Annotated in this window: 44 protein-coding genes; 25 read left to right on the top strand and 19 right to left on the bottom strand. The window is 59.3% G+C overall.

All coding sequences use genetic code 11. From position 1 onward, the window contains the following. Positions 1–178: 178 nt before the first annotated feature. The 6 genes from ACWKWM_RS21755 to ACWKWM_RS21730 all read right to left on the bottom strand — a co-directional run bounded on the left by ACWKWM_RS21755 (position 179) and on the right by ACWKWM_RS21730 (position 7,194). Positions 179–1,075: a TIGR03915 family putative DNA repair protein gene (locus ACWKWM_RS21755; protein ID WP_483848126.1), complete on the bottom strand. Its 897-nt coding sequence runs from the start codon at positions 1,073–1,075 to the stop codon at positions 179–181. A 7-nt stretch (positions 1,076–1,082) separates the two neighbouring features. Beyond that, on the bottom strand, positions 1,083–2,303 hold the full coding sequence (locus tag ACWKWM_RS21750; protein ID WP_483848125.1) for a putative DNA modification/repair radical SAM protein: 1,221 nt from the start codon (positions 2,301–2,303) through the stop codon (positions 1,083–1,085). 637 nt (positions 2,304–2,940) lie between these two features. After that, complete coding sequence (locus tag ACWKWM_RS21745) at positions 2,941–3,585, bottom strand: HAD family hydrolase (protein ID WP_483848124.1); 645 nt, start codon at positions 3,583–3,585, stop codon at positions 2,941–2,943. A gap of 169 nt (positions 3,586–3,754) precedes the next feature. Beyond that, entirely contained in the window at positions 3,755–4,708 is a 954-nt protein-coding gene (locus tag ACWKWM_RS21740; RefSeq protein ID WP_483848123.1) for a 2-hydroxyacid dehydrogenase, read from the bottom strand. Between the two features lie 62 nt (positions 4,709–4,770). Continuing rightward, positions 4,771–6,177: a sodium:solute symporter family protein gene (locus tag ACWKWM_RS21735; protein ID WP_483848122.1), complete on the bottom strand. Its 1,407-nt coding sequence runs from the start codon at positions 6,175–6,177 to the stop codon at positions 4,771–4,773. Positions 6,178–6,639: 462 nt separating this feature from the next. After that, positions 6,640–7,194, bottom strand: coding sequence for a cysteine hydrolase family protein (locus tag ACWKWM_RS21730; RefSeq protein WP_483848121.1), 555 nt, complete (start codon positions 7,192–7,194; stop codon positions 6,640–6,642). Between the two features lie 127 nt (positions 7,195–7,321). Here ACWKWM_RS21730 and ACWKWM_RS21725 point away from each other — a divergent pair, with 127 nt between their 5' ends. The 13 genes from ACWKWM_RS21725 to ACWKWM_RS21665 all read left to right on the top strand — a co-directional run bounded on the left by ACWKWM_RS21725 (position 7,322) and on the right by ACWKWM_RS21665 (position 21,912). After that, entirely contained in the window at positions 7,322–8,320 is a 999-nt protein-coding gene (locus ACWKWM_RS21725; RefSeq protein ID WP_483848120.1) for a GlxA family transcriptional regulator, read from the top strand. Between the two features lie 92 nt (positions 8,321–8,412). Further along, the gene (locus ACWKWM_RS21720; RefSeq protein ID WP_483848119.1) at positions 8,413–9,543 is read left to right on the top strand and encodes a DUF1615 domain-containing protein; all 1,131 of its coding nucleotides are present in this window, start codon (positions 8,413–8,415) and stop codon (positions 9,541–9,543) included. Positions 9,544–9,877: 334 nt separating this feature from the next. Continuing rightward, entirely contained in the window at positions 9,878–10,126 is a 249-nt protein-coding gene (locus ACWKWM_RS21715) for a hypothetical protein (protein ID WP_483848118.1), read from the top strand. Positions 10,127–10,352: 226 nt separating this feature from the next. Next, on the top strand, positions 10,353–10,832 hold the full coding sequence (locus ACWKWM_RS21710; protein WP_483848206.1) for a hypothetical protein: 480 nt from the start codon (positions 10,353–10,355) through the stop codon (positions 10,830–10,832). Positions 10,833–11,143: 311 nt separating this feature from the next. Then, positions 11,144–11,995 carry an STAS domain-containing protein gene (locus tag ACWKWM_RS21705; RefSeq protein ID WP_483848117.1) on the top strand — a complete coding sequence of 284 codons (852 nt, stop codon included), beginning with the start codon at positions 11,144–11,146 and terminating at the stop codon, positions 11,993–11,995. Positions 11,996–11,999: 4 nt separating this feature from the next. Then, positions 12,000–12,362 carry an STAS domain-containing protein gene (locus tag ACWKWM_RS21700; protein WP_349800555.1) on the top strand — a complete coding sequence of 121 codons (363 nt, stop codon included), beginning with the start codon at positions 12,000–12,002 and terminating at the stop codon, positions 12,360–12,362. Continuing rightward, positions 12,359–12,763 carry an anti-sigma regulatory factor gene (locus ACWKWM_RS21695; protein ID WP_483848116.1) on the top strand — a complete coding sequence of 135 codons (405 nt, stop codon included), beginning with the start codon at positions 12,359–12,361 and terminating at the stop codon, positions 12,761–12,763. The genes ACWKWM_RS21700 and ACWKWM_RS21695 overlap by 4 nt, the downstream gene beginning before the upstream one ends. Continuing rightward, positions 12,754–13,776: an anti-sigma regulatory factor gene (locus ACWKWM_RS21690; protein ID WP_483848115.1), complete on the top strand. Its 1,023-nt coding sequence runs from the start codon at positions 12,754–12,756 to the stop codon at positions 13,774–13,776. The genes ACWKWM_RS21695 and ACWKWM_RS21690 overlap by 10 nt, the downstream gene beginning before the upstream one ends. After that, a complete protein-coding gene (locus ACWKWM_RS21685) occupies positions 13,769–14,644 on the top strand; it encodes a sensor histidine kinase (protein WP_483848114.1) in 876 nt (291 codons plus the stop codon). Before ACWKWM_RS21690 ends, ACWKWM_RS21685 begins: the two co-directional genes overlap by 8 nt. Continuing rightward, positions 14,634–16,583, top strand: a complete 1,950-nt coding sequence (locus ACWKWM_RS21680) for a response regulator (protein WP_483848113.1) — start codon at positions 14,634–14,636, stop codon at positions 16,581–16,583. The genes ACWKWM_RS21685 and ACWKWM_RS21680 overlap by 11 nt, the downstream gene beginning before the upstream one ends. 114 nt (positions 16,584–16,697) lie before the next feature. After that, the gene (locus ACWKWM_RS21675) at positions 16,698–18,959 is read left to right on the top strand and encodes an ATP-binding protein (protein ID WP_483848112.1); all 2,262 of its coding nucleotides are present in this window, start codon (positions 16,698–16,700) and stop codon (positions 18,957–18,959) included. Positions 18,960–18,978: 19 nt separating this feature from the next. Next, positions 18,979–19,440, top strand: a complete 462-nt coding sequence (locus ACWKWM_RS21670) for a response regulator (RefSeq protein WP_483848111.1) — start codon at positions 18,979–18,981, stop codon at positions 19,438–19,440. 81 nt (positions 19,441–19,521) lie between these two features. Continuing rightward, positions 19,522–21,912 carry a response regulator gene (locus ACWKWM_RS21665; RefSeq protein ID WP_483848110.1) on the top strand — a complete coding sequence of 797 codons (2,391 nt, stop codon included), beginning with the start codon at positions 19,522–19,524 and terminating at the stop codon, positions 21,910–21,912. Positions 21,913–21,966: 54 nt separating this feature from the next. Here the strand turns inward: ACWKWM_RS21665 and ACWKWM_RS21660 are convergent, their stop codons facing one another. Further along, a complete protein-coding gene (locus ACWKWM_RS21660; protein ID WP_483848109.1) occupies positions 21,967–22,299 on the bottom strand; it encodes a hypothetical protein in 333 nt (110 codons plus the stop codon). A gap of 660 nt (positions 22,300–22,959) precedes the next feature. On the opposite strand from ACWKWM_RS21660, the gene ACWKWM_RS21655 reads away from it, so the two are divergent. Next, the gene (locus tag ACWKWM_RS21655) at positions 22,960–23,745 is read left to right on the top strand and encodes a sulfite exporter TauE/SafE family protein (RefSeq protein ID WP_483848108.1); all 786 of its coding nucleotides are present in this window, start codon (positions 22,960–22,962) and stop codon (positions 23,743–23,745) included. 209 nt (positions 23,746–23,954) lie between these two features. Further along, complete coding sequence (locus tag ACWKWM_RS21650; RefSeq protein WP_483848107.1) at positions 23,955–24,539, top strand: GNAT family N-acetyltransferase; 585 nt, start codon at positions 23,955–23,957, stop codon at positions 24,537–24,539. On the opposite strand, the gene ACWKWM_RS21645 is transcribed toward ACWKWM_RS21650, so the two are convergent. The 5 genes from ACWKWM_RS21645 to ACWKWM_RS21625 form a co-directional block, all read right to left on the bottom strand. Beyond that, positions 24,520–25,860: an LLM class flavin-dependent oxidoreductase gene (locus ACWKWM_RS21645; protein ID WP_483848106.1), complete on the bottom strand. Its 1,341-nt coding sequence runs from the start codon at positions 25,858–25,860 to the stop codon at positions 24,520–24,522. The two genes, ACWKWM_RS21650 and ACWKWM_RS21645, sit on opposite strands and share 20 nt — an antisense overlap. Further along, positions 25,857–26,828: an aliphatic sulfonate ABC transporter substrate-binding protein gene (locus ACWKWM_RS21640; protein WP_483848105.1), complete on the bottom strand. Its 972-nt coding sequence runs from the start codon at positions 26,826–26,828 to the stop codon at positions 25,857–25,859. Before ACWKWM_RS21640 ends, ACWKWM_RS21645 begins: the two co-directional genes overlap by 4 nt. A gap of 187 nt (positions 26,829–27,015) precedes the next feature. Beyond that, positions 27,016–27,960 carry an ABC transporter substrate-binding protein gene (locus tag ACWKWM_RS21635; protein ID WP_483848104.1) on the bottom strand — a complete coding sequence of 315 codons (945 nt, stop codon included), beginning with the start codon at positions 27,958–27,960 and terminating at the stop codon, positions 27,016–27,018. Positions 27,961–28,324: 364 nt separating this feature from the next. Then, positions 28,325–28,549 carry a DUF6555 family protein gene (locus tag ACWKWM_RS21630; protein WP_483838572.1) on the bottom strand — a complete coding sequence of 75 codons (225 nt, stop codon included), beginning with the start codon at positions 28,547–28,549 and terminating at the stop codon, positions 28,325–28,327. 265 nt (positions 28,550–28,814) lie between these two features. Then, on the bottom strand, positions 28,815–29,960 hold the full coding sequence (locus tag ACWKWM_RS21625; RefSeq protein WP_483848103.1) for an aldose epimerase family protein: 1,146 nt from the start codon (positions 29,958–29,960) through the stop codon (positions 28,815–28,817). 364 nt (positions 29,961–30,324) lie between these two features. Between ACWKWM_RS21625 and ACWKWM_RS21620 the strand changes: the two genes are divergently transcribed. From ACWKWM_RS21620 to araH, 5 genes are all read left to right on the top strand, one after another. Further along, a complete protein-coding gene (locus tag ACWKWM_RS21620; protein WP_483848102.1) occupies positions 30,325–31,026 on the top strand; it encodes a FadR/GntR family transcriptional regulator in 702 nt (233 codons plus the stop codon). Between the two features lie 91 nt (positions 31,027–31,117). Next, positions 31,118–31,996 (top strand): SMP-30/gluconolactonase/LRE family protein, encoded by an 879-nt coding sequence (locus ACWKWM_RS21615; protein ID WP_483848101.1) that lies wholly within the window; start codon positions 31,118–31,120, stop codon positions 31,994–31,996. Between the two features lie 177 nt (positions 31,997–32,173). Beyond that, entirely contained in the window at positions 32,174–33,178 is a 1,005-nt protein-coding gene (locus tag ACWKWM_RS21610) for a substrate-binding domain-containing protein (RefSeq protein WP_483848100.1), read from the top strand. Positions 33,179–33,284: 106 nt separating this feature from the next. Continuing rightward, on the top strand, positions 33,285–34,826 hold the full coding sequence (gene araG, locus ACWKWM_RS21605; RefSeq protein ID WP_483848099.1) for an L-arabinose ABC transporter ATP-binding protein AraG: 1,542 nt from the start codon (positions 33,285–33,287) through the stop codon (positions 34,824–34,826). Between the two features lie 39 nt (positions 34,827–34,865). Further along, positions 34,866–35,831, top strand: a complete 966-nt coding sequence (gene araH / locus ACWKWM_RS21600; RefSeq protein ID WP_483848098.1) for an L-arabinose ABC transporter permease AraH — start codon at positions 34,866–34,868, stop codon at positions 35,829–35,831. 347 nt (positions 35,832–36,178) lie between these two features. Here araH and ACWKWM_RS21595 read toward each other — a convergent pair whose 3' ends face one another. The 7 genes from ACWKWM_RS21595 to ACWKWM_RS21565 form a co-directional block, all read right to left on the bottom strand. Next, a complete protein-coding gene (locus ACWKWM_RS21595; protein ID WP_483848097.1) occupies positions 36,179–36,655 on the bottom strand; it encodes a helix-turn-helix domain-containing protein in 477 nt (158 codons plus the stop codon). A 323-nt stretch (positions 36,656–36,978) separates the two neighbouring features. After that, positions 36,979–37,599: a PqiC family protein gene (locus tag ACWKWM_RS21590; protein ID WP_483848096.1), complete on the bottom strand. Its 621-nt coding sequence runs from the start codon at positions 37,597–37,599 to the stop codon at positions 36,979–36,981. Beyond that, positions 37,596–39,281 (bottom strand): PqiB family protein, encoded by a 1,686-nt coding sequence (locus ACWKWM_RS21585; protein WP_483848095.1) that lies wholly within the window; start codon positions 39,279–39,281, stop codon positions 37,596–37,598. Before ACWKWM_RS21585 ends, ACWKWM_RS21590 begins: the two co-directional genes overlap by 4 nt. Then, positions 39,274–39,888 (bottom strand): paraquat-inducible protein A, encoded by a 615-nt coding sequence (locus tag ACWKWM_RS21580; protein ID WP_483848094.1) that lies wholly within the window; start codon positions 39,886–39,888, stop codon positions 39,274–39,276. Before ACWKWM_RS21580 ends, ACWKWM_RS21585 begins: the two co-directional genes overlap by 8 nt. Then, positions 39,885–40,517, bottom strand: coding sequence for a paraquat-inducible protein A (locus tag ACWKWM_RS21575; RefSeq protein ID WP_483848093.1), 633 nt, complete (start codon positions 40,515–40,517; stop codon positions 39,885–39,887). The genes ACWKWM_RS21580 and ACWKWM_RS21575 overlap by 4 nt, the downstream gene beginning before the upstream one ends. Positions 40,518–40,922: 405 nt before the next feature. Then, positions 40,923–42,506, bottom strand: coding sequence for an aldehyde dehydrogenase (NADP(+)) (locus ACWKWM_RS21570; protein WP_483848092.1), 1,584 nt, complete (start codon positions 42,504–42,506; stop codon positions 40,923–40,925). A 288-nt stretch (positions 42,507–42,794) separates the two neighbouring features. Beyond that, positions 42,795–43,901, bottom strand: coding sequence for a Gfo/Idh/MocA family protein (locus ACWKWM_RS21565; protein ID WP_483848091.1), 1,107 nt, complete (start codon positions 43,899–43,901; stop codon positions 42,795–42,797). A 224-nt stretch (positions 43,902–44,125) separates the two neighbouring features. Between ACWKWM_RS21565 and ACWKWM_RS21560 the strand changes: the two genes are divergently transcribed. From ACWKWM_RS21560 to ACWKWM_RS21540, 5 genes are all read left to right on the top strand, one after another. Continuing rightward, positions 44,126–45,142: a TRAP transporter substrate-binding protein gene (locus ACWKWM_RS21560; RefSeq protein ID WP_483848090.1), complete on the top strand. Its 1,017-nt coding sequence runs from the start codon at positions 44,126–44,128 to the stop codon at positions 45,140–45,142. A 206-nt stretch (positions 45,143–45,348) separates the two neighbouring features. Further along, positions 45,349–47,292: a TRAP transporter large permease gene (locus tag ACWKWM_RS21555; protein ID WP_483848089.1), complete on the top strand. Its 1,944-nt coding sequence runs from the start codon at positions 45,349–45,351 to the stop codon at positions 47,290–47,292. A 7-nt stretch (positions 47,293–47,299) separates the two neighbouring features. Continuing rightward, entirely contained in the window at positions 47,300–48,352 is a 1,053-nt protein-coding gene (locus tag ACWKWM_RS21550) for a LacI family DNA-binding transcriptional regulator (RefSeq protein ID WP_483848088.1), read from the top strand. Between the two features lie 3 nt (positions 48,353–48,355). Continuing rightward, positions 48,356–49,360 carry an NAD(P)-dependent oxidoreductase gene (locus tag ACWKWM_RS21545; protein ID WP_483848087.1) on the top strand — a complete coding sequence of 335 codons (1,005 nt, stop codon included), beginning with the start codon at positions 48,356–48,358 and terminating at the stop codon, positions 49,358–49,360. 18 nt (positions 49,361–49,378) lie between these two features. Further along, positions 49,379–50,188, top strand: a complete 810-nt coding sequence (locus ACWKWM_RS21540; RefSeq protein WP_483848086.1) for an amidohydrolase family protein — start codon at positions 49,379–49,381, stop codon at positions 50,186–50,188. The last annotated feature ends 410 nt before the right edge of the window (positions 50,189–50,598 follow it).

The raw sequence follows: 50,598 nt of genomic DNA, 5'->3' as shown, positions 1-50,598 counted from the left end.
GGTACATCCACTGAATACCTATCGCCTGACACACCGCCTTCGCGAACAGGTTCGCTCCCACACTGGATTTGAGTCGTGGCTGATTCTTCGATCCAACGCAAATGCTGTAAGAGCGAACTTGTTCGCGAGGCGTCCTGCCTGGCATGGCGAGTAGTCCTTCTCGCCAACAAGTTGGCTCCTACAGACCAACCTTTGGCGCTTGCTTGTCGCCACGGATTTTCTTGCCGGGGCGTGAGGCGATCTGACTGGCCTGACCATCCCGTTGTTTGCCAGTCCGGGCTTCGCTGATCAAGGCCGGGATCAACGGCCCTTCCGGCAAGTTTTTCCAGAACCGCGCGGGCAGGTGGCCTTGCATCACTTTGGGGTTCAAGCGTGCCGGATTGAAAATGTGGCTGTAGTAGGTCAGCCACAACTGACCATAAGGATCGTCCGCGTTTTTCGCCAATTGCCGCCAAGTGTCGGGGCACTCCCGGCGATGGATCAGATTTTTGCCATCATAAAAAACCCCGTCTTGAGGCGTCGCGATCATCCAGCGATGCCGCCCCATGCGCCCGATAAAATGCTCGCTGGCCGTGTGCAAAATGTCGTGGGCCGGCTCATGCCACGCCACGTACTGCGGCAGATTGGGCGTGTCGAGCAAAGCCGCTTTCGCCAGCTCATCCTCGCCTGGGGCGGCCGGGTCATGGGGCAACGCGACGAAACGTAAAAACGCATGCAGGTGATGGGCTTCGCGGCTGACCTGTTTGAGCCGCCGATGCAACTCGCTGCCCAGTTTGTCGCCCGCGAGCATGGCCGTTCGATCGCCGTGACTGACGCGCCATAGCACCTCGTACAGCAGGCTCCAGCGCTGATCGCCGCGATACTGTGCGGCGTTCTTTAACAGCTCGAGCAAAGCCAGCGGGATGCGCGCCTGAAACGGTCCTGGTTCCTCGGGATAATGCGTGTCGCTGGCGAACAGGTCAGCGTCATCCGCAACGCTCCAACTCACCTGCGCCGGGTCGATCTGGTGACTGAGCAACCAGCGCGCTTGCGATCTCCAAGTGTCGAACAGATCGTCGCAATCAAGACTGATCATCGGCGCCTTACCCCCACAATCCCAGTTGCTGCGGCTGTGGACGATCACGCATCTGCTCGCGCAGCAGCAGGCTGGTGGTGTCAGCCTGACGCGGGTGGTAATCGCTGGTGATGATGAACGGCCGCGCCTTGGCCAGCACACACCGCAGGCGGGTCAAGTCTTCGTAGCGAATACGCCGTTGGCGACGCAACTCCACCAGACGTTTGGTGGTGCGAATCCCGATGCCAGGGATGCGCGCGATCATTGCCGGTTCCGCGCGGTTCAGATCCAGCGGAAACACGTCGCGGTTGTCCAGCGCCCAGGCCAGCTTGGGATCGATGTCCAGCGCCAGATCGCCCGGGCCTTTGAGCAATTCATCGGCTTTGTAGCCGTAACTGCGCAACAGGAAGTCCGCCTGGTACAAGCGGTGCTCGCGCATCAAAGGTGGGGCGGCCAGCGGTACGCTTTTCGGGCTATTGGGAATCGGGCTGAACGCCGAGTAGTAAACGCGCTTGAGGCGAAAGTCGCCGTACAAGGCTTCGGCGCTGTGCAGGATGGTGCTGTCGTCGGTGTCATCGGCGCCGACGATCATTTGCGTACTTTGCCCGGCAGGGGTGAAGCGCGGCGCGTTGGGTTCGTTGAGCACGGTTTGCTGACCGGTGTAGATGGTCTGCATGGCCTGCTTGATCGAGCCCATTTCTTTTTCCGGTGCCAGGGTCTGCAGGCTCAGGCTGGTCGGCAGTTCGATATTGACGCTCAGACGATCGGCGTAGCGACCGGCTTCTTCGATCAGCAGAGGGTCGGCTTCAGGAATAGTTTTGAGGTGGATATAACCCCGGAACTCGTGTTCCTCGCGCAACAGTTTGGCGACGCGGATCAGCTGCTCCATGGTGTAGTCGGCCGAACGAATGATTCCGGAGCTGAGAAACAGTCCGCTGACGCAATTGCGCTTGTAAAAGTCCAGGGTCAAGGTGACCACTTCCTCTGGGCTGAAACGCGCGCGGGGTACGTCGCTTGAGCGGCGGTTGACGCAGTACTGGCAGTCGTACAGACAGAAGTTGGTGAGGAGGATTTTCAGCAGCGAGACGCAGCGCCCATCGGGGGTGTAGCTGTGGCAAATGCCCATGCCATTGCTCGAACCCAGCCCGGATTTACCCTCCGAACTGCGCTTGGGCGCAGCGCTACTGGCGCAGGAAGCGTCGTACTTGGCGGCATCGGCGAGAATGCTCAGCTTGTCGATCAACTGCATGGGACACATCCGGATACTGGTTTTATGTACAGTATCGGGTTGTGTCACAGCTCACAAGCGTCGGTTGAGTGGATTTGCGGGTGTGCGATGGACGGATGAAGGGTGTGAGTAGCCCCGTTAGGAGTCAGGAGTTTCAGCAACTCCCCAATTCTCATGTGGGAGCGGACCGGTCCGCGAAGAGGCTTGCTTGATCAACCATTATTTGGCGCCTGACAGCATCCCTTCGCGGACAGGTCCGCTCCCAACGGGATTGATGTCAGGTCGAGAAATCAGCAGCGCCTCAGACCTATTGTGGGAGCGAACCTGTTCGCGAAAGCGTTGGTTCAGACGATAAAAATGCGTTGGATTTACTGGCCCCTTCGCGGACAGGTCCGCTCCCACCGGTTTTGCGTTGGACTCCAGGCCGCCAGCGCTTCCGACTTGTTGGAGCGAGGCTTGATGTCAGGTCGAGAAATCAGCAGCGCCTCAGACCTATTGTGGGAGCGAACCTGTTCGCGAAAGCGTTGGTTCAGACGATAAAAATGCGTTGGATGTACTGGCCCCTTCGCGGACAGGTCCGCTCCCAAGGGTATTCACAAGCCCGGAGTTTCAGCAACGCCGCCGTTCCCACAGGAAAGCCCAAAGAACGATACGCCAGTCAACTCATCCGCTGAACCAGACTCTTCAGCTCGCCGAAATCCTTCACCCGATGGAAATTGGCATGATCGTGAAACTCGGAAAAATCAGTCTCGCCGTAACCCGCCACTTGAGCACCAGCGCCCAATCCGGCGAGCACGCCCGGCACACTGTCTTCCACCAACAGGCACTGCCGGGCCGACAATCCCAGCAACTGCGCTGCGCTTTCGATCAGGATCGGTGAAGGTTTCCAGGATTGGACTTCATAAGCGCTGACAATCAAACCTTGAAAATCATCGAGCAAACCCACGGTGCTCAGACAGGTTTCGATCTTGCTGCGAGGCCCGTTGGAGGCTACGCATTTCGGCAAATCCAGCCCACGAACAAAGTCCACGGCACCGGGCATTTCCTCAAGTTTTTCACGCAGCAGCGGCAGGGTACGACTTCTGAACGATGCCTCCACAGCATCCCCGGGTAATCCGGGATAGTCAGCGCACAAACCCTCCATGCACAGCGCAAACTGCACGCCGCGAAAACGCGTCAGCACTTCCTCGACGCTCAGTGACACCTGATGCTCATGAAGAACGTCGCGCAGCAGGCCTGCCGCAAGACGTTCGCTGTCTACAAGTGTTCCGTCGCAATCGAAGATGATGCCAGCAATATTCAAACAGGATTCTCCCGGTTCACGTTTTAAGCTCAGGGCCGTATGGACCGGCATTATCCAGAAAAGTTGGCACAAGCGCGTGAGAGATGATCGGCGGTTGGGCAACGCCGGAGCGTAAGAGGAGGCCTGAAAGCGTGCCTTCAGGCCGTGCAGCGGGGCAGGCGGGGGCGTGTTACAACGTGACCGGCGTAACCAGCGTCCCGTTATCGAAATAGCTGCTGATGTTGGAGAACACAAGATCCGCCATGGCCTGGCGCGTTTCGAACGTGCCGCTGCCGATGTGCGGCGTCAGCACGACGCTGTCGAGAGTCAACAATTCTGCGGGCACATTTGGCTCGTCTTCGAACACATCGAGCCCGGCACCGGCGATTTCCTTCTCCAGCAACGAAGCCACCAGCGCCTGCTCGTCCACCACCGAACCGCGGGCAACGTTGATCAGGTAGGACTTGGAACCCAGTGCCTTGAGCACGTCGCGGTTGATCAGATGCTGGGTGTCCGGACCGCCTGGGACGATGACGATGAGGTAGTCCGACGCCTTCGCCAGCGCCTGTAAATCGGCGTAATGGGTGTAGGGCACATCCGAATATGCTTGCCCGCGACGGAAGTAGGCAATGTTCATGTCAAACGCGGCGGCACGTTTGGCGATGGTCTTGCCGATTTTGCCCAGCCCGACGATACCGCAGGTTTTGCCCGACAGATCGTTGCCCAGCGGGAATTTGCCGGTGGCCCATTTGCCGGCGCGCACGAAGCGTTCGGCTTCGCTGATCTTGCGCGACACGCACAGCATCAATGCCAGTGCAGTTTCGGCGACGGCGTTGTTCAACACGTCAGGGGTGTTGCTGAGTTTGATCCCGCGTTTGGCGAGGTAGTCCGCATCTACTGCGTCGTAGCCCACGCCGAAGCTGCTGATGACTTCCAGATTGGGCAGGCGATCGAGGAGCGCATTATCGGCGCCATATACGCCACTGGTGATGATGCCGCGCACCTTGTCGCCGTGGCTGGTGGCCCAGGCGTCGAGGTCCTTTATTTCCCAGCGGTTGTGCACGGTGAAGTCGCGATTCAAGCCTTCGGTCAGCGATGCGTGCATCGGACCCCAGACCAGTACTTCGCCTTTTTTGTAGGACATGTTTTTCTCCTTTCAATCGCGCGGCATCACAGGCAGATGCCGCGCTTTCATGTGAGGGGGGCTCAGGCGTTTTTGTTCAGCGCGGTTTGCGGAATGTCGCCGCCACGAGATTTGAACAGCTCCGACACGGCCATGGTCAGCATGGGTGAGAACAACGCGAAGTATGAGCTGTCGATGCCGTAAGGGTTGCCCGCCAGGAACCAGCCGATGGTCGAGAAGACGGAGAGAATCACACCCGCCAGCGCCCCACGTCCGGTGCCGAATTTCGGCGCATAGAAGCACAGCAGCACGATGACCGCGAGGGTCGCGCGCAGGGCTTTGCCGAGGAAGGCGATGAGCAGAATCTTGTCCGCATACAGCGCCAGGATCAGCGGCAGGAAGCCGATCACCATGATCGCGATACGAATGAAGATCACCGACTTGCGATCGTTTTTCTCCTTGTTGAAGAACGGGTCGTAGAAGTCCTTCATCGCCAGCGTTGCGGAGGCCAGGGTGTTGGCCGAGATCCCGCCGAACAAAGCGCCCGCCAGACCGATTACCACCAGGCTTGCGGAGAAGGTCGGCATGTGGGCGATCAGTACCGGGAAGGCGTCGATGGATTTAATCCCGGGGTACAGGAACGCGCTGCACATGCCGATCAGGGCGGCCATCAAACCGAACGGAATCATCAACGAAGAGACATAGAAGCACGCCCGTTTGGCGGTCTTCTCATCCTTGGTGCTGACCAAAGCCTGAATCACGTACTGGGTGGCGAAGATAGAGCCGACGCCGCCGATCATCCAGGCGAAGATCTGGCCCCAACCCACACCGGTCAGGTCGAACATCTTCTCGGGCAGATTGGCCTGAAGGTTGCCGATGCCGCCGCTGGCTTTAAGTGCGAACGCCAGCGCCAGGGCGATGCCGATGTACTTGACGATGGCGTGGACGAAGTTGGTGTAGACCACCGAACGCATGCCGCCGAGGCTGACGTAGAACACCGTGATCACGCCGACCATCAGAATCGCCAGGGTCTTGTCGATGTTCAATACCGCTGCGAGTACCGCGCCACCGCTGGCATACAGCGCCACCGAGACGATGCTCAGCGCGCAGATGGTCAGGATCGATGCGGCGTAACGCACGCCTTGGCCGTAATTCTGCGCCAAGATGCCGGAGATGGTGTTGAGGCCTGTCTCGCGATACTTCTTGGCGAGCACCAAGGCCAGCAGCAGGAAGCCAAGTGACAATGCGACCAGGTTCCAGGCGGCAGAAATACCGGCCTCGAAACCTTTTTGTGCAGTGCCGATGCTCACCGAACTGCCGATGAACTCCGACAGCAACAGCGCGCCGATCAGGAACGGTGGAAAGCTGCGGCCGCCGCCAGTGAAGCCGTCACTGCTGTTGGCGTGTTTGCGCACGCTGTAGCCGATATACGACATCACGACGAAGTAGCCAACGGTCAGGCACAGGATGATTGTTATTCTTAAGTCCATGTTTCTCTCCATCACCCGTGTTCAGGGTCCGGTTCATAGGGAAACGACGCGCACGAACGGCACGGCTTCAAGCGGGATGTTGATCGTGAGCTGCAGGGCCAGATGTCGTATGACAACGAAGCCTCAAATCACAGCCGACAGATATCCACCCACGGTATTGCCTGGCGACTAGTGCCTGGCCGGTGGCGGTAAATGTCGAAAAACAAGAGGAGGCTCGGGCAATAAAGCCAGGGCGTAGACGTGCGGGGAGGGGGTGCGTGTGTGTGAGTTCATTCTTATTAGAGGCTCGTTATTTACGTTGAAAGGGCAACACAATACGAAGCTGTCGTTATACGTCGTCGTACAACTAACGATATCCTACACGCACGGCGGTATTGTTCAAGGGCCATTTGTCTAGGGTTCGAAACGTTTTTAGACAATTTATGGCCCTTGTGAAGCCTTCCTTTCTCTTTCGGGAAACGCTTATCGGGCGCTCGCCAGATACTCCTCGGTCGACACCGTCCCCGCATAGCCAAAACCTAATGCCGCCATAAAGGCCGCGTGCACCTGCGCTGCTGGCACTGTTATGCCGTTGAACTCCAGATCTCGCGACGCGCAGGCGTCATGCACGACGGTGGCCTTGTAGCCAAGGTCCGCGGCCGCACGGGTGATGCCGTCGATGCACATGTGGCTCATGGCGCCGATGATCAGCAATTCGTCGATAGCGTGTTTATCAAGAATCGATTTGAGGTCAGTGTCGCGAAACGAGTTGATGAAATGCTTGAGGACCACGGGCTCCTCTGGTCGGTTGATGACCTTGGGGTGCAATTTTGCGCCCTCTGAGCCCGGTGCGAAGAAGGGCGCATCGTCGGTGGTGAACTCATGGCGAACGTGCACCACCAATTGCCCGGCTTCACGTGCTGCGTTAATGATCCGCGCGGCGTTATCGGCGGCGGCTTCGATGCCGACCAGAGGCCACTTGCCGGCCGGGAAGTAGTCGTTCTGGATATCGACTACGATGAGCGCTTGTGTGGACATGTTATTTGCCTCGATGAAGGGGTGGGTGAACGCGCGGTTGGGATACCCGTGCTGTGAAACGAAGTATTGGCCAGATCGGCAGGTTCAGGGATCGGCTGCACCGACATTAGGCGAGGGAAAAATGACAATGACGGTTGAGCGGACGGTGGTCGACATCGGCGTGTTGCTCTATCCCGGCGCGCAAACGGCGGCCGTGCATGGGCTGACCGATCTGTTTGCGGTAGCCAACCGGATTGCCGCTGAGCATCAGGCCGACCAATTGCCCATCCTGCGCGTCAGCCACTGGCGTGCCGAGAGGGGCGGCGATCCGCAACAGGTGTTCAACAGCCATGAGGGAGACGCGGGATCATTGGCGGCGTTGCTGATCCCGCCGTCGCTGGGTGGATTGCCGACGACCCCCGAATTGCAGGGCATTGGCCGCTGGCTTCTGGAACATCACGCCAAAGGGGCGACACTGGGGGCTGTTTGCGTGGGCGCTTTCGTGCTGGCGCACACCGGTCTTCTCAACGGTCGCGCTGCCACTACTCACTGGACGCAGGCACAAGCGCTCGCCGAGCAGTTCCCGCAGATCAAGGTGCACGCGCAGAAGCCGATCATCGATGACGGCGACCTCATTACTACCGCAGGTCTGATGGCGTGGTCCGAGCTGGGGTTGCGTCTGGTTGATCGTTTGCTGGGTCCGAGCATCGCCACCGGCACTGCGCGTTTTCTGGTCGTCGAGCACACCAACAGCGCGCAACAGTGCGGCAGTAATTTCGCGCCGATACTTGGGCACGGCGACGGCGCGGTGTTGAAGGTGCAGCACTGGCTGCAGGCGAGTGGGGCGGTGGATGTGTCATTACCGGAAATGGCAAAAACTGCGGGGCTTGAAGCCCGAACGTTCTTGCGCAGGTTTCGTGCAGCCACCGGGCTCAAACCTACCGAATATTGCCAGCACCTGCGTGTCGGCAAGGCCCGTGAAATGCTCGAATTCACTAACAGTACTGTCGATCACATCGCCTGGACAGTGGGCTACCAGGACCCTGCGACCTTCCGCGCCCTGTTCAAAAAGATCACCGGGTTGACGCCGAGTGACTACCGCAGCAAATTCGGTATGACTGCGCCTGCGACGGCACTGCGTGGATGATCAGCTGCAAGCGAAACCATTCGGGCGCTGAATCATCTGGTCTGCCCGCAGGTCCACATGGCTCATTCGGCCCGACTCACTATCGAGAACACATGCACCCAGCGCGTCCGACCTCCATTTTGCGGCATCTTCCTGCTATTTCCGTGGTGCTGCTGACGGCGCTGCTGGCCGCCTGTAGCTCGCAACCCAAACGCTCGCCGCCGCCGGCACCTGAGGTAGTTCGTGCCGAGATCGTGCGCTTGATGCCGGCAAGCGTCCCCGATCGGCAAGGCTGGGCGACCGATATCTATACGGCCTTCAATGCGCAGGACATTGAGCCCAGTGTCGAAAATCTGTGTTCGGTACTCGCCGTCGCCGAGCAGGAATCCAACTATCAGGTCGACCCGCCAGTGCCAGGGATGGGCAAGATCGCCCGGGATGAAATCGACCGCCGCGCTGGCAAGGTTCATGTCCCCAATTTACTGGTGCGTTCAGCGCTGGATATTCGGTCCCCCACTGGCAAGACCTATAGCGAGCGCTTGGACGCGGCGCGCACGGAAAAGGATCTGAGCGCTATTTTTGATGACTTCATTGGCATGGTGCCGATGGGCAAGACGCTATTCGGCAATTTCAACCCGGTACACACCGCAGGGCCGATGCAAGTGAGCATTGAATTCGCAGAGCGTCAGTCTCGGGATTACCCCTATACGGTCGAGGGCTCGATTCGCCATGAGGTGTTTACGCGCCGGGGCGGGATGTACTTCGGTATCGCGCATCTGTTGGGATATCCGGTCAGCTACAGCCAGCCGATCTATCGTTTTGCCGACTTCAATGCGGGGTGGTACGCCAGCCGTAACGCTGCTTTTCAAAGTGCAGTGAGCCGCTTGTCGGGGACCCGTCTGGCGCTGGATGGCGATTTGATCAGTTATGGATTCAGCCCGTCCATCGGCGCCACCGAGCAGGCAGTGCGTTCTTTGCACCGCCAACTGGACATGCGCAACACCACGATTCGCAGTCAGCTGGATAAGGGCGATACGCTGGAGTTTGAACAGACTGACCTTTATCAGGACGTGTTCGCGCTGGCGGACAAAGCCGCCGGCAAACCATTGCCCCGGGCAATCCTGCCGGGCATCGTCTTGGAAAGCCCGAAGATCACCCGCAAACTCACCACCGCCTGGTTCGCCCAGCGGGTGGAAGAGCGACGCATGAAATGCATGGCCCGGGCTTCGGGGGCGTTGAAGTAAGGTATTTCGGTTACGCCTGACACACCGCATTCACAGGTTCTACTGCCGCTGCGCAGCAGATCGCGGGCAAGCGCGCTCCTGCAGGGCTTTGAGTCAGATGCAGCGTTGTTGATGCCCCAGATCTGCTGTAGGAGCGCGCTTGCCCGCGAAGGTTGATTGTCAGACGCCGAAGAAGTGTCCGATGTGCGGGCCCTTTCGCGGACAGGTCCGCTCCCACTTTGGATCTCCGGCTTTGGCGTTGACCGTCTGTCCTGTCAACCGCACGCACGCGGCATATCGCTCTCCAACCGATTAGATGCCCGGATTGTCCGGGCTTGAGCCATTCGAGGTGTGTATGTCAGTTGATCCTGCAAACCCGACCGTGATTCCCACCAGCGTGCCGCCGACCACCCCGATTGAAAGTGATCTGGACCCGGATGCGATGGACGACGAAGACATCGCCGAGAACCAGGAACTCGAAGAAAAGGTGATTCAGGATCAGCAAGCGGACGCTCGCCCGGAAGACTGGAATGAGCCGCCGACCGATGTGCGGCCTGAAGACTGGAACCAGCCCCCGGCTCCGTCTTCCAGGCACACGTCCTGAGCCGATCAGGCAAATCAGTTGTCCGATGAGCTGAGATAGCCGTCAGTTTTGCTGATTGGCTAGCCAGGCCTGGGCCGGTTTGGATCTTATCTATGCTGGCTCGCTGTCTTTGGAAACGCTGTTCTGAAATCGTGAGTCTGCTGTGTCAGAAATCATCACTACCCCCGTCCCTCCCGGCACGCCCGTCTCTGCTCAAAGCGAGGCGCAGGCTCAGGCAGCCGAGGTCATGCTGTTTGGCTCCCCCAAGGACCGCCTGGATTTCTATCGCCGTGAAATCCAGTACGAGACCACCATTCTTTCCAACCGCACCAACGCTTATTTATCAGCGCAATCATTTCTGGTGATCGCGTTTGCCTCGTCCATGGCCAACCTCAACCCAGAGTGGGGCAAGCTGTTCACTTTGGTCGTGCCGCCTTTTCTGACGCTGTTGGGGCTGATCAGCTCGATGCATGCCTGGCCTGGCATCCGTTCGGCGTACGAAATCATCGACCATTGGCACTTCAAACAGAGCCAATTGCTGCACAGCTCCCCTGCCATGGGGCTGGCCTACGACGACTCGCCCTTGTTCAGCGAGCACGAGTCGAGCGAGAAGGGCTATCGCAAGTCGTTGATGTTCTCGATGCGAACGCCCTGGTTGTTCAGCGGCTTCTGGTTTCTGCTTGGCGCGTTTTCGATTTACGCGCAGGTCAGCGGGTCGGCGTTTTGATCCGTTTCTTTGAGAAAGCGGTTTTCAGTTGCCGCTTTCCAGTCCGCCAGCGAGATAGATGCAAACGCCAGGCGTGCTTGCTATCGTATTCAACGAAATTAAACCCAAACATGAACGACGCACGCCGTGTGATGTTGCCTTGACACCATCGGCGCGTGTCGGTATTTCTGCGCGTCCATTGAGCGTGTGCTGCCAGGCGCAGCATGACCTAGACTCACTTACGCCTTAGCCAAGCCCCAATTTTTCAGCGTTCTTCAGCCGATGCAGTCACCAAGACACATTAGTTGAAGAAGCCACAGGAGTTCAGTCACATGGCAGTACTGCAACAGCGCACCGTCGACGCATTGAAAACATCTGATGCACAACTGACCAGCCAGTGGCTGTCGGACCTGGAAAAGAGCGGTGGCTCCCGGAACCTCAAGGCAGAAGATCTCAAACAACAGACCTCCGAGTTTCTCCGCCTGCTCACCAGCGTGACAGAGCGCGGTTCGTCCCTGAGCATTACGTCCGCCGAATGGGACGAGACCCGCCAGTTTCTTGAAAAGCTTTCACACAATCGGGCCATCAACGGTCAGGACTCGCAACAAACCGCGAATTTCATCTTCTCGCTTAAAGGCCCGCTGTTCTCCATGTTGCAGGCCGAATACGCCAATCAACCGGAGCAATTAGCTGAGCAACTTTGGGAAATTTCCCAGCTGCTCGACGCGCTGGGCATGCACACCATTCGCACTTTCCAGAAGTCCCGTGAAGCGGTAATCAAGCGTCAGCAGGAAGAACTGCTGGAGCTGTCGACCCCTGTTGTCAAACTGTGGGACGGCGTGCTGGCGCTGCCGATGATCGGCACCCTCGACTCCCAGCGCACCCAAGTGGTCATGGAGTCGCTGCTGCAACGCATCGTCGACACCGGTTCGGAAATCGCCATCATCGACATCACCGGCGTACCAACGGTCGACACCCTGGTGGCCCAGCATTTGCTGAAAACCGTTACCGCCATTCGCCTGATGGGTGCCGATTGCATCATCAGCGGCGTGCGTCCACAAATTGCTCAGACCATCGTTCACCTTGGGCTGGATCTGCAGGGCGTCGTCACCAAAGCCAATCTGGCCGATGCCTTGGCCCTGGCGTTGCGTCGTCTGGGTGTCACTGTCAGCAAGGCGGTGTAAGCGGATGGAGCGCATACCGATTTTGCAGATGGGCGACTTCTTGCTGGTCACTATCCAGGTCGACATGCACGATCAGCTTGCCCTGACGTTGCAGGACGACCTGTCCGAACGCATCAGCAATACCTCGGCCCGTGGCGTGTTGATCGACATCTCCGCGCTGGACATGGTCGACTCCTTCATCGGTCGCATGATCGGCATGATTTCCGGCCTGTCGCGCATCATGGACGCCGAAACCGTCCTGGTCGGCATGCAGCCTGCGGTGGCGATCACGCTGGTCGAACTGGGCATGACGCTGCCCGGTGTCAGCACCGCGTTGAACGTCGAGCGCGGCATGAAGCTGCTGCGCGAGCGGGCGTATTCGCAATGAACGTGCGCAGCAGCGGCAGTCAGGCCATTCGTATCGAACAGGATGTGGTGCTGGCGCGTCAGACGGCGCGCAAACTGGCGCAGGAATGCGGCCTGCGCTTGATCGACCTGACCAAGTTGGTCACTGCCGTGAGCGAGCTGGCGCGAAACACCATGGTGTACGGCGGCGGCGGTGACATGGATTGGGAAATTGTCGAGGACGGTCTTCGGGTCGGGCTGCGCCTTACTTTTCGCGATGAAGGCCCAGGCATTCCGGATCTTAAACTTGCCATGACCGATGGCTGGACCTCTGGCGGTGGCCTGGGTCTGGGGCTCACGGGCGCCAAACGCCTGGTGGACGACTTTGAACTGGACACCGCACCCGGCAAAGGTACCCGGGTGATGATCGCCAAATGGACCTGAACCTTCGTACCAGCCTGACGCTCGTGATCCCCGTCGAAGACATCAGCCAAGTGGGCTATGCGCGACGCACCGCGCAGAAACTCGCTGAAGACCTGGCCTTTAGCGCCGTTGACGCAGGTCGAGTTGCGCTGGTTGTGACGGAGCTTGCGAGCAACATTCTCAAGCATGCGCGCAGTGGCGAGTTGCACCTGCGCACCCTTGTCAGTGCTCAGTCGGCTGTGCAGGGTGTTGAAGTGATTGCCGTGGACCGAGGGCCGGGCTTCAATCTGAATGCAGGCCTTGAAGACGGGTTCTCTACGCGGGGTACCCAAGGCATTGGCCTGGGCTCGATCCAGCGTCAGGCCGACGTGTTCGATGTGCATACCGACAGCCGCGGAACCGTGTTGCTGACACGTTTCTATCCTAAAGCCTCATCGTTCAAAGACCTGCGGGTCGGCGTGACGCAACATTCCCTGCGCCAAGACCCTGCCTGTGGCGATGTCTGGGGGCTGGCCATCGACGGGCCGCGCATCAGCGTTTTGGTCATTGATGGCCTGGGGCACGGCGAAGATGCCGAGGCCGCTGCGATGGCCGGCGCCGATGCGTTTCATCGCCAGCCGTTTGCAACGCCCGGCTGGCTGCTTGACGACATGCATCACCAAATGCGCGGCAGTCGTGGCGGCGCAGTGGCAGTCGCGCAGTACGAAGGTGACGCTCAAGCATTGAAGTTCATTGGTATCGGCAACATCGGCGCCACACTGGTAGGCGGCGAGAAAACCCGGGGTCTGGTTTCGCATCCAGGCATCGTCGGGCTGCAATTTCGCAAGCACCAGGTCTTCGATTATCCCGAATGTGCGGGCCAGCTTCTGGTCATGTACAGCGATGGACTGCAATCGCGCTGGAATCTTCGTGATTATCCGGGTCTGATGTTCCGCCACCCGGCTATTATCGCGGCGGTGCTGCACCGCGACTTCTGTCGCGCAACGGATGACGTAACGGTTTTGGTAATCGCCATGGAGACGCTTGATGTCTGACCTTCCCGCTCATGACGCACCTGATGAGTCTCAGGAACTCAAGCAACTGCGTGACGAAGCTGTAGCGCTGCGCAGCGAACTGGACGAAACCAACCAGGGCGTGCTGGCGCTGTACGCCGAACTCGATACCCAGGCTGATCAGCTGCGCCAGGCCTCGGACCTCAAAAGTCGCTTTCTGTCGTACATGAGCCATGAGTTCCGCACGCCGCTGGGCTCGATTTTGAGCATCGCCAGCCTGTTGACCGATGAGCTCGATGGCCCTCTCAGTCCTGAGCAGCACAAGCAAGTGATTTTTGTGAGCACGGCCGCTCGCGAGCTGAGCGAAATGGTTGATGATTTGCTGGATCTGGCGAAGATCGAAGCCGGGCGCATCACCATTTCCCCTGCCTGGTTTGACATGTTCGACCTGTTCTCGGCATTGCGGGGGATGTTCCGCCCCATCGTCGATGCCTCGACCGTGGACCTGATTTTTGAAAAACCGGTGGGCCTGCCACGACTGTTCACCGATGACAAAAAACTCGCGCAGATCCTGCGCAACTTTATTTCCAACTCGTTGAAATTCACTCAACGCGGCGAAGTGCGCGTGTCTGCGCGGCTCGAAGGTGAGGACGCCATTCGTTTCGCGGTCAGCGATACGGGCATTGGCATTCCGGTCGAAATGCACGGCGCCCTGTTCGAAGATTTCTCACAGGTCGATTCGCCGCTGCAGAAGCGTCTGCGTGGCACCGGCCTGGGATTGTCGTTGTGCAAGCGCTTCGCCGAGTTGTTGGGCGGGCGCGTCGGGGTTGAAAGTGAACCCGGAGTCGGCTCGACGTTCTTTGTGATCATCCCGTTGACGCTTGCCCAGGAGCACAGCGATGAAGCGTGACAGTCGCTTGCTGATCGTTGATGACAACGCCGCCACGCGCTATGCGCTGCGTCGGCGCATGGAGCGTCAGGGATTCATCGTGCTCGAGGCCGGGACCGGCACCGAGGGGCTTGAGATGATCGCCGCCGAGCTGCCAGACGCATTGATCCTCGACGTCAATCTGCCCGACATGAGCGGTTTCGACATTGTGCGCATGCTGCGCGCAGATCCGCGTACTGCGTTGTTACCGGTGGTGCATGTGTCGGCAGCGTCGATTCAGACCGGCGATATCGTCACTGGACTGGAAGCCGGCGCCGACGCGTATCTGGTTCACCCGGTTGACCCGGACGTGCTGCTCGCCACGTTGCGCACCTTGTTGCGCGTGCGTGATACCGAATACGCCCTGCGCGACAGCGAAGACCGCTTTCGCGAGATTTTCGTGAATGTCTCGGCGCCCATTGCGGTCATCGACAAGACGCTCAAGGTCCAGGAGTGCAACCACGCGTTTGCGCAGCTGATTGCCCATGACGCCGCAGAAACCAGCCTGGCGCAGAGCTTTGCCGACGATCAGGGCACGGTGCTTCAGGGGTTGCGCGACGCCTTGCAGCAGGATGAACGCTGGAAAGGCACCCTGAGCATGCGCGTCAAGGGCGACGTCCGCGAAACCGAATGGCAGGTGTCGCCTTACCGTACGCCGGGCCTGAGCCTGGTGTTTGTCGAGGACGTCACCGAGCAGCGCCGCCGCGAGCAGTCGCAACGCCAACTGCTCCATTCGGTCAGTACGCAGTTGGCACATGAAGTCGCCGAGCGGGCGCGTAGCGAAGCGCTGTTGCTCCAGGCGCAAAAAATGGACGCCATCGGCAAGCTCACCGGCGGCATCGCCCATGACTTCAACAACCTGCTGACCGGCATTACTACTGGTCTTGAACTGATCAAGAAGCGCACCCAGGACAATCGGCTCGACAAAGTGCTGACCTACGCCGATGCAGCGCTGGCCTCAGCCCGCAGCGCGGCCGCCCTGACGCATCGTTTACTGGCGTTCGCCCGGCAGCAGCCCCTTGACGCGCGGGCCATCGACATCAACAAACACGTGCGTTCGGTTGAGGATCTGCTCAGTCGAACCATCGGCAAGCGCGTCACCCTGACCCTGGAACTGACTTCCAAAACCGCGATAGCGCTGGTGGATTCAAGCCAGCTGGAAAGCGCCGTGCTCAATCTGGTGATCAACTCCCGGGACGCCTTGCCCAACGGCGGCAATATCTGGATCACCACGTTTGAGGCCTATTCTCAGGGCAACCCGCGCTTGAAGGACGGGCCTTATGTTGCGCTGACCGTGCGCGATGACGGCATGGGCATCGAGCACCATGTGATCGACAAAGTGTTCGATCCGTTTTTCACCACCAAGCCAATCGGCGAAGGCACCGGGCTTGGCTTGTCCACGCTGTACGGCTTCGCTCGCCAGTCCGGTGGCGATGTGCACATCCGCAGTGCCGTCGGACATGGCACCGAGGTCACGCTGATGCTTCCGGCGGGTACTGACGAGATGGTCGCAGCCCCTGAAAAATCATCACCCGTGGAGCCCGGCGCCGGGGAACACATTCTGATCGTCGAAGACACAGCGTCGGTGCGGATGTTTGTCAACGAAGTGCTGGTAGATGCCGGGTACCGGTGCACTCAGGCGGCGGATGTGCACACGGCCTTGGCGCTGCTGGAAAACGATAGCTCCATCGATCTGTTGCTGACAGACGTCGGGATGCCGCACATGAATGGCCGCGAATTGGCACAATTGTCGCGCCGCTGGAGAGCGAGTCTGCCGGTTCTGTTCATGACCGGGTACGCCGAAAATGCCCTCAACCGTCACGATTTTCTCGGTGACCGCATGGACATGATCGTCAAACCTTTCCAGCTCAATGAGTTCCTTGAGAAGGTCAGTCACATGCTCGACAGCATTGAGCGTTAAGCGACAATTGCGCATGCTGTCGATCAATCCCCCCAAACACTCATCGCGCTTAACGTTTGGGCTTATGCGAGCCCATCGTTTACCGTTTGATCGGGACCTGAAGGAGAACCGGTTTTGCTCCACAACGTGAACGACCAAGACTTGCAGAGCGCAATCGATAATTGCGCTCGCGAACCGATCCAGATCCCCGGCAGTATCCAGCCCCATGGCTTCATGCTGGTGATCGATGAACCCTCCCTGCAGATCGTGCAGGTCAGTGCCAACGTCGATACCTGGTTGGGCATCCAAGCGGACGCGTTGATAGGCGCAACGCTTGGCAGTGTCATCCATCAGGTTGATCGCCTGGCCGCCGTCCTGAAATCCCTGCCTGAGGACGACCAGAATCCCTTCCATGTCGGCGAGGTCAGCTTTCGCAACGGCAGCCGTGCCGGTACCCCGATCGACATGATGATTCACCGGCACGATCAGGTGCTGATCGCCGAGTTCGAGCCCGCCGGCGACATGACCGGCGCCTACAGCAACGTCTACCCGCTGATGCGTACTTTCATCGGTCACATGGATGAAGCGGAATCGATTGATGAGCTGTGCAAGCGTTCGGTGGAGCAGATCAAGCGCATCACCGGATTCGGGCGGGTCAAGTCCTATCGCTTCGACGAAGACGGCAACGGCTGCGTCAATGCCGAATCCGTTGATGCCGATTATCCGAGCTATCTGGGCTTGACGTTCCCTGCGTCGGACATTCCGCCCCAGGCACGGGCGCTCTACATCGCTAATCGTATTCGCGTCATCGAAGATGCGGATTACCTGCCTTCAGCCTTGGTGCCCAATGACAACCCCCTCACCGGTAAGCCGCTGGATTTGAGCTTTGCTGCGCTGCGCAGTGTGTCGCCAGTGCACCTGCAATACATGCGCAACATGAAAACCATCGCGTCGATGTCGATATCGATCGTGGTACGCGGCCGGTTGTGGGGGCTGATTTCCTGTCATCACGCCACCCCTCGGTCGGTGCGGTTTCAAACCCGTACGGCCTGTGAGCTGTTGGGCAGTGCGCTGTCGTTGCAGATCGAAACCAAGGAAGCTCAGGCCAATAACCAGAGACTGCTGAGTCTGCGTCGGCAGATCGTGCAGATGCTGGCCGCCATGGCTGATCTGGACAGTGTCAACCGCGGGCTGCGCTCGGTGCCTGACATTTTGCTGAGTTTCGTGCGTGCCTCCGGTGCCGCCGTGGTGTCAGGTTCCGCCGTGGATGTTTACGGGCAGACGCCGCCCCGCGAGCAGGTCGTCGCGTTGACTGAATGGCTGACGTCGCGCGGTGGTTCGGAGGTCTTCCACTCCGATAACGTGGGACGTGATATTCCTCAGTTGCCCGAACTTGCCGAGTCGGTGGCGGGCGTGTTGTCGGTGGCGATATCGCAGTTGCATTCCAACTTCATCCTGTGGTTCAAGCCCGAACGCACGCTTCTGGTGAAGTGGGCGGGCAGGCCGGAAAAATCGGTCAGCGCCAGCGGAGCACTCAGCCCGCGTCACAGCTTCGATATCTGGCAGGAAACGGTGAGCGGCTTCTCGGCGCCCTGGGATGCCCTGGACACCGAAGGCGTGGTTGAATTACGCGCCGCCGTGCTGGGGATCGTGTTGCGCAAGGCCGAAGAAATGGCTGAGCTTGCCCAGGAACTGGAGAAATCCAACAAAGAACTCGAAGCGTTTTCTTACAGCGTTTCCCACGATCTGCGCGCGCCGTTGCGGCATATCGCAGGGTATGCCGAGCTGCTGGGTGATATCGAGGCCAGCAAATTGTCGGAGCGTGGCCAGCGTTTTCTCGACAATATCGGTGAATCCGCCCGGTTTGCTGGCACGCTGGTCGACAATCTGCTGAGCTTCTCGCAGATGGGTCGTTCGGCCATGCGCTTTTCAGAAGTCGATTTGCATGCATTGGTTGAGGCTATTCGCCGGGAAATGTACCCGGACTATCACGGCCGAACCGTTGAGTGGGTAATACCGCAATCGTTGCCGGTGATGGTCGCCGACGCTGCCTTGCTGCATCTGGCGCTGCGTAATCTGGTGTCCAACGCTATCAAGTACACGCGAGACAGTGACCCGGCCATCATCGAAATCGGCGCTTATGAAGCTGATGAGCAAACCGTGGTGTACATCCGGGACAACGGCGTGGGCTTTGATATGCAGTACGCGGACAAGCTGTTTGGCGTCTTCCAGCGTCTGCATCGTATGGAAGAGTTCGAAGGCACCGGCATCGGCCTTGCCAGCGTACGCCGAATCATCGAGCGTCACGATGGTAAAGTGTGGGGCGAAGGCCAACTGGGGCAGGGCGCAACGTTCTTCTTTTCCCTGCCCAAGCGCAGTTTAAATGTAACCCTTTGAGTGTCCAGGGAGACGCCCAATGTTGAAACCTATTGTCTTGGTTGAAGATAACCCTAACGACCTCGAACTGACCCTGGTGGCGCTTGAGCGCAGCCAGTTGGCCAACGAGGTGATTGTTCTGCGCGACGGCGCCGAAGCGCTGGATTACCTGTTTCGCCGCAATGCCTTCAGCGACCGAAACATCGGGAATCCGGCAGTCTTGCTGCTGGACCTGAAACTGCCGAAAGTCGATGGCCTGGAAGTGCTCAAGGCTATCCGCGAATCCGAGGAGCTGCGCAGCGTTCCTGTGGTGATGCTCACCTCATCGCGCGAAGAGCCTGATCTGCAACGCGCTTACGCATTGGGGGTGAACGCTTACGTCGTCAAGCCGGTCGAATTCAAGGAGTTTGTGTCGGCCATTTCCGATTTAGGCATTTTTTGGGCCGTGCTCAATGAACCACCTCCCGGTTCGTTGCGCCTGACTCGCCGCCCCAATTCCTGACGACCGACTTATCCGGCGCCCTTGATCACTTGGATCCAGTGACAGCGGCGCCAGTCTTTTCGATACCACCGACGATCATTCATGCCGCTATCGCTTCTTAAGTTGCTCCTGGTTGAAGACAGCCCGCATGACGCAGAGCTGACGCTGCTCACCCTCGAACGGGCCGGTCTCAAAATCGAGTCGACGCTTGTCTACGACCATCATGGCGTCGAGCGGGCATTGGCGGCGCAGCACTTCGATCTGATCTTGTGCGATTTCCTGTTGCCCGGCTCCTCCGGCGCCGATGTACTGCACTGCGCTCTGCGCGTCGCGCCGCACATCCCTTTTATCTTTCTGTCCGGTATTTTCGGCGAGCAGCACGCCGTCGAGATGATGCGCTTGGGCGCGGTCGATTATGTGCTCAAGCAAAATCTCAAGATGCTGCCCAAAGCCGTCAATCGTGCGGTGGCAGAGGTCCGTGAACGGCAGAAACGTCGGTTGGCCGAGCAAACGCTGCAGGACGCCGAGGTGCGCGCGCATCTGGCTATCGAAGCGGCTGAAATGGGCGTCTGGACATACGATCCACTCAGCCAGACGCTGTTTTGGGATGAACGCTGCAAGGCGCTGTACGGCTTAGAGGTGGACGCCCACGTCGACATGGCGTTCATGTTCGACCATTGCCATCCGGATGACCGGGCCATGTTGCGCTGCAAGGTCGACGCTGCCTTGCTCGCTGACACCGGGTTTCAGGCCGAGCACCGCGTGCTGGTCGAAGGTGATGGCGAGCGATGGGTGTTTTCAAACGGTCGCTCGCTCTTCGAAAACGGCACATGCGTGCGCTTCACCGGCGTCATACAAGACATCAGCGAACGCAAACGCAGCACTCAGGCGCTGCATCAGCTAAACGAAACCCTGGGCGAGCGAGTGGTGCAACGCACCCGTGAACGCGACCGTACCTGGGAGCTGTCGCGCGAATTGTTGGGCGTGCTGCGTTTTGACATGACGCCGATTGCGCTCAATCCCGCTTGGGAATCGACGTTGGGCTGGAGCCGTTCGGAACTGACCGGGCAACGGCTGCGCGATCTGGTTCACCCTGACGATCTGGCGGCCACACTGCGCGAAACTGAAAATGTCGGCGGTGGCAACGTCACCAGCCGATTCGTCAACCGCATGCGCCACGCCCATGATGGCTATCGCTGGTTGTCCTGGACCATGGTGCCGGACGACGGCCTGATGTACGCCGCCGTGCGTGACATCACCAGCGAACGCGCCGTGCTCGATGAGCTGGCCGCCACCAACAAGCGCATGCGTGAGCAAATCAAGGAGCGCGAAAAGGTCGAAGCAGCGCTGCAGCAGATGCAGCGTCTGGAAGTGGTCGGGCAGTTGACCGCAGGTGTCGCCCACGACTTCAACAACCTGCTCACGGTCATCCTAACCAGCGCCAGTTTCCTGGCCCGGGATCTGGAAAAGGGCGTATTCACCAAGTCCGCCAGTCGCCTGCAGAACATCAAGGAAGCAGGGGAGCGCGGAGCCAAGCTCACCAGCCAATTGCTGTCGTTCTCCCGTCGCCAGCGTCTTGAGCCAGTGCCGCTGAGCCTCAATCACACGATCGATGGCATGCGCGAATTGCTCGGCAGGGCGTTGGGCGGCAGCGTGTGGGTCCAGACGTCGTTGGCGGATGATTTGTGGAGTGCGCTGGTTGACCCGACCCAGACCGAAATGATCATCCTCAACTTGGCGATCAATGCCCGCGACGCGATGGCTCAAGGCGGTGAGCTGAGCCTGCACACTTACAACGAGATGGTTTATCGCTTACCACAACGCCCCGAAGACCCGGAACCCGGCGCTTATGTGGTGCTGTCGGTGGGGGATTCGGGGTCGGGCATGAGTGAGGAGGTGCTGGCCAAAGCGTTCGAGCCCTTTTTCACCACCAAGGAAGTGGGCAAGGGCTCGGGGCTGGGGCTGGCGCAGGTGTTCGGCTTTGCCAAGCAGTCCGGTGGCGGCGTCAGTATCATCACCGAGCAAAACGTCGGTACGACGATCAAGGTTTATCTGCCGAGCATTCCGGATACGGTTCAACGCGCGACCCTTCAGCCGGGGCTGACCGGGCACGCCGCGCGTGGCGTTGCCGATCGCACCATCTTGCTGGTCGATGACGACGTCAACGTGCGTGCCGTGACGGTGATGATGCTCGATGCACTGGGCTACTCGGTGATCGAAGCCGAGGACGGCAATGACGCCCTGAGGAAGTTAAACAGCAGCGTCGACTTGATGCTCACCGACTTCGCCATGCCTAACATGACCGGTGCGGAGCTTGCCGATATCGTCACTCGCAGCTATCCGGATTTGCCAATCGTGTTTATCACCGGGTTCGCCGACACCGATATTCTGAATGTGGACCAGCAGTTGATCGTGCAAAAGCCCTATCGCGAAGAAGAGCTGGCCGCCAAGCTGGTGCAGGCGTTTGAGGCGAGGAAAACCGAGCCGATTTGACGCAGTGCCGTCAGTGTGCGCTTCGGGCTTTTTAGTTCGGGCACGGCTCACGCCTTACAGGCACTCGCGTACGGCTTTCTCAAGATTGTTCGGCACCAGGGAAGACAGGGGCGTGCGCTGATAGAGGAAAACCCGGGTGTTGGGGTTGCCCTTGTACACTTCGAGGATCTCATCGGCGGCAATTTTGCTGGCAATCAGTATTTTGAAGTGGTTCTTGCTTTCAGTCAGGGTCGCTTCTGGTTTGGCTTTCTGCCATTTCGGATACACGCATGCCACGTAATCGGCGGGCGTCTTTTTGGTATCCAGATTGACTGACGGGTTGTTCGGGGTAGAGCCGCAGCCTGCCAGTAACAAAGAAAGCGAACCGGTCATCACAAAAAAGCGCATCAATTTCATCCTGAAAGCCGTCGGTAGATCTTAGGGGAGCGGCACGTTCGACTGCGCGCGCTTAGAGCGGTCTATGTTGAACGGCGGCCGGAGAAATAGAAAGACGACGGAGCCTGCGTTACGAACAATTGTCGAAAATCAGCGTTGTCGAAGTGGATCAAAATTGCTCTTCGATGGTGGCCGCTTTAATCAGGTCAGCGAAAAAGAAGTATCGATTGACCGCGAACACAGTAACGGCAGTAAGGGCGACGATGTTGAGTGCGTGAATGAGCATGGCGAGTAACTCGGTGAAGTGGGCGTGCTCGCTATGTTACGCACATGAGCGCGAATCGAAAGAAACCCGGATTCATGGTGGTCATTAACCAGATTGATGGTGGAAGCTGTCGCCGGTCTGTTTCGCAGTAGTGTGTGTCAAATGAAACGGGTGGCTGGATTGGGGCCGCTTCGCACCCCATCGTCGGCAAGCCGGACTCCTACGCCCTTCGGGCAGAAGCAGATCTGTGGCGCTAGGCGTTTTTGATTCTGGGCTACGCCTTCGGCAGACGCCGTTATGTGGCGTTGGTTATAACGATAGATCCTTTCGATATAGGCTCTTCATAAGAACATCGATATCCTGCGGTCCAGTTTTTTACCGCTTTCATGCAGGTGTCGGGTATCACAATGGATTTTGGCAATGCAGGTTTCGTCGTCGCAGGCCTGGTGGTCGGTTTTATCGTGGGCATGACCGGAGTGGGTGGTGGCTCGTTGATGACGCCTATTTTGCTGTGGTTTGGCATCAATCCCGCCACCGCTGTCGGAACAGATTTGCTGTATGCCGCTATCACCAAAAGCGGCGGCGTACTGGTTCACAAGAAAAACGACAACATCGACTGGACCATCACCGGCTGGCTGACCCTGGGTAGCGTTCCGGCGGCAGCGTTGACGCTTTGGTACCTGAGTACGCTGCACACGGCGCCGGATGCAATGAACCTGGTCATCAAGCAGGCGCTGGGGATTGTGCTGCTGCTGACGGCGCTGGCCATTTTTTTCAAGAAACGCTTGCTTGCGTTCGCCCAGAAACATGCCGGTGATCATTACCGCATGAGTCCCCGGACATTGAATTTGCTGACGGTGATCACCGGGGTGGTGCTCGGTGTAATGGTGGCGCTGACGTCTATTGGCGCAGGGGCACTGGGGACGGTGGCGTTGTTTTTGCTGTACCCGTTTCTCGACACTCGTCGCCTGGTGGGCACGGAAATCGCTCACGCCGTTCCGCTGACCCTGGTCGCAGGGCTTGGTCACGCCAGCATGGGCAACATGGATTGGTCGATGTTATGTTTCCTGCTGATGGGCTCGCTGCCGGGGATTTACATCGGCAGCCACCTGACCGGCCGGATTCCGGATCACATCCTGCGCCCGTGTCTGGCCGTGATGCTGGTGACGATTGGCTATAAGTTGGCGTTTTAAATGCGCTGACCCAGCCGGATATTGCTACCACCCTGTAGGAGCCAACGTGTTGGCGAGAGGGCTTTGAGTCATACCCGTTAAATCGTTTCGCGAACAAGTTCGCTCCTACAGGGGCGTGGGTATGGCGAATAACACAGCAGCGGATCCTTTATGACACGCTCCGAATCCGTGCATAAACCGCTGATCCACGACCTGAAGGACCTGCACTGATGGACGTCATCGCTGACCCCACATTAATTCGCCTGGTCACCGATCGCCTGATCCTGCGCCCGCCGCAGCTGAATGACGCCCCGGCGCTCCAGCAGTTCTGCATCGCCAATCGGCATCATCTTCAGCCGTGGCAACCTGTTCGCCCGGCCGGTTATTTCGGTTTGAACGCGGTCGAGCAGCGAATCGCCCACGTCGAGCAAGAACGCCTCGCCGGCCGTGCCTTGCACTTTCTGGTCTTGACTCAACGCACCGACGACAACCCTGAAGAAATCGTCGGCGAATGCAACTTCAGCAACATCGTGCTCGGGGTCTTTCAAGCCTGTCACTTGGGCTATGCGCTGGCTGCCCACGCTCAAGGCAGGGGGCTGATGAATGAAGCCTTGAGCGCCGGGATCGCATACGTATTCGAAGAATTGGGCCTGCATCGAATCATGGCCAATTACCTGCCACACAACGAACGCAGTGCCCGCGTCCTCGCCACGCTGGGTTTCGAGCGCGAAGGTTTAGCCCGCGCTTACCTGAAGATCAACGGTGAATGGGCGGATCACATCCTCACCTCGCTGATCAATCCCCAACAGCGCTGAACTGGCTCAACGGCCGCTCCAGCCCCAGGTGCTCACGCAACGTCGAGCCTTGATATTCGGTGCGGAACAGCCCCCGCCGCTGCAACTCCGGGACTACTTGGTCCACGAAATCGGTAAGGCTGTCAGGCAAGTAGGGCGGCATCACATTGAAGCCGTCACAGGCGCGGCTTTCGAACCATTCCTGCAGATCATCGGCAATCTGGCTGGCAGTCCCTGCCAACACCCGGTGCGATCGACTGCCTCCAAAGCGCTTGCCCAACTGACGCAGGGTCAGGCCCTCGCGTTCAGACACCTCCTGCACGAGCTTGAAACGACTTTGATTGCCGCGAATGTTCTTCACGTCGGGCAGCGGTTCATCGAGTGGATAGACCGACAGATCGTGGTTCATGCTGTCTGACAGCAGCGCCAGCCCGGCCAGGGGGTGCACGTTCTCCTCCAGTTCGGCAAAGCGTTGCTGGGCCTCGTCCCGGCTGGCGCCCACGAACGGCATCACACCAGGCATGATCTTCAAGGAGCCCGCCGCACGGCCTTGGTCGATCAGGCGCTGATTGACCACGCGATAGAAGTCCTGAGCTTTCTCAAGATTCGGTTGAGCGGTAAAGATGACATCGGCGACGCTGGCCGCGAAATCCTGCCCGGTGTCGGAGGAGCCCGCCTGAATCAACACCGGCCGGCCTTGCGGCGAGCGTGTCACGTTGAGTGGCCCGCGCACATCAAAAAACTCGCCGCTGTGATTGAGGTAATGCACGCGGTCCGGGTTGGCGAACTCACCTTTTGCCTTGTCGTGAACCAACGCTTCATCCTCCCAGCTGTCCCACAGCCCCAACGCCAGTTCGACGAATTCCCGCGCCCGGCGATACCGCACTTCGTGGTCGAGGATCGGTTCGCGGCTGAAATTCAGCGCTTCGCCGTCGTTGGTCGAAGTGACGATATTCCAGCCGATGCGGCCGTCGCTCAGATGATCCAGGGTGGCGAATGTGCGCGCCAGGGCATACGGGTCGTTGAAGGTGGTGGAGGCGGTGGCCGCAAGGCCAATGTGCGACGTCGCCCCGGCCAGCAATCCGAGTATTGCCACCGGATCCAGGCGTGGGCTGGCGAGATAGCGCACGCTGGTCTGCAGGTCGTTGCCATAACGGTCCGACAACGCCAGGCGATCAGCAAAAAACAGGTAATCGAATTTGCCGCGCTCGGCGGTTTGCGCCAACGCCTTGTACCAGCCAGGACGCGTCAACTGTGAAGGGTCGGCTTCGGGTAGCCGCCACGCGGAAGCGTGATGGCCGACGCCCATGAGGAACGCGCCCAAGTGCATGTGGCGGCTCATTGCACGTGCTCCAGGTTGACCACCGCATCGGCTACGTGGACCGGTTTTGGAATCAGCTGATTGCGAAAGAACGCATCGGCCACTTGCTGCTGGTCAGCGATGACTTTGTCGCTCAGCGGAAAGTGCACGCCCCACGGCTGGCGGGCAAGGGCGCGTTGCCAGACCGGCACGGGCACTTTGGTGTCATCGCTGAGCAACTGAGCGATTTCATCGATGTGGCCCTTGGCGTAAAGCTCGGTGGCGTTCAGCTCGTTGAGCACGGCAGCGAGGGTTTCGGGGTAGCGTTTGGCGAAGGGGCGCGGCGCGATATAAAAGCTGTACTGCACCGGCAGCGTACGCGCGGTCACCAATGGCCGGGCGCCGCTGGAAAGTTCGGTGTCGGCCAGGCGCGGATCGGGAACCACCCATGCCTGAACATCGCCCCGTTCAAAAGCGGCGCGGCCTTCGCTGTAGCCCAGATACGCCTCATCGATGTCGGTCAATTTCAGGTTGGCCTGCTCCAGCGCGGCGATCAGCAGGTATTGACCGGCCGAGCCCTTGGCGACTGCGATGCGCTTGCCCTTCAAGTCGCTCAGGGATTTGGCGCTGGACTCCTTCGGCACCAGGATCGCGTAGTTGTCTTTGTAGGGTTCGCTGTAGCCGACATAGGTCACGTCTGGTGCTGCCCCCGCCTGTGCAATGACCGGAGGCGTGGCGCCCACGAAACCGATGTCAATGTCACCGCTGTTGATGCCTTCGACCAGCGGCGGGCCGAACGCGAACTCGCGCCAGATCACTTTGACCCCGTGAGTGGCAAGCGATTTCTCCAGGGTGCCGCGGTTTTTCAACACCACCAGGCTGTTGCCTTTTTGATACCCCACGCGCAGTTCTTTGGGGTACTGCGGTGCGGTTTCGGCGAACGCCGTGTTGAGGCTGGCAAGGCCTGTCAGCGTCGCCGCCAATAGCCATTTTGCGTTGCTGTAGATCATTTTTGTTTTGCCCCTTGCATTGAAAAGTCAACGCACCCCGTTACAAATAGTTGTCCACGGAAAGCGTGAATATGTCTGTGGATAACTGGCTGAACGCCTGTAAATCAAAGGCCTTTCAGGTGGTGATCGTTTAATGATCAGTTTTTGCTATTAGTGACATCGGCCAAATCAATCGTTCTAAGGGCACTCAATCGAAGGCACTGCTGAACGAGGTATCGATCACCGTTTTGGTGTCAAACGTTTTGGGCAATGCGCCGGTTTGCACGAGGAAATCTGCGGTGCTCTGATAGTCCGCCGCGGCATTCGCATCTACCGGACCGACGCTCATGTCTGCCTGGCCAATCCAGTGCCGTGATACCGCCTGATCCAGGTTGGCTTTCTTGGCCCATAGGTCGGCGTAGGTTTCTTTGTTGGCTTGGACCCAGGCACGGGCTTTCCTCAGACGGCCGAGAAAATCGGCGATGGCCGCGCGTTTGGGTTCGATGGCATTGGCGTTGGCCGCGATGCTCGACAAGCCCGGCATCAACCCCCGCGCGGTGATGATCGGGCGAGCGCCGGAAAACACCTGCTGCTGAGAGATATAGGGTTCCCATACCGGAAAGGCGTCGATGCTGCCTTGGGGCAACGCGGCGGCAGCGTCAATGGGCATCAGTTTGACGAACTCGACGTAGTCCTTGGGCAGACCGGCTTTCTCCAGGGCGCGCAAGGTCAATTGCTGGCTCCATGCGCCGGGCCAGTAGGCAACCTTTTTACCTTTGAGGTCTTCGATGGTCCTGGCTGAGGAATCTTTGGGCACCAGGAGCGCGATGGTGTCCGGGTTCTGCCGCGAGACGCCAATCAACTTGACTGCCGCCCCTTTGGCCGCAAGAAAGATAAAGCCCGAGTCGCCGAGAAACCCCAGGTCGAGCGCGCCGGCTTCAAGACCTTCGGCCACTGGGGCAGCGGATTGAAAGTGCTTCCAGTCGACGGTGTACGGCGCATCCTTGAGCACACCGGAGGCCTCGACGGATGCACGAACGTTGTAATAATTCTGATCCCCCACCACCAATGTGAGCGGTGTCGCGGCGTGGGCAAACGGGGTAGTGAGGGCGATCGAAGCCAGACCGAAACTGAGTAAACGGCGCAGATTCATTGCGATATCTCAAGGGCGCCGGTCAGGTGTGGGTGGTGCCGACGAATAAAGGAAGGCGCTGCGCAGGGACGCGGCGTAAGAGATCGTTTGCAGGGGGCATGCCAATGTGAGGTGGGGTGTAGATTTTGCACCCGCGCTGGTTGGGCCCTCTAGGCTTTTCCACATCCCCAAGGATGATGTTGGCCTCGTGGGAGCGGACCAGTTGCCAAGGCGGGAAAATGACGCTGGAGTCAGCAGGGTGTGTTGTTAACGCTCGAACTGTCTGTGCGCTGTTGCGCAATCAACAGTTGTGCAACGATGTCGGGCTCAAAAAAAAGGGGGAAATGACGATTGCGTCACCTCCCCCCACTAAAAACTCGAGTTATCAGGATTCAGCCCACTCAACATCAGTGAGGCCTAGCTGCTCGGCTTTCGGTTTGCTGACTTTGGGTACCCGGTCTGACCGGTACTTGGGGATCTGGCCGAAACCTGCATCCACCGACGCCCAATGCCACGCTTCAGCGTTGTCCATATTGGCAGCGCTGATGTAAAAACTTTTGTATTTTCCGTGCAGTAAATAATCGATGCGGTAATGCTTGTACTGTCCCACGTTCGGAGACCTCCCTATCAAACGCTGTCAATTTTCTGAGTCATGGGCGTTTGGAAAATTCCCTCGAAATAACTCTTTGATCACCAAATGGTTACAAGTGGTACAACGGCAATTTCAGATCGCGTCAAAAACTTCGCGAATGGATGTAGACACCCTGTACCGACCATTCAAACAAGAGGTTGGGCCGACCATCGGCGTCGCCCGCGGCGTTTGAAAATACGAAAAAAAAACGCCCAGGCTGGGCGTCTTTTTTTGGAGTGCAAACTTACTTGTCGAGGAACTTGAACACGACCGTCTGGGTGTAGGCTTTTCCGGGGTCCAGGCGTGTCGATGGAAAGTTCGGCTGATTGGGGGCGTCCGGGTAGTGCTGAGTCTCCAGGGTGAACGCTCCCCAGTGCGGATAGATCTTGCCGGCCTTGCCTTTGACCGTGCCATCCAGAAAGTTGCCGGTGTAAAGCTGCACGCCAGGTTCGGTGGTGAACAACTGCAGGCGGCGCCCGGACTTCGGATCGCTGATATCTGCAGCCAGTTTGCTCACGCTGCCTTTGGTGTCCAGCACCCAGTTGAAGTCGTAGCCGCCTTCTTTGGGCTCGGCGAATTTGAGTTGCGCGTTGTCTTCACGAATGCGCTTGCCGAATGCGACGGGCTTGAGGAAGTCCATCGGCGTCCCGGCCACTGGAGCCAACTCGCCGGTCGGGATCAACTTGGCGTTGACTGGCGTGTAGTGGGTCGCATGCACGGTCGCCACTTGATCGAGGACGTCACCATTGCCAGCGCCTGCCAGGTTGAAATAGCTGTGGTTGGTCAGGTTCAGCACGGTCGGCTTGTCGGTGGTGGCGTGGTACTGAATGCGCAGCTCGTTCTTCTCATTGAGGCTGTAAGTGACCTCGGTTTTCAGCGTGCCGGGGAAGCCCATCTCCCCGTCGACCGACACATAGCTGAGTTTGACGCCTACCGAGTTCTTGTCTTTCACGCTTTCGGCTTTCCAGACTCGCTTGTCGAAACCTTGCGTGCCGCCGTGTAGCGAATTGGTCTTGTCGTTCTGCGGCACCTGATAGCTTTTGCCGTCCAGGGAGAATTTGCCGTCCGCCAGACGATTGCCGAAACGGCCGATGGTCGCGCCGAAATACGACGTGCCCTTGAGATAACCGTCGATGTCGTCGAAGCCCAGCACCACGTCTTCGGTCTTGCCATGCTTGTCCGGCACCAGCAGCGATTGCAGCGTGCCGCCGTAGGTCAGGATCGTGGCCTGCATGCCGAGGCTGTTGCGCAGGGTGTATTTCTCGATGGCGGTGCCGTCCGGCAATTTGCCGAAGGCTGCGTGTTCGCTGGTCAACCCAGCGGCGGCATTTGCATGAAGGGCTGCAATCATCAGCGACAGTCCGATTCCGGGGATAAGTTTATTGCGCATCAGTACCTTCCTTTCTGTTGTTGTTATTGGGGCTGCTATGGAGCTGCGTGAATCTATAGGAGCGAATTTATTCGCGAGCCGGGTCCGGTACGGTCAGGGATGACGTCTCGCGAATGAATTCGCTCTTACAGGGCATACCTGCAATTGGTCATACTAATTCCAAGAGGTTAGCCCTGCTTTTGGATTTATAGATCAAATCCGCTTCCAATAAAATTAAATTGTAATACTATTTAGCTGTGCCTACGCTTGACGGGTAGCCAGACAGGTGTAGCCCACGATTCACACGCTGTACAGCCCGTTTGACAGCCAATCATGTGATGATTAGCCTCAAATCGCGGAATGAACCGCGCACGGGGGCTGAGCCATGAGCAGTAGTTTTCACGCCTCGACAGTCGACCGGCTGGGTGCCTGGATCGTTCAGGGCAGTGTCTTGCCGGGACAATCCTTGAAGGTCGAAGCGGCGTTGGGTGAAGAGTTTGGTGTGAGCCGCACGGTCATCAGGGAGGCCATTAAAACCCTGGTTGCCAAGGGCATGCTGGAGGTGGGGCCAAAGGTTGGCACGCGGGTGCTGCCAGTGCGCAGCTGGAATCTGTTTGACCCGCAGGTTGTGGGCTGGCTGGCAGACAAAGGTCTGTCCCACAGTTTCGTGAAGGACTTGCTGGACCTGCGCCGGGCCATCGAACCGATGGCCGTGCGTTGGGCTTGTGAAAGGGCCAGTGCGCAGCAGATTGCCGAGATTCAAGCGGCGTATCGGCTGCTTGAGGCCAGCGTGACGGACCTGGGCGATTACAACCACGCCGACCAGTGTTTTCACGAAGCGGTGCTGGCGGCCAGTCACAACCAGTTCATTGAGCAGATGTTGCCGGCGCTGGGTGCGCTATTGGCCATTTCCTTTGAAGTGTCATCGGCCGTGCCGGGCGAGTTGGGTCGCACGTTGCCGCTGCACAAGGAATTGGCGGACGCCATCGCCACACGGGATCCGGCCAGAGGTGTGTGGGCCTGCATGAGTCTGATCGAAAACGCGGACGAGGTGATTTCCCGCTCCTTCGCGCAGCGGAACGCATAGCAACGAACGCGTCTGAATTGACGCGCAAGCCACTGGCCGCTGACGGTCGGGGCAGAGAAACATCAACAACAATAAGAACAGGACGATTTTGATGAAGTGGCAAGCTGTCACCGATCAGCGTTTCAAACTGGCCGAAGGTCCATTCTGGGACGACACTAATCAAGCGTTGCACTGGGTAGATATCGCCGGTTTCCGGGCCTTGCGCCTGCATCAGGGCCAGCTGTGCCACTGGCAATTCAACGAGCCGGTCTCAGCTTTTATCCCCACTGCTAAAGGCGATGCCTTGGTCACCCTGGCCAGCGGGGTTTACCGCCTGGACCTGTCTTCCCCCGCCGAGCATCCCGCATTGACCTTGTTCTGCGTCGCCGACCCCGTGCCGGGCAACCGTGCCAACGAAGCGCGTTGCGATGGGCGAGGGCGGTTGTGGCTGGGCAGCATGCAAAACAACCTCGATGCCCAAGGCGGCGACTTGCCGGTGGAGCGCCGTTCCGGTGGTTTATTTACCGTCGATGGCGAGGCGCGGGTGCGCCATTTGCTCAGCGATCAGGGGATCGTCAACACGCTGCTCTGGACCGAAAACGATGAGGCGGTGCTGACGGCGGACAGCCTGGACGGCGTGATTTATCGCTATCCGCTGCAGGCCGACGGTGCCCTTGGCGAGCGTACGGTCTGGGCCGGAAAACATGAGCGTGGCGATCCGGATGGCTCGGCCATGGATGCTGAAGGTTATGTCTGGAATGCCCGCTGGGGCGGCCACTGCATTATTCGTTTCGCACCCGACGGCAGTGTCGATCGGGTGATGGAGGTGCCGGTCAGCCATCCCACCAGCTGCGTGTTCGGCGGGCCACAGATGTCCACGCTTTACATCACCAGTGCCCGACCTTCCAGCGGCGCCCGGGATCTGGACGGCGCTGTTCTGGCCGTCGAATTGGGCACCAAGGGTTTGCCCTCTCAGCGCTTCGCAGGCTGAGTATTGAAGTGTGTCACGGCAAGCGGGAGCGGGCGTGACACTCGGTTACATTCGCTCCATTGATATTATGATATGACTGTTCTCAGTCGATCGACCGCTCACTTTTTCCAGTCAGCCGGTCGTCACGACCCTAACTGCTGGACGCTGTAGCTATTCAATAAAAATAAGGAGTTAGCTATGTTGAGTCGCCACGGGATTCGTTCCCTGTGCTGTGCCGCCGTTGCCACTGCCATTCTGGGCATGAGTGGTGTTGCCCCTGCCGCCGATAAAGTCAAAATCGGCTTCCTGGTCAAGCAGGCTGAAGAGCCCTGGTTCCAGACGGAATGGGCCTTCGCTGAAAAAGCCGGACAAGAGCACGGTTTTGAAGTGATCAAGATTGCCGTGCCCGACGGCGAAAAAACCCTCTCCGCAATCGACAGCCTGGCCGCCAACGGCGCCAAGGGTTTTGTCATCTGCCCGCCTGATGTTTCCCTTGGCCCCTCCATCGTGGCCAAAGCAAAAGCCAACGACATGAAAGTCATGGCCGTCGATGACCGGTTTGTCGATGCCAAAGGCAAGTTCATGGAAGACGTCCCGTACCTGGGCATGGCCGCGTTCGAAGTTGGCCAGAAACAGGGCGAAGAGATGGCCAAGGAAGCCAAAAACCGCAATTGGGACTGGAAAGAAACCTACGCGATCATCAATACCTACAACGAGCTGGACACTGGCAAGAAGCGCACCGACGGCTCGGTGGATGCGCTGAAAAAAGCCGGTCTGCCCGAAGACCACATCCTCTTCACCCCTCAGAAAACCCTCGACGTCCCAGGCAGCATGGACTCCACCAACGCTGCGTTGCCTAAGCTGCCAGCTGCGGCGAAGAACCTGATCGTCGGCGGCATGAACGACAACACCGTGCTCGGCGGCGTACGTGCAACGGCGGGCGCTGGCTTCAAGCCTGCGAATGTGATCGGCATCGGCATCAATGGCACTGACGCTATCGACGAACTGAAGAAGAAAGAAAGCGGCTTCTTCGGCTCGATGCTGCCAAGCCCGGACAAAGAGGGCTACAACACCGCCCTGCAAATGTACGAGTGGGTAACCACCGGCAAGGAACCGGCGAAATACACCGCGATGGACGACGTGACCCTGATCACGCGCGCCAACTTCCAGAAAGAACTGACCAAAATCGGTCTGTGGAGATAAGGCTGGCGACAGTTCTGCGGTTTATGAGTCCAGACGCCTGAAATATTCGGGCTGACATTTGCAAGGCCTCGCTCTGTCGGTGATGGCAGAGCGAGGAGGAGGTTCCATGCAGCAATCTGTTCACAACACACCAGCGCAACTGGTTTCATCGATCGGCGGGAGCCTGCGCTTTAACGGGATTGGCAAAACCTTCCCCGGCGTCAAAGCGCTCGCCGACATCAGTTTTGAAGCACGGCCCGGCAGCGTTCACGCGCTGATGGGGGAGAACGGCGCGGGTAAGTCCACGTTGCTGAAAATCCTCGGTGGCTCGTACCAGCCCAACAGCGGCGACCTGCAAGTCGGCGACAAAACCTACATCTTCAAGTCCACTGCCGACAGCATTGCAGCGGGCATTGCGGTGATTCACCAGGAGCTGCAACTGGTGCCGGAAATGACCGTCGCCGAAAACCTGTTGCTCGGCCACATGCCTAATCGATGGGGCATGGTCAATCGCCGGGCAATGGTGCGGCGAGCTCGAGAGCTGCTCAAAGGCCTGGCCGACGAAATCGATCCCAATACACGACTGGGTGATCTGTCCCTCGGTCAGCGCCAGTTGGTGGAAATAGCCAAAGCCATGTCGCGCAACGCCCATGTGATTGCCTTCGACGAACCGACCAGCAGCTTGTCGGCGCGAGAGATCGATCGCTTGATGGCGATCATCGTCAAGCTGCGCGATGAAGGACGAGTGATTCTGTACGTGTCCCATCGCATGGAAGAAATTTTCCGGGTGTGCGACGCCGTCACCGTGTTCAAGGACGGGCGTTTCGTGCGCACCTTCGAGGACATGGCCGAGCTGGACCATGACCGGCTGGTGACCTGCATGGTCGGCCGCGACATTCAGGACATCTACAACTATCGTCCCCGTCAGCATCCGGGGCCAAGCCTGCGAGTCACCGGACTGCTGGGGCCTGGGTTGCAGGAGCCCGTGAGTTTCGCAGTGGAGAAGGGCGAAGTGCTGGGCTTCTTCGGGCTGGTTGGCGCTGGGCGTACCGAGCTGTTTCGTATGCTCTCGGGGCTGACTCGCAGCCAGGCCGGCACGTTGCAGCTGGAAGGCAAGCCGCTGAACATGAAGTCCCCGCGAGATGCCATTTCCGCCGGCATTCTGCTGTGCCCCGAAGACCGTAAAAAAGAGGGCATCGTGCCACTGTCCAGCGTGGCGGAGAACATCAACATCGGCGCTCGGCCTCGGCACGTCAGCCTCGGCTGCCTGATTCAAGGACGCTGGGAAAAGGACAACGCGCAAACGCAGATCCGATCGATGAACGTGAAAACGCCATCGGCCGATCAGCAGATGCTGTTTCTTTCGGGCGGCAACCAGCAGAAGGCGATTTTGGGTCGCTGGTTGTCGATGCCGATGAAAGTGCTGCTGCTCGATGAACCGACTCGTGGCATCGATATCGGTGCCAAATCCGAGATTTATCAGATCATTCATAACCTGGCGAGCGACGGCATTGCGGTGATTGTGGTGTCCAGTGACTTGATGGAAGTCATGGGCATTTCCGACCGGATTCTGGTCATGAGCGAAGGCGCCATTACTGGCGAGCTGTCTCGCGACGAAGCGAACGAATCCCGCCTGCTGCAACTGGCACTGCCGCGCACCCGCGGCTGACACTGGCTAAACGACGTGAAAAATAAAAATGAGGTGCGTATGTCAACCGAATCCAGCCTGACGGCTCCCCGCCAAGGCATGAATATGCGTCGTTTTCTCGACGACTGGGCCATGCTGCTGGCCGCACTGGGCATCTTCGTGCTGTGCGCGCTGCTGATCGATAACTTCATGTCGCCGCTGAACATGCGCGGCTTGGGTCTGGCGATTTCTACGGTCGGTATTGCCGCCTGCACCATGTTGTTCTGTCTGGCGTCCGGGCATTTCGACTTGTCAGTGGGCTCGGTATTGGCCTGCTCGGGGGTGATCGCCGGGATCGTGATTCGCGACACCGACAGCGTGTTTTTGGGTGTTTCCGCTGCGTTGGCGTTGGGTCTGGTGGTGGGCTTGATCAATGGCATCGTGATCGCCAAGTTGCGCATTAATGCGCTGATCGCGACGCTGGCGACGATGCAGATCGTTCGGGGGCTGGCTTACATCTTCTCCAGCGGCAAGGCGGTGGGCGTGGGCAACGAGGACTTCTTCGTCTTCGGTAACGGCCAACTCTGGGGCGTGCCAGTGCCGATCGTCATCACTTTGTTGTGCTTCATTTTCTTTGGCTGGCTGCTCAATTACACCACCTACGGACGCAACACCATGGCTATCGGCGGCAATCAGGAAGCTGCGTTGCTGGCCGGCGTTCACGTTGATCGCACCAAGATCATCATCTTCGCCGTACACGGGCTGATTGGTGCGCTGGCGGGTGTGGTGCTGGCCTCGCGCATGACCTCCGGTCAACCGATGATTGGGCAGGGCTTTGAACTGACCGTGATTTCGGCCTGCGTGCTGGGCGGTGTTTCGCTCAGCGGCGGGATTGGCATGATCCGGCACGTGATCGCCGGGGTGTTGATCCTCGCCATCATCGAAAACGCGATGAACCTGAAGAACATCGACACCTTCTACCAATACGTGATTCGCGGCACGATCCTGTTGCTGGCGGTGATCATTGACCGGATGAAGCGGCGCTAGGTCTGAAGGTCGCGATGATGTGCAATTTGGCCGTGGGATTGCGCAGGATGGTCGGTGTTTTGGCCGCTGCGCAGTCGGAAGCGACCCCGGCCCATCGCGACCGTCGTTACCTCCGATTGCTCCAACGCCCTCCGGGCAGAAGCCAGAGTAGCACCCGATGGTCTCGTTGGAGCGAGGCTTGCCCGCGAAGCTGACGCCTCGGTTTGCCTGATACCGCGCGTTGTAAGGTTTTGGGTCCGCTGCGCGGCCCATCGCGACCGTCGTTACCTCCCATTGCTCCTACGCCCTCCGGGCAGAAGCGGCTTTGCGGTGGCGCAGGCTTTAGGTGAGCCTGCGCACGCGGGGTATCAGGCAAGTTTCGCGGTAACGGTTACCAGCCGCACGGTGGCTGCGGCAAGGGATTCGGCTTCCAGTTTGATGGTGTCCAGCGCGCCGCGGATTTCGTCGCCATCTCGTGTACCGAGTCGCGAGTCAACGAGCACTGTCATTTGGTAAAGCGCATCGATGATCCCGTGGAGATTACGATGCAACTGATGGGTGACCTTGGTCAGGTGTTCGCCCATTGTGGGATCACCCGCTAAGCCTGCATAGGCTTCAGTGCGACAAGAGGAGGTGAGACGGGCAGTTCGAAAGCCTGTTACCACGTAATTGATGTCCACCCCGGCGGTGGCAATTTTCTCCAGATACGACGCTTTGGGGGAGCGGCTTCCGCTTTCGTAGTTACCCTGAGCGTTGGTCTCCACTCCGCCGATTGTGCCCATAGCGCTCTGAGAAAGCCTGAGCCGGTTACGCTCTTCGCGCAACCGTTCGCCAATCCTTGTCATTGTAGTTCTCCCTGTCAGATGCTTGGTACCAATGCCACGACAGCTCAGAGTGGATCGAAAAATTTGGCGTCGTAGTCACGAGTCAGACTCGCGGTTTCACTCATTTGTACCCTTTTAACCGCAAAAACATACGTATGGCATCAAATTAGTTTGAACGTATTTAGATTAAAGTTGTAGGAGTTTTCTTAAACGATCGTATGACTCATCCGTACGGATGGTTGATCAGTTTCGGCTCCGGGAATCTATCCAGCAGCGATAGACTCTGCCTCCGGAAGAGCGGAACACGGGCTGAATAGAACTCCAGCCCGTCAGAATGAAGGGAGTTAACGCGGCGAAATCGGGCAACGTGCGCCGCCTTGGCGCGCCCAGTCATTGGCAGTCTTGGCGAGGGTGTCGGCCAGTGTCGCGACAGCCTGCTGGTGAGCTAACACCAGGTTTTCCATGCCAAGGCCTGCGGGCTGGCGAATGACACTGCTGCAGGTCAGGTTCTGGCGTTTGGCACCATTACCGGAAAGGCTCAGATTCCAGACCACATCAATCAACGCGTACTGATCCAGTATCGATTCGAACCGACGCACGTCCGTGCGTAGCGAGAGTACTGGCACATCGGCCTGTTTGGGCAATCCGGCCAGATCCCGCATGCCAAAACGCCGTTCCAGTTGACCGGTCAGGGCATCGTGAAACTCGTCCCCCAGCGGCGCGCCCCAGCGCTCGTTTTCCAGAATCGCGAGACTGCCGTTGCCCTGACGTATCACCAAGGGTGGCTGATCCACCTGCACCGGCATCAGCACCGGCAGCATCTCGAACTGAAACGGCGATTGCGTGGCCGGGGCGGGGGCTGATGTCGCGGGTGCTATCAGCGTGTAGTAATGCGTCGGGGTTGTGCTGCACGCGGCGAGGCTCAGCGCGGTCGCCAGAACCAGAAGATGAGTACGCAACATCATTGCTGAGGCTCCAGATCGATTTGACGGGAAGGGGACGAGCCCTTGTAGGACTTGGGAGCGGCGTCACCGGCGCGGCCGCGAATCAACGATTCAGGATGACGGCTGAGGAAGTCAGTCAGCACACGCACCGAACGCGCCGTGCGTTGCACTTCGTCCATGGCCTGGCCCAACTGGACCCGAGCCGGGGAGTTTTCCGATAGCGTATCGTTGGCGGTACCCAGGGTTTTCTGAGCCTGCTGCAAAGTACCGCGCATTTGCGGGATCACGTCGCTGTTGACCGCTTTCATGGTTTTCTGCAGTTCGCTCAAGCTGCCATTGAGATTGCCCACCAGTTCGTCGATCGGCAGCTTGCCGAGTTTGTCGACAAAGGCCTGCAACTGCTCCTGCAACTTGTCGAAACTGCCCGCCACTGTGGGGATTTCCAATGGCCGTGCCTTGGCGTCGTAGTTGGCAAGCTTCGGTGCCTTTGGATCGAAGTCCATCGCCACGTAAAGCTGACCTGTGAGCAGGTTGCCCGTGCGCACCTGGGCGCGAAGTCCGTGGGCGACGAAGCCTGCGAGAATGCGAGTGGTCTGCTCTTCTTCGGTGCCGGCGCCCGCCGTTTCCTTGAGTTTTTCGTTGGCAGCGCCCAGTCGTTGCGGATAGATCACCGCGCCGACGATGCCGGGGAAAGTACCTGTCTTGGCGTCGTAATCCAGATCCACCGAGACCACGCGGCCGACGTTCACGCCCAAAAAATCCACCGGCGCGTTGACCACCAACCCGCGCAGGGACTGGTTGAAACGCATGCGGATATATTTCGGCTCACCGTCAGGCGGCGCCAGGGCGGTGGCCTGATCGTCGAAAATCTGGAACGTGGCGTTGGCCTCGGCCGGTTTTGCATCCGGGCTGTATTTAGGTTCGCGGAACGCGACGCCGCCGGACACGATCGACGTCAGCGACTGGGTCGAAACCTTCAGGCCCGAAGCGCCGAGGGTGACGTCAACGCCGCTGGCATTCCAGAAGCGCGAATCGGTGAGCACGTACTGGTCGTTGGGCGAAGTGATGAAGATTTCGATGTCCACGCCTTTTCCGTCTTTGGCCAACTCGTAGGCCACTACCTGACCGACCTGGATGCGACGGAAATACACCGGCGAACCCACGTCCAGCGAGCCAAGATCATCGGTGTGCAGCTTGAAGCGTTTGCCGCGCTCACCGAACGTCACAGGCGGCGGGGTTTCCAGGCCGGTAAAGTCTTTCTTGGTCTCTCCGGAATTGCCTGCATCGGCACCGATGAAGGCCCCGGACAGCAGCGTGTCTACGCCAGACACCCCACCGGCGCCAATCCGTGGACGAACCACCCAGTACTGGGTATCGGCACTGGTAAACGGCGTCGCCGAATTGTTCAGCTCGATCGTGGCCAGGACGTGGGTGCGGTCATCGCTCAGGTTGATGTCGGTGACGACACCAATGACCACATTCTTGTATTTGACCTGGGTTTTCTTGGCTTCCAGCCCTTCGGCGGTCAGAAAGCTGACGGTGATCTTTGGGCCGACATTCAGGAAGTCATGGACCACCATGGACAAGCCGATCAGACCCGCAACGATGGGCACCAGCCACACCAGGGAAATTTTCGCCTTGCGGGCTTTCACGTCGGGCCGCGTCGGCGTAGACGAAGACGGGGGAAGGGCGTTATCAGACATCATCAACCTCTGCGTCCCAGATGAGCCGGGGATCAAAACTCATGGCGGCGAGCATCGTCATCACTACCACCAAACCAAAAAACAGAATGCCCAGGCGCGGCTCTATGGTGCTGAGCCCGCGAAACTGCACAAGTGCCGCCACCAGGGCGACGACTAACACATCCAGCATCGACCAATAGCCGATCAGCTCGATGAATCGATAGAGGCGCGAGCGTTCGCGCATGGCCCACGTGCTGCGGCGCTGACAGGTGATCAGCAACATGCCCAGCACCAGAAACTTGATGCAGGGCACCACGACGCTGGCGATGAAGATCAGGATCGCGATGTCCCACGAACCGCCTTCGGCGAATTCGATGACGCCGCTCATGATGGTGTTTTCGCTGCTGCTGCCGAACAAATTCGTGAGCATCACCGGCAACAGGTTGGCCGGAATATAAAAAATCAGGCCCGCCAGCAGAAACGCCCAGGTGCGCGTCAGACTGTTGGGTTTGCGACGATGCACGGCGGATTCACAGCGGGGGCATTCGTGGGTCTGCTCCGGGCATACGTACCCGCAGACGTGGCACAAGGTGACATTGTGTTCATGGGCGAAAGGAATGCCGTTCATGTCGGGCCTACTCCCAGGTCGTCCCAAAGTCGCCGAATGTCTTTGCCGGCGATCAGTACGATCAACACCATCAGCATCGCCATCGCCCACAAACCGGCGCCGGGGTGCACATCCAGCATGCCCGCCAGCTTAACGATCGCCACCAGAATCCCCAGCAGGCAAACCTCCAGCATGCTCCAGGGCCGCAGGTGTTCGAGAGCGCGCATGCAGCTTTTGAAACCGGGGGCGATTTCGCCGCGTTTTGCATGCACCAACACCCAGAAGAGCAATACGATCTGCAGCGCCGGCGCGAAGATGATTGCAAGGCCTGCGACCAGCGCAATCAACGTGATACGCCCTTGGGCCAGCGCCTGTACCGAACCCCAGAGCGTCACCTCGTTATGCAGACCCTGCAGGCTGATGCTGATGACCGGGAATACGTTGGCGAAGATGAACATGATGCCAGCGGCGATGCTCAGGGCCAGCAACTGCTCGATGCTCATGCGCGGGCCGCGATCGAGTATCGCGCGGCAGCGCACGCAGTAGGCCGATTCACCCTTTTTCAGGGGAACCGCCTCGTACAGCGAATCGCAATGTTCGCAAATGATCCACTGAGCGGGATTTTCGGCAGGTTGCAAGTTGTCGGTCATCGGCGCCGTGGTCATAGATGGATGAAAAGAGTGCACGGTGAATGGGCCATGAAGGCGGCACGTGTAGAAGGGTAGGCAAAGATACCCCGGAGTCGGGTTTCTGGCTCGCCTTTTATCGTGGCTGTTACGGGACTGACGGAGGTTGTGAATGGGTTCATCTACGTCGACGGCTTACTGGAGATGACAAATTGACCACAGTGCCAGCATCAGGTTCGCCATCAATTCGACAGTATTCAAGTTTGGCCACATCGTCACGACAGTGAAACCGCTGCAACGCCGAACAGGCCTATTTCCAGAGCTCCCAAACATCTGATCGTTAACCTGGTCGTGCATGTCTTTGGAACCAAAAACGGCGCGACCCTTCGCAGGCCGCGCCGTCTTGTGGATCAGTGAGTCAGCGGGTCATCAAGCGATGACGTCGCTGCTCCACTCGCTGTTCACCAGGCGCTTGAGGCCCAGCGGGTTAGCGTTTTGCAGCGCGGCCGGCAGCAAGCTGTCCGGGTAGTTCTGGTAGCAGACCGGACGCAGGAAGCGATCAATGGCCAGCGTGCCCACCGACGTGCCGCGCGAATCGGAGGTTGCAGGGTACGGACCGCCATGGACCATGGCTTCGCACACTTCAACACCGGTCGGGTAGCCGTTGACCAGGATGCGGCCGACTTTTTCTTCCAGCACTGGAACCAGCCACTGATACTTCTGCAGGTCGGCAGTTTCGCCGATCAGCGTGGCGGTCAACTGGCCGCGCAGTGCTTGCAAGGCTTTTTTCAGCTCGGCGTCGTCAGCCACTTCGATCAGCAGGGTTGCCGGGCCGAAGACTTCTTCTTGCAGCAGTGGGTCGCCGTTCAGCAGCAAGCTTACGTCAGCCTTGAACAGCTGGGCTTGAGCTTGTTTGCCTTCTTGTGGCTTGCCGGCCAGGTGCGTCACACCCGGGTGGGCCAGCAGCGTTTGCACACCTTTGCTGTAGCTGCGCAGACCACCCGCGTTGAGCATGGTTTGCGGCGCCTGACCGCCCATGTGCTCGGTCAACTGTTCGGTGAACGCGGTCAGGGCAGGGGAGCGAATACCAATCACCACGCCTGGGTTGGTGCAGAACTGACCGGCACCCATGACCACCGAAGCAGCGAGTTCGCCGGCAACAGTAGCGCCGCGTGCAGTCAGTGCGCCTGGCAGCAGGACTACCGGGTTGATGCTCGACATTTCGGCGAACACCGGGATCGGCTGTGGACGCTCGGCGGCCATCTTGCACAGGGCGTCGCCGCCGTGCAGCGAACCGGTGAAGCCTACGGCTTGAATCGCCGGGTGCTTGACCAGGCCTTCGCCGACGCCGCTGCCGAAGATCATGTTGAACACGCCTTTTGGCATGCCGGTTTTCTCGGCGGCGCGGATGATGGCGGTGCCGACCAAATCAGCAGTGGCCATGTGACCGCTGTGGGCCTTGAACACGACCGGGCAACCGGCAGCGAGGGCCGACGCGGTGTCGCCGCCAGCAGTGGAAAAGGCCAACGGGAAGTTGCTGGCGCCGAACACGGCAACCGGGCCGACGCCAATGCGGTATTGACGCAGGTCAACGCGTGGCAGGGGTTTGCGGTCCGGTAGCGCCAAGTCGATGCGCGCGCCGAGGAAGTCGCCGCGACGCAAGACTTTTGCGAACAGGCGCATCTGGCCGCTGGTGCGACCGCGTTCGCCCTGGATACGACCGGCCGGCAGCGCGGTTTCCTGGCAAACGACGGCAACGAAATCATCGCCCAGAGCGTCTAGCTCGTCGGCGATGGCTTCAAGGAATTCAGCACGGCGAGCAGGGCTCAGCTGACGGTATTCAGGGAATGCTTCTTTCGCCGCGAGGGCAGCAGAGTCGATTTCTGCGTCGGTGGCTTGATAAAAGCTGTAAGGCAGCGCCTCGCCAGTGGTGGCGTCGAGGCTTTTGTGCTGGGGTTCGCCGAGGGCGCTACGGGCGCCAGCGATGAAGTTCTGGCCGAGAACGGTAGGCATCTGCTTCTCCTGTTGTTGTTTGACTGGATCGGTTCTGAACGAATGCTGTCAGCCGTGTCGGGCTGAATGTGAACGAATCTAAGGTAAGCGCCGCGCTGCATTGAGTCCAGCGCTGGAGTGATGTTGACAGTCATCATACAACTGCATTTTTTTGGCTGCAAGGTTGAGCGACGTGTAGCGCTTGTTCGCTTTTGTAGGAGCTGCCGAAGGCTGCGATGCTATTTGTCTGATACACCGCAATCGCAGCCTCGCGTTGCTCGTCAGCTCCTACAAGATAGTGGTGCCTGATTAAGCATTCGGCTCATCGGTATTGATGTACTCCGGCACCTTCGCCAACGGCAGTCGTCGGGCTTGTTCCGAGTTGATGCCTGGACGGTCTGGCAGCGGATCAAGCTTCTGCGGCTGCCCGGTAGTCAGTGCGCGCTCGATGGCCTGAACCACGCGCACGTCACGCCAGCCTTCGTCGCCATCGGGCTCCGGCTCACGGTTTTGCAGGATGCAATCAGAAAAGTACTGCGTCTCGCCGCCAAACTGATCCACTACCGGGTGCTCATGCTCAGTCGTCTTGCCGTCGATGATCGCCCGATAGCTGATCGCCACGCCCTCACCGAAACCAAAGCAAGGCGACGCCTCGAACTCACCCTTGGTGCCAATCAATTGGAAGCGCTCCGTGCTGGGCAGACTGTAGCTCACGGTAAAAGTCGCCAGACGCTCTTCGGCAAAACGCAAGGTCACATTGACCGTGTCGAAGGTGTTGATTTCACGATCCGGCGTCTTGATCCCGACGGCGTGCACTTCAATCGGTTCGGCAGCGAACAGGTTGCGCACGGCGTTGATCGGGTAGGGGCCCATATCGGCGACCGGGCCTGCATCGAAACCGCTCTGCATCCGGTGATTGGCCGGGTCGGTGGTCTGGGCGAAGGTCGCGGTGAACAGACGCAAGTCCCCCAGGTCGCCAGCCCGCACCCGTTGCACCATCTCCACGGTCCCGGGCTCGAAGTGCAGACGGTAAGCCACCATCAGTTTCGCGCCGGATTTTTCTGCAGCTTCGGCAATCGCCAGGCAGTCTTCTTCGCTGGCGGCCATGGGTTTTTCCAGCAACACATGGATGCCGGCTTCAAGGGCCGGGACTGCGAATTCGCGATGACGGAAATTGGGCGTGGCGAGGTAGATCGCGTCAATCTCGCCAGATTTAAGCAATGTGTCGAACTCGTTGTAGTGGTAGCTCTTGAGGTCGTACAGCTCGGCCAGCTTGTCGGCTTTAACCGGATCGCCGGTCACCAGAGCGGTCATCACCGAGTTGTCGGTCTGCTCCAGCCCAGGCATGAACGCGCCTTGGGAAATCCAGCCGCCAGCGACCACTGCGTAACGGATTTTGCCGTTTGAATCGGGCATGTATAAGCCTCCTTTTTCAGCGGACGGTATGTCCAGCGCCTGATTAATCGGCAGGCCAGCGCGCGGTTAGTTCAATCAAAAAATCACCATTCAGACATTTGCTATTGCCAATTCGGCGCCCTTGGCTATATTTTGTAAAACGATTTAGTAAAACGTTTTACTAAGTCCTTTAAAACGTTTACTCGATGCGTCTACACAACAATAACAACAAGCGAGAAACCCACATGCCCCTGACTCGACGTCGTTTCGTGCAGTCTGCCGCCATCAGTGCAGCCGCGCTTTCCCTGCCTACCTTCGCCCGCGCCGCCACGCCGGTGCTGCGTCTGTCGTCGACCATGACCTCGGACGAAAACTCAGCGCATTACCTGTTCTATCAACGCCTGGCCGAAAACCTCAAGCAGTCGGTGGGCGATAAAATTCGCATCGATTTCTTTCCCAACGGTCAGCTGGGCAAGGAAGCCGACGTGGTCCAGCAAGTGCGACTGGGCTCCGTCGACATGATGGTCACCGGCAGCTCGATCTGGGCCACGGCGCTGCCGGAGCTGGCGCTACTTGATCTGGGCTTCCTGTTCGACAACTACGACCACGTCGCCCGTGCCGTCGACAGTGGCGTCGGCGAGACCTACAACAAGCTGCTGCAAGAGCGCGCCGGTTGCACCATCGTCGGCTGGGGCTCGCATTTCAGTGCGCGTAGCGTCTACACCAAGCCGCCGATCAAGGATCTGGAAGCGATCAAAAACGTCAAGTTGCGGGTGCTGCCAACCCAGGCGTTCATCGAGACCTTCAAGCTGATGGGTGCGATTCCGACCCCCATTGCTTTCAACGAGGTGTACACCGCGGTGCAGACCGGCGTGGTCGAGGGCTTCGAGCACGATGCGGCCAGTGTGCTGGCCAACAAGCTCGACGAAGTGGTGCGCAACAGCTGGCAGACCAACCATTTGTTCAGCCCGTGTATTGCAGTGGTGGGCAAGCGCGGACTGGCGAAGATCCCGGCGGATTTGCAGCCTGCGTTTCTGGAAGCGGCGAAAGAGGCGAGCATTCATCAGCGTGCCGCTGCTGCGGTAAAAGGTGCCGAAGCCATCGCCACATTGGCCAAGGGCGGCATGACCCTGTACCCGATGGCCGAGGCCGAGCGCGCCAGCGTGCGCACGCTGATGCGCGACAAGCTGTGGGTGCCGTTCACCCAGACCAACCCGTCGATGGCGCCGGTGTTGGCGGCCATCGATGCAGCGCGGGTGTGAGCCGTGTTCGCTCATGTCGCCGCGACGCCATTGGGTGGCGCAGCAAACATAAATCCTGTGGGAGCGGACCTGTCCGCGAATAGGCCCTTAAGGCCGATAGACCTGCGTCGCCTGGCACCTTGCATTCGCGGACAGGTCAGCTCCCACGGAGATTTATCGTTTTTGCAATCGGCGATTTGTCCCTCGTTGCATAAGAGAGAACCCTCATGACTTCCTCCACCAGCGTGCTCGCTGCCGCTGATCAACAGCTTCACGAACATCCCGAGCAAGCCGCAGGGCCGGTGATCGCGGTCAAGGAGTGGGGATTCAACGCACAACCTGCTGCCGGACGCTTGCTGGCGACGCTGTGCACTTTCATCGAACGCTTGTGCGCGCTGGTGCTGGCCGTCGACGTTCTGGTGGTCTTCGTCTCGGTGATCCTGCGTTATTTCGTGCACCACCCGGTAGATTGGGCGGAGGAGGTGGCGCGGGGGCTGATGGTCATGCTGGTGTTCCTCGGCGGCGCCACGGTGCTGGCTCGCAAACAGCATGTGCACGTGGATTTTTTCCGCGCGTTGCTGCCGACGGCGTGGCAACAGGCGGCGCACCAGATCGGCGGCTGGCTGGTGGCAGGCACGGCAGCGGGATTGGCATTTTCTTCCTGGCTGCTGCTGGAAGACTCGGTCAACGTCGCCACGCCCATGGGCTTGCCGCAATGGCTGAACGTGCTGCCGGTGTTCGTCGGTGCGCTGCTGATGACCGTGGTCGGCATCGCCAACGCCATCAACGGCGCGACACGTATCACCTGGCTGACCCTGGCCGGTTGCCTGCTGTTCGCTGCCGCCATTTATGGCTGGAACAGTCAGTTCGAAGCCTGGGCCTTGCAGCCCTGGACTCTGCTGCTGGGCGGATTCATCGGCGGACTGCTGGTCGGCGTGCCTATCGCATTCGTTCTGGCGATGTGCGCGCTGCTGTATTTCATGGGCGATCCGACGCTGCCGATGGTGATCTACTCCCAGCAAGTCATGGCGGGGATGGATCACTTCGTGCTGCTGGCGATTCCGTTCTTCGTGCTGGCCGGGCTGGTGATGGAAGTCAACGGCATGTCCTCGCGCCTGATCGAACTGCTGGTGCGGGTGTTCGGTCGGGTGCGCGGCTCGATGAACCTGATCGCGATTCTGGCGACCGCCTTCTTCTCGGGCGTGTCGGGCTCCAAGCTGGCGGACATTGCAGCGGTGGGCGGCATCGTCGTCCCGGCCGTGCGCCGCACCAAGCAGGACCCGGCCGAAACAGCCGCCGTCCTCGCGGCATCAGGCGTGATGGCCGAAACCATTCCGCCGTGCATCAACATGATCATCATGGGCTTTGTCGCCAATATTTCCATCGGAGGGCTGTTCCTTGCCGGGATCGTCCCAGCCGTGGTGTTGGCCATGGGCCTGGCGACGCTGGCGGTGATCTTCGGGCGCAAGGTCGATCCTGACGTGGCCTTTCCCAAACGCACGCCGTTGCTGCGTTTGCTCGGCGGGGCGCTGGTGGCGTTGATCATGGTGGCGATGATCGGCAAGGGCGTGACGTCCGGGGTTGCCACTTCAACTGAAGTGTCGGCCTTCGCCGTGGTCTATGCCCTGTTGGTCGGTGGCGTGACGTTCCGGGAGCTGACGCCCAGGGCCATCGCCAGACTGTTCATTCGCTCGGCGTCGATGGCGGCGGGGATTCTGTTCATCATTGCGGCAGCGTCCAGCGTGGCGTTCACCCTGACCATCCTGCAGATTCCATCGATCATCTCCGACTTCATGCTGGCGCTGGCGCACAACTATGGCCCGGTAGCGTTCCTGCTGGCTTCGGTGCTGATCATGATTGTGTTTGGCGCTGTGCTCGAAGGTGCGCCGGCGCTGATCATCTTCGGCCCGCTGCTGGTACCTATTGCCGTTCAAGTCGGCGTCAATCCGCTGCACTTTGGTACCGTCGCGGTGATCGCGATGGGCCTGGGATTGTTTTCTCCACCCTTCGGCCTGGGCCTGTTCGCCACCTGCGCGATGACCGGCACCCGCGTCGAAGATGTCTCGCGGCGGATGATCAAATACCTCTGCCTGCTGGTGGTGATGCTGATTCTGATTGTTCTGGTGCCATCGATTTCTCTATGGCTGCCGCGCACCTTCAATATGGGTTAAGGCAAACATGGCAACGATTCATGATGTAGCCGCTTTGGCGGGCGTCTCGGTCAGCTCGGTTTCGAATGTGCTCAATCAGCGCACCGAGAAGCTCAGCGCCGACACGTTCGCCCGAGTCGAGGCGGCGATTCTCAAGCTCAACTACCGCCCCAATCGTGTGGCGCGGCAGCTCAAGACCGGTCACACGCCGATGCTCGGGCTTCTGGTGCCGTCCACCGCCAACCCGATGTACGGGCAGATTGCGCTGAAAATCGAGGCCGCTGCTCAGGCGCAATTCGGTTACCGCTTGCTGCTGGGCAATACGCACCGGGACAAACGCCAGGAGGCCGGGATGTTCGATGACTTGCTGTCCTTTGGCGTGCGCTCGGTGATCGTGGTCTCGTCGATGGACGACGAGCGCCACCTGGAAGCGGCGGTCGAGCGCGGTTTGGCGGTGGTCAGTTACGACCGCCAGACCACGTCGGGCGCGGATTCCAAGGTCGTTCACGTGTCCCCCGACAACTTTCAGGCTGGCTACATCGCCGCAGATCACTTGATCGCCCATGGCCATCGGCGCCTGGCGTTTTTGGTGCCCAGCGGCAAGACCGTCAGCCGCAGCAGCAAGATCGCGGGCTTTCTGGAACGCGCCACCGAGGCCGGATTACTGGGCAGCGCCGAGGTTATAGAAGGCCCTGTCGCCGAAACCTTCGGCGACTCGGAGCTCGCCGATCTGGGGTTTGCCATGGCCGGGCGCATTGCCAGGATGAAACCCATGCCCACCGGCATCGTCACGGTCAACGACATGCTCGCCATGGGCCTGATGTCGGGTTTGCACCAAGCGGGCCTGCGGGTGCCTGACGATATTTCCGTGGTGGGCATGGACGGCCTGTCGATTGCCGCGTTCACCAATCCGAGTCTGACCTCGATGGCGATGCCCCTGACTGAAATGGCCGACGCCATGGTCCAGCGCGCCGTGGAGCGCTCGCGGCAGCCGGATTTACCGGCAGTCAATCTGGTGTTTCAACCGACGTTGGTTGCCCGGCATTCCGTGGCCCGGCCCGCCGACGACAGAAGGGGTTAGCCCATGACCGATATTTTTCTCACCCACGGCCCTCAGGTGCGCGGCAATTACTACGCGGCCAGGCCGTTGGCGCAGTTGCAGGCGTTTGGCAATGTGCGGCTCAACGACTCGTCTGCGCTGCTGTCGCTGGACGAATTCGTCGAGCGCGCCAGTGGTTGCAAGATCATCGTTGCCAGCCGCGAAGCCGCAGCGCCTGCCGAGCTGTTCGAGCGGCTGCCAGACTTGCGCGCGATTTGCCGGGTGGCGGTGGATATTCGCAACATCGATGTCGAGGCTGCCAGTCGCCATGGCGTGCTGGTGACCCGTGCGACGCCGGGTTTCGATACCTCGGTCAGCGAATGGGTGATCGGCGTGATGATTGATCTGGCGCGGGGAGTCAGCCGCGCGGCTGCCGATTACTGGCAGGGCAAAACCCCCGAGGTATTGATGGGCCGCGAGTTGCGTGGCGCGACACTCGGGCTGGTCGGCTACGGGTTCATCGGTCAGCGCCTGGCGCAGATTGCGCGGTTGTTGCAAATGCGTGTGCTGGTCAGTGATCCCCATGTGGCGGTGGCCGAGGAGGGCATTGAGCAGGTGTCGTTCGAGCAGGTTGTCAGTCAGTCCGATTACGTGGTGTGTCTGGCGCCGGCCCTGCCGGACACCGCCAATCTGTTTGGCGCTGAGGCGTTTGCCCACATGCGCGCGGATGCGTTCTTCATCAACGCATCGCGCGGCGAACTGGTGGACGAGCAGGCGCTGCTGGCGGCGCTGGATCAGCAACAGATCGCCGGCTGTGCGCTGGACGTCGGCCGCGCCACGGACCAGATGCCCAGCGTTTGGCTGGCGGCGCATCCGAAGGTGATTGCCAGTCCGCACATCGGTGGCTTGACGCCTCAGGCCAGTGAACACCAGGCGATGGACACCGTGCGACAGGTGCGCGCGTTGCTCAACGGCGCGGTGCCCCAAGGCGCGGTGAATCTGCAACAGGCCTTTGCCGCGCAACAGGCCTTTGGCTTCCCACAACAATAATCAGGAGTCACTGCATCGATGAACACGACCACTTCCAAAGCAACCGATTGCCACGTTCATCTGTATGAGCCGGAGCGTTTCCCGATCCCGTCGCCCGTGCCCGCGGCGACTTGGCGTGACTACCAGAGCGTGCAGCAAAAGCTCGGACTTGGGCGCGCGGTGCTGGTACAGCCGAACGGTTACGGTTTCGACAATGCCTGCCTGCTCGATGGCTTGCAGCAAGCGGGCGACAGCGCCCGTGGGATTGCAGTGATCAAGGCAGAAACACCGTTCAGCGAAATTCTCAAGCTGCACGAGGCCGGGGTGCGCGGCGTGCGTTTCATGATAATCGCAGGTGCTGGCGGGGCGCTGGGTTGGGACGCGCTGGAGCCATTGTCGGCGAAGATTGCCGAGCTTGGCTGGGTGATCAATCTGCAATTGGACGGGCGGGAACTGGCCGAACACGAAGCGCGACTGCGGGCATTGCCGAGCAAGCTGAGCATCGATCACACGGGCAAGTTTCTTGAGCCAGTGGGCACCGAGCATGCAGGATTTGTGGCGTTGCTGCGTTTGCTCGACGGCGGCAAGACGTGGGTGAAAGTGTCCGCGCCTTACGAAACCTCAAAAGTGGGCGCGCCTCATTACGACGATGTCAGCGCGCTGGCAACAGCATTGATCGCCGCTCATCCGGCCCGGTGTTTGTGGGCCAGCAACTGGCCGCATCCGGGCCGCGATCCCAAGCCCGACGATGGCGCGATGCTGGAGCTTTTGAATCACTGGGCGCCGAGTGAAAAGGTGCGCGAACAGATTCTGGTGAGCAACCCGGCTGAGTTGTATGGTTTTGCCTGATAGCCATACCTGTCGACTGACCCCTGCCTCCTACACCACGTGGGAGCGAACCTGTTCGCGAACGCGGTGGTGCAGACGATAGAGATGTGGCGGATGTACCAGCCTATTCGCGGACAGGTCCGCTCCCACGGATGTTGCGTCACACCGCAATCCAGCGGCGTGTGACATCCAGTGTGGGAGCGAACCTGTTCGCGAACGCGGTATTTCAGACGATAGAGATGTGGCGGATGTACCGGCCTATTCGCGGACAGGTCCGCTCCCACGGATGTTGGGTCAGACCACAATCCAGCGGCGTGTGACATCCAGTGTGGGAGCGAACCTGTTCGCGAACGCGGTGGTGCAGACGATAGAGATGTGGCGGATGTACCAGCCTATTCGCGGACAGGTCCGCTCCCACGGATGTTGCGTCA

This window comes from Pseudomonas rosaeacicularis (assembly GCF_057128745.1).
The sequence above is the reverse complement of the archived record's forward strand: the minus strand, read 5'-3'. Positions and strand labels throughout refer to the sequence as shown.

Excerpts from the sequence above, each read along its gene's own strand:
- ACWKWM_RS21715 (WP_483848118.1), top strand. The coding sequence starts at position 9,878 with ATGTCAGTTGATCCTGCAAACCCGACCGTGATTCCCACCAGCGTGCCG.
- ACWKWM_RS21705 (WP_483848117.1), top strand. The coding sequence starts at position 11,144 with ATGGCAGTACTGCAACAGCGCACCGTCGACGCATTGAAAACATCTGAT.
- ACWKWM_RS21610 (WP_483848100.1), top strand. The coding sequence starts at position 32,174 with ATGTTGAGTCGCCACGGGATTCGTTCCCTGTGCTGTGCCGCCGTTGCC.
- ACWKWM_RS21550 (WP_483848088.1), top strand. The coding sequence starts at position 47,300 with ATGGCAACGATTCATGATGTAGCCGCTTTGGCGGGCGTCTCGGTCAGC.
- ACWKWM_RS21560 (WP_483848090.1), top strand. The coding sequence starts at position 44,126 with ATGCCCCTGACTCGACGTCGTTTCGTGCAGTCTGCCGCCATCAGTGCA.
- ACWKWM_RS21650 (WP_483848107.1), top strand. The coding sequence starts at position 23,955 with ATGGACGTCATCGCTGACCCCACATTAATTCGCCTGGTCACCGATCGC.
- ACWKWM_RS21565 (WP_483848091.1), bottom strand. The coding sequence starts at position 43,901 with ATGCCCGATTCAAACGGCAAAATCCGTTACGCAGTGGTCGCTGGCGGC.
- ACWKWM_RS21665 (WP_483848110.1), top strand. The coding sequence starts at position 19,522 with ATGCCGCTATCGCTTCTTAAGTTGCTCCTGGTTGAAGACAGCCCGCAT.
- ACWKWM_RS21740 (WP_483848123.1), bottom strand. The coding sequence starts at position 4,708 with ATGTCCTACAAAAAAGGCGAAGTACTGGTCTGGGGTCCGATGCACGCA.
- ACWKWM_RS21725 (WP_483848120.1), top strand. The coding sequence starts at position 7,322 with ATGACGGTTGAGCGGACGGTGGTCGACATCGGCGTGTTGCTCTATCCC.
- ACWKWM_RS21635 (WP_483848104.1), bottom strand. The coding sequence starts at position 27,960 with ATGAATCTGCGCCGTTTACTCAGTTTCGGTCTGGCTTCGATCGCCCTC.
- ACWKWM_RS21585 (WP_483848095.1), bottom strand. The coding sequence starts at position 39,281 with ATGTCTGATAACGCCCTTCCCCCGTCTTCGTCTACGCCGACGCGGCCC.
- araH (WP_483848098.1), top strand. The coding sequence starts at position 34,866 with ATGTCAACCGAATCCAGCCTGACGGCTCCCCGCCAAGGCATGAATATG.
- araG (WP_483848099.1), top strand. The coding sequence starts at position 33,285 with ATGCAGCAATCTGTTCACAACACACCAGCGCAACTGGTTTCATCGATC.
- ACWKWM_RS21645 (WP_483848106.1), bottom strand. The coding sequence starts at position 25,860 with ATGAGCCGCCACATGCACTTGGGCGCGTTCCTCATGGGCGTCGGCCAT.
- ACWKWM_RS21670 (WP_483848111.1), top strand. The coding sequence starts at position 18,979 with ATGTTGAAACCTATTGTCTTGGTTGAAGATAACCCTAACGACCTCGAA.
- ACWKWM_RS21640 (WP_483848105.1), bottom strand. The coding sequence starts at position 26,828 with ATGATCTACAGCAACGCAAAATGGCTATTGGCGGCGACGCTGACAGGC.
- ACWKWM_RS21655 (WP_483848108.1), top strand. The coding sequence starts at position 22,960 with ATGGATTTTGGCAATGCAGGTTTCGTCGTCGCAGGCCTGGTGGTCGGT.
- ACWKWM_RS21620 (WP_483848102.1), top strand. The coding sequence starts at position 30,325 with ATGAGCAGTAGTTTTCACGCCTCGACAGTCGACCGGCTGGGTGCCTGG.
- ACWKWM_RS21720 (WP_483848119.1), top strand. The coding sequence starts at position 8,413 with ATGCACCCAGCGCGTCCGACCTCCATTTTGCGGCATCTTCCTGCTATT.
- ACWKWM_RS21545 (WP_483848087.1), top strand. The coding sequence starts at position 48,356 with ATGACCGATATTTTTCTCACCCACGGCCCTCAGGTGCGCGGCAATTAC.
- ACWKWM_RS21580 (WP_483848094.1), bottom strand. The coding sequence starts at position 39,888 with ATGAACGGCATTCCTTTCGCCCATGAACACAATGTCACCTTGTGCCAC.
- ACWKWM_RS21660 (WP_483848109.1), bottom strand. The coding sequence starts at position 22,299 with ATGCGCTTTTTTGTGATGACCGGTTCGCTTTCTTTGTTACTGGCAGGC.
- ACWKWM_RS21680 (WP_483848113.1), top strand. The coding sequence starts at position 14,634 with ATGAAGCGTGACAGTCGCTTGCTGATCGTTGATGACAACGCCGCCACG.
- ACWKWM_RS21700 (WP_349800555.1), top strand. The coding sequence starts at position 12,000 with ATGGAGCGCATACCGATTTTGCAGATGGGCGACTTCTTGCTGGTCACT.
- ACWKWM_RS21590 (WP_483848096.1), bottom strand. The coding sequence starts at position 37,599 with ATGATGTTGCGTACTCATCTTCTGGTTCTGGCGACCGCGCTGAGCCTC.
- ACWKWM_RS21750 (WP_483848125.1), bottom strand. The coding sequence starts at position 2,303 with ATGCAGTTGATCGACAAGCTGAGCATTCTCGCCGATGCCGCCAAGTAC.
- ACWKWM_RS21735 (WP_483848122.1), bottom strand. The coding sequence starts at position 6,177 with ATGGACTTAAGAATAACAATCATCCTGTGCCTGACCGTTGGCTACTTC.
- ACWKWM_RS21570 (WP_483848092.1), bottom strand. The coding sequence starts at position 42,506 with ATGCCTACCGTTCTCGGCCAGAACTTCATCGCTGGCGCCCGTAGCGCC.
- ACWKWM_RS21615 (WP_483848101.1), top strand. The coding sequence starts at position 31,118 with ATGAAGTGGCAAGCTGTCACCGATCAGCGTTTCAAACTGGCCGAAGGT.
- ACWKWM_RS21555 (WP_483848089.1), top strand. The coding sequence starts at position 45,349 with ATGACTTCCTCCACCAGCGTGCTCGCTGCCGCTGATCAACAGCTTCAC.
- ACWKWM_RS21695 (WP_483848116.1), top strand. The coding sequence starts at position 12,359 with ATGAACGTGCGCAGCAGCGGCAGTCAGGCCATTCGTATCGAACAGGAT.
- ACWKWM_RS21595 (WP_483848097.1), bottom strand. The coding sequence starts at position 36,655 with ATGACAAGGATTGGCGAACGGTTGCGCGAAGAGCGTAACCGGCTCAGG.
- ACWKWM_RS21575 (WP_483848093.1), bottom strand. The coding sequence starts at position 40,517 with ATGACCGACAACTTGCAACCTGCCGAAAATCCCGCTCAGTGGATCATT.
- ACWKWM_RS21540 (WP_483848086.1), top strand. The coding sequence starts at position 49,379 with ATGAACACGACCACTTCCAAAGCAACCGATTGCCACGTTCATCTGTAT.
- ACWKWM_RS21730 (WP_483848121.1), bottom strand. The coding sequence starts at position 7,194 with ATGTCCACACAAGCGCTCATCGTAGTCGATATCCAGAACGACTACTTC.
- ACWKWM_RS21625 (WP_483848103.1), bottom strand. The coding sequence starts at position 29,960 with ATGCGCAATAAACTTATCCCCGGAATCGGACTGTCGCTGATGATTGCA.
- ACWKWM_RS21755 (WP_483848126.1), bottom strand. The coding sequence starts at position 1,075 with ATGATCAGTCTTGATTGCGACGATCTGTTCGACACTTGGAGATCGCAA.
- ACWKWM_RS21710 (WP_483848206.1), top strand. The coding sequence starts at position 10,353 with ATGCTGTTTGGCTCCCCCAAGGACCGCCTGGATTTCTATCGCCGTGAA.
- ACWKWM_RS21690 (WP_483848115.1), top strand. The coding sequence starts at position 12,754 with ATGGACCTGAACCTTCGTACCAGCCTGACGCTCGTGATCCCCGTCGAA.
- ACWKWM_RS21685 (WP_483848114.1), top strand. The coding sequence starts at position 13,769 with ATGTCTGACCTTCCCGCTCATGACGCACCTGATGAGTCTCAGGAACTC.